Origin of the sequence: Pedobacter hiemivivus (assembly GCF_005144565.1) — a bacterium.
GTDB classification, from domain to species: domain Bacteria; phylum Bacteroidota; class Bacteroidia; order Sphingobacteriales; family Sphingobacteriaceae; genus Pedobacter; species Pedobacter hiemivivus.
This window is the reverse complement of the sequence record NZ_SWDX01000003.1, coordinates 576716-634386: the sequence shown is the minus strand read 5'-3', so window position 1 is coordinate 634386 and position 57671 is coordinate 576716. Positions and strand designations below refer to the sequence as shown.

Here is a 57671-nt window from a genome sequence, read left to right as displayed (position 1 = left end):
TATTTCAATTCCAAGAACCAAATTGGTTAGTTTTCCAGGTATCGAGAATACTAGTTACAGGAATTCAAGGGAAGTGGGAAAATCACTTAATATCGTTAGATCTTATAAGTTTACCGAATTAAATACCACAACTGGAATTTACAAGTTCGAAGATAGAAATGGTGATGGCATCCAAAATCCTCTTAGTGATTATCAATCTTTAGTTGAAAAATCTCAGAGTTTTTTTGGTGGATTTCAAAATATAATCACTTACAAAAATTGGGATTTCACTTTTTTGATACAGTTTGTGAAGCAAACAGGAGATAGTTACAGGAACTATTTTGTTGCCCCAGGTTTTCTAGGTAATCAACCTATACAGATTCTTAACAGATGGCAAAAGGAGGGTGATACTAAACCTGTTCAAAGATTTACCCAAACAACTTCGACAGCATATATTGCTTACCAAAATAGTTTAAATAGTACTTTAAAGGTCACTGACGCTTCTTTTGTAAGGCTAAAGAATTTGGCTATTTCTTATAATCTTCCAGGGAAACTAATGAATAAGATTAAATGTCAAAAAGCGAAGGTTTACGTTCAAGGACAAAATTTGGGAACCATTACAAACTACGTTGGATTGGACCCGGAGACACAAAGCCTCAGCCTTCCTCCGCTTCGTACAATCACACTTGGATTTCAATTGACCATTTAACTTTTTGAAAATGAAAACAATATATAAAAAAAACACAATTAGTAATCTGAAATTAGTTGTGTTGATATCAATAATTATCGCCAATTTTTCTTGTAAAAAATTTTTAATGGTTGATCCTCCAATAACCTTAATAAGTTCAAAATTGGTTTTTGATAATGATGGAACAGCTAATTCTGCTATGGCAGGGATTTATATCAGGATGGCCCAAACGAGTGCAGGATTTGTCAGTGGATCCAACAGTATAACAACAATGACCGGATTGTCATCCGATGAACTAACCAACTACTCCACTACCGATTTAGAACAGCTTGAGTTTTTCAATAATCAGGTTAATCCTGCAAATGGTAAATTGCTTATTATCTGGTCGGAATGTTATAGATATATATATTCATCAAATTCAATAATAGAAGGTTTGGCAGCATCAAATGGTGTTAGCGAAGTCTTAAAAAGACAAATAACCGGCGAGGCTCTTTTCATTAGAGCATTCTGCCATTTTCAATTAGTTAATCTTTTTGGAGAGGTACCATTAGTCCTCAACAGTGATTATACCGTTAATAGGTCTATATCTAAAAGTACAAATGAGCAAATTTATAATTCTATAATCAAGGATTTACAGGAAGCTAAAGAGCTTCTTAACAATAGCACTATCGACAATCAAAGAACAAGAGTAAATAAAGCAGCGGTTACAGCCTTCCTAGCTCGCGTATATCTATATCACCGAGAATGGGAAAAATCAGAATTAGAAGCAACAGCATTAATTACAAATAATGCTTACAAAATTGAAACACTAACAAGTAATGTTTTTCTTGTTCAAAGTAAAGAGGCTATCTGGCAAATTCCACCCGTTGTTCCTCAATACAACACTTTTGATGGTTTTCGCTACATTTTAACAAATACCCCCACAAATTTAAGTTTGAATAAGAAATTAGGAGAGTCGATACCTGCAAATGATGCTCGATCGAGTTGGGTGGGACAATTAAAAGTTGGAACCTCAATTTATTATTATCCTTTTAAGTATAAAGTTACCTTTCTTGCAGTAGGTTTGCCACCTATCGAATATTTAGTGGCTTTAAGATTAGCAGAACAATATTTAATAAGATCTGAGGCGAGAACACAATTAAATAAGATTAGTGAAGCACAAAGTGATTTGAATGTAATTAGAAAACGTGCAGGACTGAGTAATACAATGGCTGCTAATAAAGCTGAGTTATTGCTTGCCATTGAGAATGAAAGGCAAATTGAATTTTTTGCCGAGTGGGGGCATCGGTGGTATGACCTAAAGCGAAATAACAGAGCCAATGAGGTTCTCAGTGTTTCAAAGAGCAATTGGAAAGCCACGGCATTATTTTTTCCAATTCCTCAGTTGGAACAACAACAAAATCCTAATCTTTAATTGAAAAGAATATGAAATACCTTGCCATTACATTACTAGCATTTTTTAGCACATTCAAAACTTATGCGGATGTTATAAAGCCAGATCAAAGACCAATTACTCTTCAAGGTAAAATTAACGGAGGAAAATTTGGACATGATAGTCTTATAGTTTTTTTTACACCCAGTGTGATGTCTACATATAGCGAAGCCCTATCTGATGGGCGAATTAAGATTGTGGTTCAGCCGGATACAAATGGTAATTTCTATGTAAAATTGCCCACGACAAATGAAATTGGGAGTCTGCATTTATCCATTCATGGAGATGAAAATATTTTGGGTAGCAAAATATTAAATATGTTAAATACCAGATACGCACAATACTATATCGAGCCTGGAGATAGTATAAACATGGCAATCACGATTCAGGGTGAGGGGAAAGTGTACAATAGAATCTCTGGAAGAGGTGCAGCTAAATTCCTAGCAATAAATAGTCTTTCAAAAATTATGGAAATTAGACCAGAAAACAATGTTAAATCCGATCACCAAACCGCATTTCGAGAGATGGAGAGATTTTTTGAAGGCACTTCGATTCGGTTAGAAGCGGCTCATTCTCTGTTAAAATATTACAAATCCGAATTAACTGATTCCATTTATGACTTAATTTTTGCTGATATACATGGAAAAGAATTTTTGCAGGTAGTCTACAAAATTTCCGATCAATATACCTCTCTTAATAAAGATGTTCTAAAATCTTTGTTCACAACTTTTTTGCCAGCTAATGACTCTAATTTGTCCCCTCGATCGCCTTTTTATACAAATTATAAGATCTATAGAGAGATTTTAGCTTTTAAGATTAGGATAGGTAGCCCAAAATATTCAATAACAGATATATATAATTCATTACAATATGAGAAAAATGTTCAACTAAAAGAAAAGCTAATGGTGACATACCTCATGAATGTGCTTTTTAGGCTTGGTGAAGAAAAAAAAGATATAAATCAATATACCGAATGTCTCAATAACGCATATAATAGTATCCAGAATAGGAGATTTAAGAAAGCGATATTAGCTAAATCATCCAAGTTTCAAACTGGGAGTCCAGCGAAAAATTTCGATTTAACTGATGCAAAAGGTAAAAGAGTACAGCTGACAGATTTTAAAGGTAAAGTTGTATTGATAGATATTTATGGTACAGTTTGTTCAGGATGCAGATTCTTTGCAACTACGTTAAAATCGTCAGTTTTTGATGAGTTCAAAGGGAATAAGGATATTGTTTTTATCGCTATTTCTGTTGAACCTAATAAAGACGTTTGGCTCAAGAATATAGAAGATGGACATAATACAAGTAAAGAACATGAGATAATTTTATATACCAATGGTCTCGGAATGAAACATCCTTATATTACCTACCATGAGATACAGGCCGTACCAACATTACTTTTGATTGATAAAAACGGAAAAATTGCTAATTCCTCCTCAGATTCATTACTGGCATTGTCTTCTGGACCGGATGTTGTGAGAATGATACGTGAACAACTTAATAGAAGGTAAAGTATTAGCGAACTTCCTATCAGACGTTTATCTTTCCAACCGAAAAATGAGCTCCTGTTGGTTAGTCATAAATTACAAGATAGTTTCCAAACAAGGCTGCAAGCCTGTTGTCCACAATTTTAAATCCGCTTAGTTTCTTCTTGTGGAATTTCTCTAGACAAATGCTCTGCAGGTATCACTTAAATTCTCATATTCCTTGTGATATATAAGTGAATGTGTGTCGAATGATACACATTCACTTAGTAAACTATTATTAGTATCCTGCGTCTCTTGCATAAGAGCCTTCAGGAGTATCACAATCTGGCCCAACATAATCTGCTGGGTTTGCGAGCACTGTACATGCTGGCATACCGGGTTGAGATGTACAATATAATATCTCCTCACATGTATTTCTGTCATACACAGGACGAGGCGATGCATTTTTTGTTGGTTTTGATGCAAAAGCTCCGCCAACTGCAACTATTGCAACTACTGCGGCAAAAAATATTTTTTTCATAATAATTTTGTTTTTTTGCGCTTACTCTATTGTTTACAGGTTTTCAGCGTACCCTGATTCAATCGCGAATAAAATATTTTGAAACGCTATTATTTAGCTTTTAACGAGGCAATAATTACAGCATAATCTGAAAGAATAGGTGATTGTCTCATCTGAACTTTGAAAATCCAGTATTTTATGCTAGCAGCATAAAGCCAGAAGAGCACAAACAAGTAACAAATTATTTCAACTAGTATTTTCTTGGTTCTATAAGAGAAGAAAATTCTCGATGGTTGTTTATTCACTGTTTCCATTTGTTCAATTTTATTCATGTTATGTTGAACCTGGAGATAATATTTACATGGCAATCAGAATTCTAGGTGAGGAGAAAGTGTGTAATAGAATTCTGGAAGAGGTGCCGCTAAAAAGGGAAAAAGGACGTTCTTTGTCGTCATTTCTATCGAACCTAATAAGGGCCTTTAGCTTAAGGATATAGAAGATGGACATAATACAAGTAAAGAGCACGAGATAATTCTATATATTGATGGTATTGGAATAAAACACCATTTATTACCTATTATGAGATACAGACTGTACCAACATTACTTTTGGTTGATAAAAACGGTAAAAGTACTGATTCCTCGTCTGATTTATTACTGGCTTTGTCCGCCGGGCCAGATATTGTAAGGATAATACCTGAACAATTCAATAAAAAAACAGTTATTAACGATGTCAAATCAAATATTGATAATTTTAACCTAAGAAACGATGGTTAAGTCATAAATCACAAGATAGTTTTCAAACAATGCAGCAAGCCTGTTACCCACAATTTTAAATTCGCTTAGTTTCTTATTCTGAAATTTTTCAATAGAAATGCTGTGTATATATTTCTGATTGCTTAGATTATAGATGTCGATAGTTATTTTGTTATTATAATCTAAATAGTCCTCGTTGTCCGCCTTCAAGCCTGATTGTATGTATAATTTGTTAGAAAATGTGCTGGCTCTCTTATTCACTATTACTGGTGTTCCAAGCAATTTTGTTATCTTTTGTGTACCATATACACCCGTTTGCAAAACCTGATTTGATAATGTATCAATTGTATTCCCTGAAGATATCTTTTTTAAATTATAATCTAATTGAATGTAGCAATTCTTATAATAATAAACGTAGACTATTTGGTTAATCTGTTTGTTATAAAGCAGGACTCCGTCCGTTGAAAATATTACATCTTTAACACTACCCAAGTCGTGGAATTGTATATTTTTACCATTGGGTGAAACTTTCCTGAGTGCATATCTTTTACTTTTAGGATCTATGTTTCTTATGACAAATGAGTCATTAGGAATTGAATAACAATTGTCAAACCTACTTTCGGGAGAATTTTTCTTGCCCATGTTTTTACTCAAAGTTAATCCTTCAAAAATATTTCGGGTCAATCCATCATAAGCGAAAACTTTACCGGAATCTATCTCTATTTTCAATACACCCCATGCGATTTTTTCCTTTTCGGGGATTGTTAACTTGATTTTGGTGATGCTTTGTGATGAAAAATCGTTGACCAATAAAGTATTTGGATCTATGTAATCTGTCAGATATAATAGGTTAGCATTACTACCTGATATATAAAATTTAGTATTATCTCCTAAATATTTAGTAGATATGATTCTTGGTTTTTTAAGGAATGTCCTATTAAATCCATTTTTATGACGGTTGGGTTTTGTCGATATAAAGTTTAAAATCCCCAGAACTACTATACAGCTTACTGTGATTACAATTATCTTATAATAAATCTTCATATTCCTTGTGATGTGTTAATGAATGTGTACCAGATGGTACACATTCATTAGGTAAGCTGTTAAAGTCTTTGGAAAGCACTTTCTGGAGTACTGCAATCTATCTGAACATAATCTGCTGGGTTAGATAGGATTGTACATGCTGGTGTGCCAGATTGAGATGTACAGTCTGTTATCTCTAGACAAGTATTTTTGTCATAAACAGGATTCGGTAATAGAGTTGTAGATGGTTTTGATGCAAATGCTCCGCCGATAGCAACTATTGCTACAAGACCGGTAAAAAATAATTTTTTCATAATAATTTAATTTTGTTTTGTTTTGCTTACTCTATGGTTACAGGTTTTCAGCGTCCCCTGATTCAATCGCGAATAGAATATTTTGAAAGGCTTTTATTTAGCCTTATTGTTGTTAAATTGTGTCTGAAAGATGATCGCAATAAGAGAAAGGATTACAAATCCTATATTAAAGATCAAATACTCTATTCATCCCATTTTTTTCAAGATTCGCCCACTAGAATTCGGTACCTTTCAGCGAAGTTTAGGATGGTTAGAATGTAGATGGCAATCAGAATCTTTCGAAAAAGCTTTCTGGAGTCATACAATCTACCTCAACATAATCTGCTGGGTCAGGCAGGATTGTACATACAGGTGTACCAATGTACAGAGATGTACAACCTTCCACCTCTTGACAAGTATTTTTGTCATAAACAGGATTCGGTAATAGAGTTGTAGATGGTTTTGATGCAAATGCTCCGCCGATAGCAACTATTGCTACAAGACCGGTGAAAAATATTTTTTTCATAATAATTTAATTTTGTTTTTTATGCTTACTCTTTAGTTACAGGTTTTCAGCATCTCCTGATTCAATCGAGAATAGAATTTTGAAAGGCTTTATTTGGCCTTTTTTTCATTAAATTGTGTTTGAAAGATGATCGCGATAAGAGAAAGGACTACAAATCCAATATTAAAGATCAAATGCTCTGTCCATCCCATTTTTTCTAAAATTCCCCCACAAGAACACGGAATCTTTTCAGCGAAGTTTAGGATGATAAAAATGTAGATAGTAAACATTAACATTAAGCCAAACGAAGCATAAAGGCCAATCAAAAGGGTCCGTTTAATTAATACTAATACAGCAATGATAATTTCAATAGATGGAATTAAATAGGGAACAATTAATGCGTAATCTGTAAGGATAGGTGATTGCCCTATCTGAACTTTAAATTTTTCAAAATCCAGTATTTTATTGGTAGCAGCATAAATCCACAGTAGTACAAACAAATAACAAATTACCTCAACTATTATTTGCTTGGTTTTATCAGAGAATAAAACTCTCGACCTTTGGTTGTTCATTGTTGTTTCCATTTTTATAATTTTGGTCATGTGTTATTTAATTCCGTTTAGCTTTTTGTTGCTACAAGTAGTAAAGAGTTAATTATTTAGATGTTAAAACCATCTGTGCCGTAATGCCCGCAAATTGGCCGATCGGGATTTGGTAAGTGGTATTCGAAATAATCATACTCTGTACTTTCTTGCAGCATACTTAAATAAAACTTGAAAAAATTGTCTTGCAACATTCGTATCTACATATGTATATTCATCTCAGCTAACAGCTCCAATTACTGGATTTGGTAAAAAAAGACCGGGACTAATAGTCCATCAGATTAGCCCACGGCCTTTCTTAGAGTAAAAACTGTATATAATTTGGTTTCATTTGTATTATCTATTTTTTTTATTGAACCGCGATTGCTGTAATTTATGTCTTTCCCAAGCCAGGTTCCACTCACCTTTTGCAATCGCCTCATTCCTTATTTTAATCGCTCTTTTCAAGGCTTGTGCTTCCGTATCTGCAAATACTTTTGAAACAAATAATCCATGATAACTTTCGGCTCCCCCATAAAAGCAAATGTTATGTTCATCATTTCTTATCACTTCTTCATCATACTGGTACTCACACATAAAAATATCTTTCGGCGTAGTACTAGTTTGTTCAAGTGTTATATAATATGGACTCTGCTGCTCATCCATCACATCACAGCTTTCTGGCTTCAAGAAATGGATTGTTTTATCAGCGTTCATTGTTTTGAGTATTAGCGTTTTGTTATACCAAATGTATGTAGTGTTTAAGTGATGTTTTGTTACATGTGTAACAAACGCGTGTTACAATTGCAACAAACTTTTGTTACAATTGTAACAAAAGCTAACCGATTAGACATCGTCATCCTTATTATGTTTATATAGCGCATAAGCTCGGTTAAAACTTGTTATTGGCACACCTAGATATAGTGCAATAATATCTCTACTTATTTTATTAATTAAAGTGGGATCATGGTCTAGGAATAGGCTAATTCTTTCTTTAATTGTTCTTTTTAGCAAATGCTGATAGAACCTACTGTGTTTTTCAAATTTTATTGTTAAAAAGGGCAGTAGTGCAAATACCTCTGGAAATTTATCAAGTAAAACTTTTAAAGAATCATAATTTATAGAGATTAATTCACCATCTTCTAACATTTGGATATTTTCAATTCTATCTTCACAATTTAAAAAGCTGTTTGTATCAAATATGATCTCATCAGCTTGCCAGAGACGTGTAGCGAATGTTTTATCCATCCGTTGATTATGATAAAAACCAAATGCTGTTCCGTTGTATAGAAAATACAAATGACCATGTACATAAGATCCATTTTTTTGTATAAACTGGTCCTTAGCTACATGCTCTAATTTGCTATTTAAGATTATGTATTCAATACATTCTTCTCTTAAGTAGATGTCTAGAATTTCCAGTTTAGGGACAAGCTCCTCTCTGATAAGCCACTCTAATCTTACTATGGGTTCGTTTTCTATTGCCTTCATGGTTAAATGTTTTTATGTAGGGCTGTACTAAATCTGCATCTTGACATACCCAAGTATAGTGCAATAGCATCTTTGTTTATTCTACTAATTAATGTAGGATTATGTTGTATGAATAGGCTAACTCTTTCTTCTGCGGTTAGTTTTAGAAGGTGTTGATAATATTTGCTGTGTTTTTCACGATCTATTTGTAAGTAGGGGAAAAGGGCAAATAGTTCAGGAAACTTATTGAGCAAAGACTTTAGGTGGTAATAGTTTATAGCGATTAGCTCACCATCTTCTAACATTTGGATGCTTTCTAGTCTATCTTCGCTTTTGACAAAACTGTTTGTATCAAATATGATTTCATCCTTTTTCCAAAGGCGTGTAACAAAAGTTTTGTTGGTTTCCTGGTGATAGTAAAAGCTATGTGCAATTCCTCTATACAGATAACTCAGATGGCCATCTTCATAAGATCCAGATGATTGAATAAACTGATTCTTTGTAACCTGTTTTAATCTGCTGTGTGATGTAATGTGTTCAATACATTCTTCAGTTAAGGAACCAGTTAGTGCCTCTAGTCCAGGTACAATTTCCTGTCTGATGATCTCTCTTAATCTTTCCTTGTTCGATACATTGGAGGTAGTCATCATAGCGATTGATTAAAAGGGTGACAATAAAACATTGAGATTTTTGCTGCGTTATTCATTTTATTTTATTTGTTGGCGTTTGATTTATTAACTATATCGAAGTTACCGTAGGTTTTTGTAATTGAATGTCCCTTTTTGGACAAAAGTATGTTGCAAAAGGAACAAAAAAGCTAGTGTAGGATGCAGTTTTTTGGTAACCAAAACGTAGTATTAACTCAAAATTCGTAACTTTTTTTTTAATATCAACTGGACTTTTCTGGCAAAATGCAGCAATTTTAAGCGCCCCCTTATGCAAGAAAAATGCTACTCCCTCTTTAATTAATCTATCTTTGATACCGGAGGGGAGGTCAGCATAGCGATTGATTAAAAGGATGACAATAAAACATTGAGATTTTTGCTGCGTTATTCATTTTATTTTATTCGTTGGCGTTTGATTTATTAACTATTTCGAAGTTACTGTAGGTTTTTGTAATCGAATGTCCCTTTTTGGACAAAAGTATGTTGCAAATGGAACAAAAAAAGTTATTGGAGATTGCAATGCTTTTTAGGTAAATTGGATTCTTCTATAAAAAAATGGTAATTTTTTTAATATGTTTGCCAGTAACGCTCATCTCGTGTAAGGTTGAGAATCAGTAAGTTTAACTAGAATTAGCCGATGACCAGTTATAGCAACTTCTCAGACGAACAGCTTGCCATTTTACTTAAAGAAGGGGATCATCTCGCCTTTACCGAAATCTATAAACGGTTTTTTAGTATTTTATATATCCATGCCTGCCGAAGAATGGAGGATGATGAAGAAGCAAATGACCTAATTCAAGAAATGTTTACTGCTTTTTGGGATAAACGAAGGTTGCTAGATCTTAGGGGAAGTCTGTCTTCCTATCTATACGCTAGCATCCGTAATCGGATGTTAAATAAAATTGCGAATAAAAAGGTCTCGGAAAAGTATATCGATTCTTTAGCTGGTTCTTCTGAATTGGATTATACCTATGCTGATCACAAGGTTAGAGAGCAAGATTTGAAACAGCTAATTGAAAAAGAAATAGATGCACTGCCAGAACCTATGCGCACTATTTTTATCCTAAGTAGAAAAGAGCATTTATCTCATAAAGAAATTTCAGCGGAATTGAATATGACTGAGTTAGCCGTACAATCTCAGGTTAAAAGAGCGCTTAAAGTTTTGAGAAGAAAACTGGGTTTTTATAGCTATTTGCTATGCTTCTTTAAATTGTTGTAAATTATTTTATTTTTTTTGCCTCAAGTGCCTCCTTAAACTGTCTTATCTATATAGCCCCTGTTATAAGGGCATTAAAATAATATGGATAGAGATCAGGCAAAGTTATTGATTGATAAGTACATCAAAGGTGATTGCTCCGAAGAGGAAATGGCCATAGTAGAAAACTGGTACGCAAAATTGCCGTATCTGAGAGATGCACCGGGATTCGAACAAATTATTTCAGCCCAAGAGAATATTTGGGATAAACTAATGAGCCGTAGGCAAAATAGGCTAAGGCTTTATTACAGGGTGGCAATGACCGCTGCAGCTGCATTGGTAATTGGCCTCGGAGCCTTCTGGCTTTTCAATAAACCTCATGTTCCTGAATCAAATTTCGTCTCCACATCTGATATCTCTCCCGGTACTAACAAAGCAACGCTAACACTTGCTGATGGAAAAACTATAAGCCTAAGTGGGGATAAAACAGGCATTAAGATAAGGGAAACAAAACTGACATATGATGATGGGAGTAAGGTGGCTTCCAGTAGCTTGGATCATGCTAAAGTTCAAATGTTAGTTGCCGCAACTCCTATAGGTGGTACATATCGGTTAATGTTACCAGATGGGACAGCGGTATGGTTAAATGCTGCCACTAGTCTTAAATTTCCATCATCTTTTAAGGATCTACCTGAAGGACAAAATCGTAATGTTGAATTGACTGGCGAGGCTTATTTCGAAGTAGCCAAAGATAAATCACATCCTTTTATTGTCAAAACCAGACTGCAAGAAGTTAAAGTATTGGGTACTCATTTTAATGTAAACAGTTATCCTGATGATATTGATATTAAAACTACATTATTAGAAGGATCTGTACGTGTTTCATCATTCGGTAAAAAAGATAATGTGTTACTCAAACCTAACCAGCAATCAATCGTAACAGCAAACAGTATTCAGATCAAAACTGTAGATCCCGATGATGTGATCAGCTGGAAAATGGGAGAGTTCGGTTTCGGCGGAGAGCCTCTGAGGAAAATTATGAAAAAAATAGCCCGTTGGTACAATGTAGATATAGTTTATACTGATCAATCACTAGGTGATAAAATATTTAGTGGTACAATATCGAAATATGGAAGTATCACTGAGGTATTGCGTTTGTTGGAGGCAACTGGCGAAGTAAAGTTTAAGATTAACGGAAGAACTGTTACTGTAACCAATAAGTAATATGAGTACAATCGAATATAATTTATTGTCTGATACTGAGCTTGTAGTACGCTTAAAAGAAGGGGAACACGATGCCTATTCCGAAATTTATCAAAGGTTTTTTGGACTACTATATGCGTTTACATACAGGCGCCTAAATGATGAGGAGGAATCAATGGATATACTGCAGGAACTTTTTACTGATATATGGCTAAAGAGGGAAACTTTGGAGGTTCCAGTCTTGTCATCTTATTTGCATCGAGCGGTGCGTATTAAGATGATTACTTTGATGGTCCACCGAGATGTCAAAGAAAACTGCATACAATCATTCAAGAGTTTTATGGAGGATGACACCATTATTACTGATCATTTAATAAGAGAAAAGCAATTAACCACAATGATAGAAAAGGAAGTTCGCCTACTTCCTGATAGCGTTCGTGAAATATTTTTAAGCAGTAAACAAACCAATAAACAAATATAATATGAATAATTATAGCAATTTACCTGGTGAGCAGTTGGTTGATTTATTGAGAAACTCTGATGAGGCCGCATTCAGCGAGATTTTTAATCGGTACTATGTCTTATTGTTTTCATTTACTGTTAGGCGTTTAAGTGACAAGGAAATATCAAAAGATATAATCCACGATGCATTTACTGACGTATGGGAAAAGCGTGAAACGATTAATATTCCGGGTGAGTTAATCGCTTTTCTGTTTACTGTAGTGAAGAATCGTATTATTAATCACTATAGACACCAAAAAATCACTCAAAAATACGCTGAAAACTTTCAGCCCTATCTTGATCAAGTACAAAATTCTACGGACCATCTGGTTCGCCATAACGACTTACGTGGCTTAATTGAAAAGGAAATTGCTGCCTTGCCCGAAAAAATGCGAACTGTATTTGAATTGAGTAGGAAGAATTCTATGAATCGTCAAGAAATTTCGGAACATCTGGTTATGCCAGAAAATACAGTAAAAACAAATCTCCAGCGTGCATTGAGAATTTTGAGAGGAAAGCTTACGTAACTAGATAAATCTTATGAATAATTACAAAAAACTATCTGATGTTGAACTTGTTGCCCATTTGAAAAATGGTGATCGTAATGCTTTTACCGCTATTTATGATCGGTACTGGGGAGTATTGTTCTTGCATGCCCGGAAGATGCTTGGAAATGACGAAGATTCAAGAGAAATTGTTGAGGAAGTTTTGATTTATTTATGGAACAATATCGACGAGATACACATAACGTCAGATTTATCTACATATCTATACTCATCAGCTAGACACGAGATTTTAAATATCATCAAACGAAGCGACTTGAAGGAAAAATGCCTCCAGTCCCTTATGCGTTTTGAAGTTCAAGATTCTGATTTGAACGATGAAATAAATACACGCGAATTGACTGTTCATATTGAAGCTAGCGTAGAGCGGCTTCCTGAAGAAATGCAGGAAGAATTTGAATCAGGTTGCAAAGTTAATCTTTCTCATAAGTTGACTTCAGAGAAACGCAATAGCAGTGAAAACACCATAAAAAAAAATAAAGAATAGCGCGCTTAAATTTTTAAGACCGGATTAGAATAGGACGTTAAAAAACAAACATGATAAAACCTGTTCCAGCTAGCGCCTTCCAGAAGAGGTTAAATTTTGATAAATCAGAGGTGGTCTCTTTTTTTATTTAAAATTACTCAACTAGCTTTTTTTGGAAAATGAGATTTTGGGCTAACATAAGTTGCATTTTTGGCGAGTTTTGGCCCAAAATCTCATTGTTGTTTTGATATATTTTATAATATACTCCGTAAATGGTGGGGACTTTTTTGGTAATATTTTTTAAAAGCATAGCTAAAATAGTACGGATCACTATAACCTGCCAGGCACGTAATTTCACGAATAGTTTTATTGGTAGTGGTTAGTTCATGTAAGCTGTACTCCATTCTTAATGTAATTAAATGCTCACGATACGGCTTGCCAAAGGCCAACTTCGCCAATTGTTTGAAAGTTGTTTCAGATACAGCGAAATGCCTGGCCAATTCAGGAATGCTATTGGCAAGCTTGCTCTTAAAATTCTCTTGTATAAAATTTTTGATGTCCATAGCTTTAATTTTATGCAAAGCTGCGGTTGTATAGTTATGCTCTCCTAGCATATTGTGATATTGCACCATAAGTTCAGTTAAAACACGCTTTATCGTTGCATAAAGACTATCTGGGCTTACCTTTTTTTGTAAAAGCATTTTCTTAAGAGTTTGATTGACCCGTTTGGTAAGCCGACAATAGGGAAGGGCAAATGCACACTCTTTCTTAGCCATATAGTTTGTAATAAGGGCTTTAAATTGATGCAAGTTTTTAGTTTCATATAAAAACCATTCGGGCCGCAAGGTTAAAAGCAAATATTTATGCACGCCTGGGGGTAATTTGACATGATAATTTCCTTCGTCATGATAACCAAAATGACAACTGGCATTCTTTACTTCAGAAATAAAATTATCTTGTTGATCATACAGCGCAGAATGGCCCTCAAACATGGCGAACATAAAAATGCTCATGTTGGTTTGGGCAAAGTTGATGGTGATTTCTTTGGTTAGTACGTACTCAAACAGATCGATATGTACCAGGGAATGGCTGTGTGATTGCCTTAAAATTTGTCCTTCTGGTACAGTAATTAGATTTGCTTGTGCATATTGAATGGGCCAGCTACAAAAATGGGGTAAGTGACCTGTGCTGATGTTTTCAGTCACAGCAGTCACCATATTGAACATAAGGTGTGATTGCATTGAGGCGCGTTAATTAAAAGGTTTCTTGTGTGTGTGCTGGCTAATTTACTTAATCTAGGTTCATCGAATCGGGATCAATACCCGTATAGTCACAGAACTCTTTTTTTGTAATAAAATGGTGGCTCTTTTTGTTGAGTGCAATTCTTATTGTACTTAATAGACGTCTGGCGTGCTGAAGGCCTTTTCCAGTCACTTTACAAACATCTTTTGGATATATACATACTCTTTCCATATCATGGCTGATTATACCGTAACAGATCAAGTGGCGCTAGCAAAAAGGCGGGAGCCTTTATGGAACCTTCCTGGCGGGTGGTTAACATTTGGTTGATTGGTCTCAATATATGTATATTTTTCTACTGTAAAGATAAGTTTGTGTGCTAAAGTTTCATTTTAGACTAAATGTATACAAATGTTACAAAATGGGTTAAAAGTGTTGTTTTCGATCAGCCACCATTTTTGCCTGCTCTATATTTATTCCATGAGCACAAAACGATTAAACGAAATGAAATTAATAGCGCTTGCCCGAGGCTTGCATAGGCCTTCGGTAAGGCTTCGGGCACGCGTTTACCTTAAAAGGTCCCATAAAGGGCTGTCAAAGGGCTTTTATTGGACTGTTAGTCCTACGAGGTGCCTACGATGTGCCTATGGTACTCCTTATTCGGTCCTAGCCCTAAACAAGGCTTCCCGAAGGAATTTGCAATTGATCAATTTCATTAAACACATTAAAAATTAAATGTTATGGCAAAATTAAAATACGGGATTTTCGGCCCGATTTCCGGAAAAATAGGTCCAATAGTAGGGGCCACCTGGATGGGAGTCCCTTATATAAGAAAGGCTCCTGAAATTAAAGCTATACCAGACCCTAGGTCTACGAAACAGATTGCCAACGAGCAGAAAATGAAATTTACAAACATCCTGTTGGCGCCTTTTCATCACTACATGAGCATTGGCTTTCAAAACCTGGCCATACGAAAAACTGCGATTAGCGCTGCTTATTCTGTTAATTTTCATCAAGCCATTACAGGTGTCCATCCAGATCTTGGGGTTGATTACAGCAAAATGGTTATGAGTGTAGGGGTTTTACCTGGAATTATGGATCCTGTAATCACATTAATTGCGCCAGATACAATTGAGTTGACTTGGCAAAAAAATACGAATCCTAAAGCTTCACATGATGATCAGTTGATGTTGGTTTTGTATTGCCCTGAACTTAAAATTGCCGATGGATTCTCTGGCGGTAAGCAGCGGGCACTTATGCATTGTCGCTTTCAGTTTAACCCTCATTTAAAAGGTAAAATATTAGAGGTTTACTTAGGTGTAACTTCTTTTAATAGGAAAAAAATAGCAAACAGTATTTATTTAGGACGAATTGAACCATGAGAACACACACCACTCACACCTTACGTACGCTTATTGTTAATGATATGGACATAAAAAAGTGTACGCTTAATAAACAACAAATAAATACCTGGGTTGAAACGCTGCCTGAGATTACCGCTGAAATGTACGAAACGATTTGTTTTTTTACTGGGAGCATTTTTTTGGGAAAGATGGTTGGTCGACAGATCCGCCAGATTCATGGGGAATGCATTACGTTATTGGATAAAATTGATAAGTATCAAAACCTGCCGTCAGAAATGGATGCATTAAAATCGGCCACTATAAAGTGCCTGGATAATGTAATGGACAAATTAGAATCTGATTGTAGTCGCTATCTTGAAAAAAAGGTTCAAATGCCCATTATCCATTTAAGGAGGCAACAGGTTCGGATTGAATCCCAAACCTGCTTGATTACGGCCTATTTCAAAAACTTAGGCCTGGGCCTGAAATTGAATAAGCTCGTCTTGGAAAGTATGGCAGATTTGTTAAAGGCTACGCGGTGCTACTACTATCGGGTAGATTATATGAACGCATTTCAGGATGCGTTGATAGAATTGTGTAAAAAATCTAATAAATCTGATTTTGAAGGGCGGTTGATAGACTTACTGATAGGGATGAATTTCAATAGTGGGACATTTATCAAGTATTATCAACAAGTGATGATGGATGAGTTGGCTGTACGTATTACCGAAGAGGAACAAATGAGCTTCTTAAATCATTTGGAAAGGAGCTTTGCACGCGACTCTTATCGCAAATCGGCTTTAAGTTATGACATTGATCGAAAACGAATTAAGTGCTTGCTATCGGAATTTGTAAACGTGGAGTTGAGAATCAGGGCAAAGAAAGTAGCTATGAGCCGACCTGTGAACGTACAACAACCCACTGGGCCACAAGTTAATTCAGCACCTGTAACCAACACTGGTAATTATAAAATTCGCACGCCATTGTCAGTTGATGCTTTGGCCTACTTTATTAAGCTCATGATTGCAGCAAAAGCTATCGAGCCAGGTGTAAAAACAGAATTGTTAAATTTTATTGCAAGTATTTTTCAAACACCGGGAGTCGGTAGTGCCGGTATTTCGGCAACAAGTTTTGGAGCTAAGTATAAGCAAGTGGTACAAAGTACAGCGAAAACGGTTCGGGTAATTTTGGTTCGTATGTTAAAAGTTTTGGATGACGAATTTGAATTTGGATAATTTTTTTATAAAAATTTTTGTGGCTTACGGGTGGTGTTGAATAGGTTTTTGCCTGTTTTTAGGGGAGGGTTCTGGAACCCCCGGAACTGGTAGAGCTTACCATGATTCTTTCTCTTTGTGATGTTGTTTGTGGAAAGAGGCACTGCAGGGCTTTTGGAAACGGATAACGTAATTAACAAAATTTTTAACTTTTAAAATTTAAAAAAAATGGGAATTATCACATGGGGAGTCCTTGGCGGCTTCAGAAACAAAACAGGTGCGGTTATTGGATCACGTTTCCGCAACAGAGACGTAATCAAAGGTTTAACCAGGCCTAGTAATAAGCCGGCTACGCTGAAACAGTTATTCCAACGATCTAAGTTTGCTTTGGTTACGGCCTTTTTAAGTTCATTTAGCAATTTTATCGAATTGTTCTATGGTAACAGATCAGCATCAAATTCGCCCATGAACGAGGCTGTTAGTTATCACTTAACGGGAGCCGTTACAACAGTAGGAACAGCGGTTGAAATGGATTACACAAAGGTGAGATTTGCTCGTGGAAAACTGCTACTACCTAGTCAGATGAATCTTGCTGCTACCGCGCCGGGTAAAGTAGATTTTGAATGGACTGATCAATTAGCTATCGCAGATCATAAGTATAAAGATGCTTCTGATATGGCTAATTTACTGGTCTACAATCCAACAAAAAAGCAGTTTGTTAGCCTAATGGGTGCTGCTCCCCGCTCTGCTGGGGTCTTTAAATTGCAGTTACCTCCGGAATTTGGTGAGGATTACGTGCATGGTTGGATGAACTTTAGTTCAGTACTGAAAGATGGACTGGTATCCGACAGTCACTATGTCGGGAAGATCATGATCGTCGCCATGAACTAAATTAATGGAGGGCCGGAAACGGCCTTCCAATTTTCTTAACAATACTTAAAAAACAAATGATGAATTTCTTAAAAATAACAAAGGATGATGTTTCTGGGAGAAACTATACGCCTTATCTATTATTTGGTTTACTCTTATTAATCTGGCCTTTTCTGCAACGCTTGGTCATAAATTCTGATGCTACTATCGGGTTTATTGATCCAAACATCTGGTTACTGATCTTAATGAGTCTGATTTGCTTTTTGATGGTGACAGGCTTAAGCTGGTGGCTACTGCAAAGTTTTTGGATGAGGCTGGGCTTGCCTTTATTAAGTGAGATGGTTTTATCTTTTAAAAAAATGGAATTATGGCAACAATTAGGATTTTATTGGGCTTCATTTGGCTTGCTTTTATTGGCAGCAGTTGGGGTGCTGACCGCAATCGTATAGCTGATGGAGATGCAAGAACTATCATCGAAACAGCTAAAAAGGAAATTGGCGTTCGGGAATATATGGAAAACGGTGGTCCGCGAGTGGATCAATACAATGCGTATGTTGGGCTCAAAAAAGTGGCTTGGTGTGCTTCGTTTGTCTCCTGGTGCTTTGGGCAATCTGGGTATGCTCAACCGCGTACGGCCTGGAGTCCTGCAATTTTTCCAGCTGATCGGCTTGCCAAGAATCCGATGGCTGGAATGGTGTTGGGAATATACTTTGAGCATTTAAAACGGATAGGGCATTGCGGGATAGTTTTGGAGGTAAGGAATGATTGGGTTTTCAGCGTCGAAGGAAACACTAATTTAAACGGTAGTAGGGAAGGGGACGGTGTTTATCGCCGAACAAGGCACGTCCGTAGCATACATCGTTTTGCGAATTGGATCACAAAAACTCGCACTTTACCTTAGAAAACTTAGGAAATGAAAGCAATATTAATTGTTATGGTAATATGTTTATTTGGTTGCGCTTTATTTAATAAAACAAGTAAAACGACTACTACAGATAAGCAATCATCTGAAAAGCAGCTGGAATCAAGCCAGTTGCTTTTTAAAACTGCAAATAAAGAAACGCAGATCTTTACTTACTGGAATGATAGTGGGTTTTACCAGGTTCAAAATATCAGGGAGCGAATTGATCTGGCAAAAACTGACAGATTAAAAACCGAAGAGAAGCAGGTAGCGAAACAGGAAACAATAGTGAAAAAGACCGAGCCAATACAAACATGGATTTATGGTCTGGTATGTATAAGTGTAGTTGTTTGTTATCTGGTTTTTAGAAGATTTTTTTAAAATACAAAAGAGGTGATACAACCTCCTCAGTATTTAATTTTGTCGGGAGGCTATTATACTGCGTTTTCAATCAAATTTCAGCTCAGTGAGATTTATCATTAATTATTTCGAGATGTTTGCTTAAATAACCAGATAAAAATATCAAAATTAATCACCTAAAACTGATAGCCAATGAAATAAAGAAACGACAATAACAGATCATACTTCTTAAATGAAGTATTAATTCAGAGTCTCCACTTATAAATTACCACAACTACGGGGAAGAGACAGTAGATTAATGCCTATAACAAATATTGTTGTACTTTCGTAGGTGCACTGTAGCGTTATAGCTTCTATTGTAAACCCGTTCCCAAGGCTGTGGTAAGCCCATAAGTGCGGTATTTAGAGCTTACGCTATGGTGCACTTTCATTTTATACGATAAAATCCACTATAACTTTCTATAAATCCCAAGAGACTCATTTTTGAAACTGAAAAAAATGAGCATATGTATACACCCGACCAATTTCTACACAAAAGACCATCAGGAACCAAAGCTGAGCTTAACGCGTTCGCAAAAACTAAATTAAAAGATTTTTTTGAGACTTATTCGCTTGATGATAGTCTCGAATATCTCTGGAGAATGATCCAACAAAGTTTTTATACCAAGAGCCGCCGCATATTACCTAATGCAGAACGTGCTAATCTGATTGCTTATTACGAATATCTTCATAGCCTGGTTTTGGCAGCTAGTATCGTTAATGATGAATTAAAAGGATCATCTTAATTAATAGAATAATTCCGTTTATTGGTATAGAAAGTAAACCAGTAATAGCTAGGTGCGAGATGCATGAAACATAGTTTACTCCTTCACGCCATTGGCTTCATTTGCAATATCCAATAGCTTTTGAAGTCTCCATCGAACTGGCTCTGCTACTCTTTCGTTGCCACCATGAAGGATTGCAAAGGATTTTTCAAGAAAGCCCGGTACATTTGAAATGAATACCCCTGTATCTATCTGTGCTGTTTCTGGTAATTCAATGCCGTGGAATGCTGCTTCCCAATCTTCTGCTGTCATATCGCTCATGCGGCGAAGGTAGTAATAAAGAGGAGAGTACTTTACTGTATATTCTAAATATTCTGTAATTAGCCTAATATCATTTCATTATACTTATTAGCTAATATTTAGGGGGTGTTTTATTAAAAAGAATCCTTACATTGTATGCGAAAGCGTTAGTTGAACAGCCTGAGAAACTGTTCTACAGTCCCCACATAATTAATTTATGTGGGGTTCTTTTTGACATCTAATTCCAAATGCTATTATAGGAATAGAATTTCGAGTAGCATCATAGAATGGATTATAGTTTATACATTAAATGTGCTTTTTTATTTCTGCACGTTTCGGCCGTGTTACTATAATAATATTTTTCTCCACATCGTGTGCAGCGATATTTATAAGCGTCAGGTGAACCTAGATAGTTTGGGAAGATACTTCTCCAAAATCTACTATTTTTTAAGAAAATGCAAATGATAATTATGCCTAAGATAATTCCTCCAATAAGACTGTCTGATGATTTAGAATCAGATTTTCTAGTTCCTTCTTCTCCTGATAAAAATGACATTGAGATAAAACCGGCATTTCCCTCAAAAGTAGTTTTCCCCCATTTTCCCTCAATCCTTTCAATTTCTACGACTTTGCCCTTTTTTATTATTCCCATTTTTTCATACCCCTTGCCAGCTCCTCTTCGCACATTAATATCTTGCTTAGTCACATAAGGAGATGCGTAGATATTTAAAGTAGAAAATAATACGATAAAAAAAAGAAATGTTTTGAGCGCTTTCATTTTAAATTTTATTGAGTTAATTATTTTAGCTAATCGTGGAATATATCCCTTAAAATTGTATTTATCAAAAAATGATTGCAATCTTACTTGACTTAATTAGCCTTTATCAAAGGGTTTTTACTGAAAACTTTAGAGTTAGGTCTATATCATCGTTAAGTATCAATTTTAAATCGAATCTTGCCTTGAATGTAACTCATGTTTTATTAACTTGTTTTTTTCGACCTAAAATGGTACATAACCTAGCCCATAATTCATTTGAAAGATTCCGGTATCCTTCATGATTTGGAAGATAAATTAATGCTCGATGATGAGTAAGATCGGACGGTATATCGTTTATTGATTGTGCAATAGGTATAACAGTTTTCCCCAAAGTATGGGCGATGCCTGTTTCATACATCACATTCGGGTTTCTGGTAGAAAAATCTACTACAATTATATTCGAAGTATATATCAATTCAAATATATCTTGGATGAAGGTTGAGTTCTGCCAAATATCATCTGCTCTTAAGCATTCTAAATCCATATAATCACAGGTTTTTTTTATTGCATCGTATGTGCCATGAAAAGCTGCATTAAAGGGCATCATGACTGATACCAAGTTTTGATTTACTGGTTTTTCTGGAACTTGAAATACGGTTGGGGCGAATGTAATATGTTTTATTGCATCAGCTTGTTTAACAGCAGTTGATATAAATTCCCCATTCAATAAAGCAACTAAGTACTGACCATCTGAGAGTTCTTTTAAAGTAAGCTTGGAAGTTTTAATTGCTGTTTTAACAGCTTGCACAGCCTTATTATGATCTACTTTTTCATCAAATAAAAAGTAGTCTGGATTAACTAAAGATTCAATAAGCCTTGTTAAATCACGGTTAGGGAAAGCCCCATCTTCAGGCTCTTTATCATTAAGCTCATTTAATACACTTTGAACCCAAATGTGCCTTGTTGCCCCCTCATGAACATAGTCTAAATCCAGGTCAATGAAAAACTTTGTTAGATGAGAGGATGATCGATAAGGGAAATAGTCAAATGGAAGATTTCCGCAGATCATTTCTGCCAATTTGAGAATAGCTGGCCTATTTAATTTCATACCTTTAATTTAGAGTAAGAGCATTAAATATATATAACTTCTTTATAGAATAATGGTTTATTTGCTATAATGAGTCAAATAGTCGAAAAAACAAATGATAATAATGGATCAAAAACCAAAATTGGAAACACTAATAATAGAACTATCACCCTCAATAGGTGCTTTATGGAAAGCAAATGATAAAGATATGTCTTCCAGCCTTGAGCATGATCTAGTTAAAAATCAGGAATTAATCAGTTTTATTAATCGTTACCAAAAAGATAAATGGCAGGTTTATAGTATTGATAAAATATCAATGACTGATCACATGAATAATGAGGGAGGATTCAAAATTCAATACACAAGTCATGAGTATAATGGATGTAAAGATCTAAGTGGAGAAGACGAGGATTATTTAATTATATCTTTTTTAATAGACTTGAATCGAATGCAGATTATTATTACTGGCGACTCTATTTAAGATGATCGGTCTGGGTATTTCACTGAAAATGGTCACTCATGCCGCATTTAATCTGACGTCTTTTTCCGGTGCAAGTTGGTTCTGCGTCACTTCTGGTGAAAACCTACCGTAAAAGATAAATGGTCTAGAATATCAAGAAGCACAAGTAATCAACTTGGGCTGCAATGTAAGTGCCACGTTCCACGAAAGGGGTGACATAGGAATAATCCCCACACAATTAACCTGTGACAGAATTTTATTCTAAATCAATCAAATAGTGTATATATTAGAGCTTTAGATAAGTAGTTTTTGTATTGCGAAGAACGTTTTCAACATAAATATATTTCAATGGAACCCCTTATTATCAGGAAAGCCACGTTAAACTTATACCTTTTATTAGTACTGTCAGTTTTATCGGTGCTGTTTTTTATCTATATTTTTAATGAGGATTTTACAATCGTAGCTGTGGGCATCATTGCTGTTGTTAGTCTTTTTCCTGCATGGCTTTTTATTTATGCACTTCGCGAGCTCATAAAAAAAAGCCCTCATCTTACTTTTACTGAAAACGAGCTGATCATTAAAAACCGTGATTTTTATAACTGGGAAAACATAGAGGGTTTTGCATTCAGCATAGAAGAAGTGGGACGTGATAATGCCGGGAGCATATATAAAAATTACATTACCCTATCATTAAAGAACGGAACTTCTGCAAAAATTCCAGTATCCCATCTGGACAGGAAGGCAGATGAAATCCTGTATTTACTTAATGAATATAAGCGGAAATCAGATTATGCAAAAAGACCTTCTAAACAATAATGTTTTAAACCCTAGTTAGAGGAAATTGGAAAATTTCTTAATAAATATTATGGCCAACCAAATGATGCACCTTTTAAACGTTATGAACTCTTTTTAGAAGATATCCAACATTACTTGATGTTACTTTCTACGAGGCTAGAAGCTAAAGGAAACCAAATAATACTTGCGGAGTATCATAAACCGTTCAATGATCTCCTGTGGAGGAATATTAGGGAATCTAGCGATGATAATTTCAAAAGGCTATTTGACGAGATTTATAAGAAAACCCCAGCTGACTTTGAAGGATTAGATTTATCCTCATTCTATGGAGCAAAGAGCTTAATATAAATAACCTTCTAATTTACTATTATAGCGACATTTCGATTATGAATCAAGATAATTCGTCCCACTAACTTTTTGTTCACCGAGCAAATAGGAGTCAATTTATTCCAAAAAATTGGATTGAACAGTGAGAATATGTAATTTGATTTTTGAAATTAATACTTATGGATACTCAAATGCGCCTATATTGGGAGGCTTATTCCGAAAACTTCACAACTGATGATTTAATCAGGGGATTGCATAATCCTCTAAGGGATTATGAAAATGAATTTGTTGATGGTGCGATAGTCGATATTGGCTGTGGTCAGACAGCCTTTCTCTTTGATTATATCAGTACAAACAGGAAGTTAATAGGAATTGACAACGAGCAATTTCAACTTGACCAACTAAAAAAAAGATTAGATGCCTTGCCAAATATTGACACAAATATCGAATTGCTCAATCTTACTTTGCTAAGTGACACGTTGCCATCAGAAACCTATTCCGTAGTTTTTCTGGCGAACATCTTACACTTTTTTAATTTGGCCCAATGCCGAGATATAATAAACCAATTGAAGCTAAATCTGGTTTCAGGATCATTCATATATGTTTGGGCTCATTCGGATAAATATTACATGAATGATTCAAGCAATCCAGAAAACAATGATTATTTCAAGCATTATTTTACATTAGCAGATTTAGATGGCTTATTCATCCCATCGGGTTTTGAAAGACTATTGTATTCGGAAACAGAACGCCTTTTTTCAAAAAAAGAGATGCAAACGCAGGAAAAATGGCTAGAAAAACATCTCGACCACTTAGAAATATTCGATGAAAGCGAACGAGAATCAATCAAGGAAGAACATTTGATAAATAATCCAGAAGCTGATATCATAGGTATTTATAGACTACTATAGCAAAATAAAATAGAAGTAATTGTAAAAAAATACCTACTCCTTTTACCTGACTACCTTTAATGGTTCATGTTTGATATTATCCACGAATTTACATTTCGTCATTGAATCGTATTGCTGGCAGAAACGCGATTATAGAAAGGAATAACTAGATACTGAGTTGCGAATAACTAAGAGCGCTTTCTTGAAGCAATGATCTATTTGTCACATATTAACTGAATTTTATGTAAATTTCCAAGAAGTACGACATATGTAAAGTAACAGTATCCTTCTAATCTTATATATCTTTCCGTTAAGCAGAACGGACCAATACTAACCCACAAATTTGAGTAAACACATGGACTTTAAAGATTATTTTGTATTAACTATTAGCTTTTCAACGCTTGTAATTACCATTATTTCCAATATTATTGAGAAACGCAAAGAAAATAGGAGGAGCATAAGAAAGACATTAAGTGATAGCCTTGAATCGCTAGCCAAAATTGATGTGGAAATGGCAAAACTTCGCAATGAGGAGGTCGATCATAACTCAAAAGCCATCGTCGAAATTAGAAGAGTATATAATGGTCAAAGAAGAGTTCAAATTGTTAATGCAGACTACTTGTGCACAAAACATCCCAAACTGGTGGTAGAAGCTGATTGCTTAATGCTTGCTGTCTCGTTTAGGTCGATAGGAGATTATAACAAAGCAGAAGAGTATTGGAAAAAAACGATCAGTCTAACAATATCAGATTCAATGAAGCAAATGAATTTAAGAGGTTATGCGAATTTCTTGTTTTCACTTGGCCGTCTTGAACAGGGCCGGACTAAATTCAATGAGGCATTGGAAGTGAATCTTGACGATACAGATGACAACCGAAGGATCAAGGTGGATACTTACATCATATGGTCAGATATTGAAAGGGACTATAGTAATGTTTCTGAAGCAACTCGTCTTTTAGATTTAGCAAAAGGTGCTTGTGCGCGAATTGGCCATACGAAAATGAGAGAAGAAATGGAAGAACGTATTTTACAGCGGGTAATCCGTTAATTAGAAAAGGAGTTCCGATTTCTCAGCTAGCCGGGTGTTTTGAAATACTTAATCGGGGCAATATGTAGGGCAGTCTTAACTTCTTTGTTAGTCCCGCAATTATCTCAAGCTATCAAACATATTACATTTCTGGAAATTAGCGTTTAAGCTTCTAAAAAACATACCTTAATGAAATCAGATTCCTTTGCGGTAAAGCTGGTCCATTCTAAGTCATTGACGGAGTATTGCCCGTTATCTACATAGGTTTGAAACCGGTCTGTGAGTTCGATTATCAAGGCATCCAATTCAATGGGAAGATCATTGACAACCTTTGTCCTGAACAGTTGTGTATTGCGGCCCTTCAGCTGGAAAAATTCCCCGGCAATCTTTTGCTTATCGATATTCCGCAGTCCGAAAATGATCTGTTTGATGTCTGGACAATAAGTGATATAGGTTTCGGTATCGCTATGGAGTGCCATTTCGGTAATTAAACCGCTAATTCCTTGTGGATGTAAATTTCCGTCCGGCAGGTGGTATTTTTGACTTCCGATTAAAAATGGTAATGTAAATCCATTATGACCTTTTTCCATCCAGTAAAGCAGCAGTTTGTGCCAGTAGGGTTTATTAGCCATCATGTTAAGTTAGGGATGTATTTTTTTTAGCTTTAGCCTGTTGTTCTTCTTCCAGGAATTTGTTGTATCCGAGTTGCCAGAAGTACATATCAATGATCTTCATTGCGGGGTAGTGTTTAGCTCGTTTTTTTTGGATTAGGTTACGACAGCTTTCAATTTCATGCAAATTTTCGTTGTAGAAGTTCAATATTTCTTTAAGACCTTCGATGTTGAACTTTCTTTTCTGAATTCCTACCACCTGTAATCCCTTGATAAGATATTCATCATAAGCGGGAACGCACCCAAAGAGTCCAAGGATAATTTTACTCATTAAAGTGTCCGTTGCACTAATTGGTTTGAGCGTATCAGCGCCTTTTTTAAAATATATACGCTGGTAATGGTCTGCAATTTCCTGTTTTAAACCCAAAATATTTAAAAGGCTGGCTTCTGTTATTTCTAGACAATCGCTGCATTTTAAGGTGTCGTACTTACCAGAGTGGTAGATCTCTACCGGGCCGCGATGGATCTCAAAGTTCTTTTGCAATAAGCCGCTGGAACCTCTGTACATTCCCCAACTTGCCAGATAAAATGCCAGATGAAGGGTTTTATAGCTTATAGATTCGTTGGACACTATTGCGTCCTGGCAATGATCCCAGGAAAGGTACCTGTGATGAATATCTGTATCGGAATCCTGCAGATATTGTTCAATTACTGAAGTTATCGTGGTTGTCATTTAATGTGTTTTGAGTCGTCTTACGAAAATATCATTTTACATATAGTTTAGGGCATAACATTATTAAAAATTAATCATTCTGGATCGGAGGTAGAACAAATAAATCCAACCAGGTGATACCATTGGTAATTAGCCTCTGATATTCTTCAGTAATGCATTCTAATTTGAGGCAGAGGAAGTGAAGACCATGTGACAACTTCCAAAGTATCAACTGCTCTGCAAGTCGTTCATCTTCTCCAGGTACGGGAAAGAGCTTATTAAATTCTTCTTCTGCCTTAAGCCCTTTAAGTTCGGACTTGTCAAAACTTTGCTGAATGATCCTTAATTTCCACTGAATCAGTTTTGCCAACGACAAATCATGAATTAGCTTGGGGAAATTATCCTCGAAACTATAGATCTTATCAATCAAGGCAGCCGATTTCTTCAGTGAAAAGGGAAGTGAACTGTGAGCAGCATTATTCCTAATTTTACGTAGTTCATTTAAAGATTCATACAATTGGTCATCAATTAAACGGAACGCATAAGACATCTCTATCTTTCCGGAAAATGAACTCAACGTACCTGGGTAATTGAAGAGCCTACTTGTGTAACTTTTACTACCCAATGGAAGTACTACCATTAACAGTTTTTCTAAATACTCTTCCACTTTACTTGAACCAATGAGTATCGCACCGCGCTCTGACTCGTTAATCAAACTGAAGGCAAATTCAAAACTAACTGAAGCATACACTTCCTCATTCATTTTTAATAGTATCAGATCCTGATGCGCCCTCATGATTTTCTTGTTTTATTTAGAGTGGCGAATTTAAGAACTTCAACTGTTATACTGCCGTACTTATTTGTTGTAATCACTAATTCAAAAATTTCACGATTTATTACGACCTAATGAAATGATTCCGAAACAAAAGACGTGAACTTTGTGTAAATGTCCTAGAGTTTGGGGTTGTTTAATTTTAGTTATTTTATATTTTTGAGACTTCTTAATCTGTTGAATTAGAATTAATTATATTAGTTACAGAAAATGAGTAGATAGTATTGCAGGTGGTTGACAATTAAGGTGTTATGGATTTTAATTTTTTGCAACTAACTATCCCCACTACGGGAGAGTTTGGGATGGGTAACTGGTAAAGTGGGAAGCGGATGATCTTCAGGTGCTGTATCGCCTTTAAATAACCTTTAAAATTATTTTGTTGAAACCATAATAGTATTTCCACCGATACAGATATAGGTAATAACTAAGGATAATGTACAAGTGTTAATATTAGTGATTCGTTGTACTTCCCGCTCACCCATTTTGATTTTTGAAATTTTTATGGCATTCATAAAAGTCTCTGTCGCATGACCACTTTTTATCCCATAAACTAGTTATTTGGCCGATTTTCAGCGCTTTTAAATACTGTAAATTATAAAGTAGGGATTAAATTAACCACAAATATCGTTAAACTAAACGCCGACTAAACCACATAAGTCGAGTGCAAAAATGGAAAATAACCATTACCATCTTGCGATTTTGACTTAAATGATATAGGTTTGTGTCATTAAAAACAAAAAACGCATCGCAGTTATTGCGACTTATCTTAAAACGAACTAATATATGAAACGCTCTTTTCTCTCCTCTGTGGTCATTTTGTTGGCTTTGATTTTGTTTAATGGTTGTAAGTCTGAAGAACTTGCGAAAACCCAAACCTTTGAATTAAAAGGTACAACTAACTCAAATAATGGTGCTAAATCATCTTCTCAAAGAAAATCCTCTTTAAAAACGCTTAACACTGCTTCAACTGTGCAATGCGGAGGAGATATCTACTTCTCTGGTAGCTTTTATACAAATCAAGAAGGAGCTATGTATGGTGATATATTCAATGGCTTGTTTACACAGGCTATTTATAGTCAGCTCAATGCAATGGATCCCAATGGAATGTATAATGTAAGTCAAAATGGCGTCAGCTGGGGTAACATCCAGTATGACATTACAGGACAAGCTGTTACAATTATAAATGTAGCTATTGGTACAGCAATTGATCAAATGCAGCAATTGCATGGTGTATATGTATATATGGTAGGACTCCCAATAGTGACGCCTACAGGTGGTTGTTCAAATGTACCGGATCCAGAACCAGATCCTTGCGTTCAGGCCCAGACTGACTTTACCGCTTTTGTGAGCTCTACTAATGATAGCGCCCCTTCTTCTGAGTTTTTGAGGGCGACTGACGCATCGGTTGGCACTATAAAGAAAAAAAATCTTTATTGGAACTTTCACAAACAAAATCAAGGCCTGTGGGTATTTGAGTCTCAAGATTTGGCCGTATATGAAAATAATTCAGGCGTGTTGAGCTTTACTGGTTTAACACATGTCAATGAATTCTTTCGCGGACTGGCGGTAGGTGGTTCAGTCAGTGTTGTTGTCAAGGAAGCTAATGCAAATGTTTATACTTCTAATGCTGGCATGCAACTATTGTATTTTTTTAAATTGGAACCACTAAATTGCCCATTGCTTCCATTATTGACTACTCTTGATATGAATGCGTCACATATTTTTACTACAAATGAGTTATCAGGCAATTAGATCGTACAAATTACTTTCAGCATTATTTTTTCTTTGCTATTTTATATCATCCTGCAAAATAATCAATGACGAATCTTCTTTAAAGAATATTCAACTCTATTATGATATGGATTTGCTTAATGTGGACACGGTTGCTGTCAAAACAATGGTAAAAATTAACATTTCTTATTATAAGGAATATGTGATGTTAGCGATTCCAGAAGTATTTACTCAGACGCTAACAACCCTTGATAAAAAAGCCAATGTGCTTAACGAGGCGACAAAAATAGATACGATATATAGATATCATATTTATAAAAAAGATGAAATGTTTGGCACGAGGTATGATTCGATAAATGCCACTAAAGGCAACGTTTTTTCAGTTGATTCGTTATTAAAACTAAAAGCATTTAAGGGCGGGAAATATTACGATATCGAGCAAGATAGCCTAATTAATCGAGAAACAATAAAAGATAACCTAAATAGTAAAGTCTTAAGATATGCCCACAAGAATGTGACTTTACCTAAAGCCTACGATAGCTTGATTTTGTTTTCTTCAAATAAATTTAAAGATATTAAATATTCATTTTCTGACCCCTTGGATCAGATGGTTGATAGTAAGGTTTATAAAATAGTTTTCAAATTCAATCAAAGCTTTAAGCAAGGTTCAACTGATATATTATTTCCAGAGCGCAAAATTGTTTTGGGTTTTAAATCGGTTCAGTTGGAAAATTACGAACAATTAACAGCATTGTTTAAAAGGCATATTCAAATTCATGCGTCTAAGGAGAAAGAGTGATGTTCTGAATGTAGATTTCGAGGAATGGGAATGTAGTCACTCCACTCCGGGCCAAACTGGCCACTGCTGTAACCGGCCTGAGTGGTGAAAGGCTGTCAGTATCGGACCGCCAAATATAGACATTCAGCTGGTTAGCTGTATATTTCACCAATAGTGGTTCTTCGTCACTTTTGGTGAAAGTATATTAAAAAAATATACTTTTCTAACTTATCTAAGTTTCTTTTTCAAAGGCAATACCAACTTTCCAGGCTTACCGCTCATTTTCAATAATTGCTTTGAGTTTTTCAATTTCTTCTTTTGAATCGATGCCTCGATCCATTACCGTTATACCATTGTCGAGTTGAGCGAAGACTTTAGCAACATATAAAAGCTGATTATTAACAATGAATGCAAGCTGTTTTCCAATTGACTTCTTTGTTGCAATGCTCCAATAGTCTGCTCCCGTGTCGTCAAGTTCGATAACCAACCGATAAGAATATTTTTTTGGCCCCGATACTGTTGATCCGTCAATTAAAAACGCACTGAAGTTTCTTGCTGTAACAATTGGATGCCTGTCTAAAAAGTAAGTTTCTTTTGACTTATCCAACTGTCGTTTAAGGCCCTTATCCTTAGGGACAACGTAATACCAACCAGTATTAAGAATGTTGCTCTCGTGTTGTGCGATATTAGATTTACCCTTTTGGTGCTGTTCAGGATTTTTAGTCAATGTAGCTTTGGGGTTTATTTGCCTGCGTATTGATTTACTGTCAACTGGGGCATTCAGAAGTGTAAAAGCTAGAATTAAAGTAATCGGGTTTATCATAGTTTCTTTCCTTTTTTTTCTTCAGGGTTTGTCATCAGTCAGGGATCATTTCAATACCAATAGCTAGAGTTTAAAACTTATTGTTTAAAAGGTCTTTTTGCTTCTTCTGATTCCCGTTTGTATTCCCCTAGTAAATACAGGATTTCATCTGCTTTCCTGTCCAAATGGGATACTGGGATTTTTGCAGAAGTACCGTCCTTTAATGATAAGGTAACGTAATTTTTATAGATGCTCCCGGCATTGTCACGTCCAACTTCTTCTACACTGAATCCGAAACCCTCTATGTTTTCCCAATTGTAAAAATCACGGTTCTTAACAATCAGTTCGTTTTCGGTAAAAGTAAGATGAGGCTTTTTTTGAATGAGCTCCCGAAGCGCATAAATAAAAAGCCATGACGGGAATAGACCGACAACAGCTATGATGACCACAGCTACGATTGTAAAATCATCATAAAAAATATAGACAAAAAACAGGAACGATAAAATTGACAGCGCCAATAAAAGGTATAAGTTTAACGCTGCTTTCCTGATAATAAGGGGTTCCATTGAAATGTTTTTTAAGGTTGAAAATGTTCTTAGCAATACAAAAGCTTCTTATCTAAAAGTCTAATATATATACTATTTGATTGATCTGGAATAAAATTCTGCCACAGATTGATTGTAGGGATTATTTTCTATCTGCTATATCTTCCGTGGAACGTGGCCTTGTATCATTTCCCAAGTTGATTTATTGTGCTTTTTGATATTGTAGACCATTTATCTATTACGATAGGTTTTCACCAAAAGTGACGATGAACCACTTTCACTGAAATACGCAATAATAATCTATTAACAATTATTACAGCAGCTTTTAAAAGGGCGAAAAATGGAGGCCTGAAGAAAGATGCACCAAACTTAATTACTTAGAAATGAAGGATCACAAAAAAAGAGGTTGATCATCTTTTTATCAATGATACAACCTCTTTCCTATTATACGGCTTTAGTTATTACATAATCTATGTAGTTTTGATTGATTATACAAAGTGTTAATCTTCTTGTTCATATTCCCATTTCATAGCGTTTGCTAATTCTAGCCAGTAATCTACACCAGTTTTACCTGCTCCTTCAGGATCTATGGCAAAAAAATCGTGGATGGCTTCGTATCCTCCAGGTCCGTTACTTGTAAGGAAATGAGTTAAGCATTCTAAAAGTTTAGGGAAGGAGGAAAAGAGAATTTCACTTACCTCATTGAGGCCTGTATCGAAGAATCTAATTGGAAATTCATTATTTTCAACTTCAAGACGGGCATCAAAAACAAACGGCCCGCCATCATTACCATCCTGACCAAATGGATATAGCCCCATTTCAATTAGCTCTTTTGCCATATCATTATTCAATTCGTCTATTACTTCTCCAATTGGTTTCCCCGGATCGGAAAATGGTAGCCTTATTATGGAACAATCGCAACTTAAAAAGAAATAAGTCTTGTGCCATTCAATGAAACTTTTTGGAAAAACAACATTAAATTTTTGCTCCACTTTTTTGTAGTCATCATAATCTAAGGTTCCTTTAATTGGTGTCCAGCTAAACCAACCAGATTCGCTCACAGCTGATGCCATCATTTCCTTTGGTACGTTCCTATATACGGCTGTTACATTTGTATCGTCACTGCAGTAAGCTTTAAAAAAATCTTCTATAATGTTTTTCATGTATTGCATTGTTTAATTGATTGTCAAATAATCCCAAATGACCTTCTAATGGTCTTCGCATTAATTACATCGATTGTTTCTGTATAAGTGCCCAATTTTTGCACCCCCATATACATATTTTCATCGTCATCCCAGACATAATCGGCAAAAACGTGATATGTCACCACAGCTGAAATGACAGTACCGCTGCTATTTCTAGTTTCTTCTTTGGATGTGATCTGAAAATAAACATCTTTTTCATTATCCTTATATATTCTGCCAATAATATTTTGTGGACCAAACCAGTTTATCCAACCATCGGGATTGCCAGTTCGCAAATCGGTTAGTATACTAAAAATCTGTAAGGCTCCGGCAACTGAATTTAATTTGCCTCCTATTTTCGATATCCCACCTTTAGAACGGATTTCGTGAAATATCTTACTCCATTTTTGATGTACTTTTGCTGGAAGGGCATATGCATATCTTCCCTGCCGATCATGATGGTGAATTAATGGCGTTTTATCATAAGGCTTATGAGATGGGTTGTATCTTATCCATTGTTCATCAACTTCTGGTGAAATTCCATTGGGCTTTCTAAAGATCTTGTCTTTGTTCTCAGGACTAAACATTTCGGGTCGCTTTTTATATAATTCTCTCCAAAAGTAACCTGAGTTTCTCGGGACCCCCAAAACAGTTCTTCCTTTTGCTGGCGCACTTAGCATGTCAATTGGTGTCCCGTCATTTCTATAATACATATCTGGTATAGGATCACCATTATCAATACCCTGATTTGCCAATTCTGCAATTAAAATACCAAAATTATCCTCTATTTCGTGCCATTCCGCCGGATATATCATATTCGGAATAACTACATCATCTACTTTCCCTCCGGTATAAGACCTGATGCCGCCTGGGATAATTGCTGGAGGCCCAAAATCAAAAGAATATGATGAAAGATTTAGGCTTGGCCTACCGTTGCCTATAGAGTAATAATATCCAAGTGGGAATATTGTACTAGTTGTGTTTGGAGTAAAATAATAGGCAACCACATTATTGTCACTGTCATAAATCACGATGGATTCACCCTCATACTCCACTCCATCCACTCTAATAACGTCTTTAAATGGGTCACTTACGATTAATCTAGTTAAGGGGTAGGTTATTTCCCTTGGTTGGCGTGCAGATGAAATTCCAAATGTACATTGATAGATTAACCCAATACTTTCACATTTAATACTAACTCATAGCTTCTTTCTCCTTTCTTTTACTTTTAACCCAATACGTTTCACAAGAACAAAGCAACTACGCTGTTAATAAAATATTGGACAAAAAAAAGGTTGACCATTTCTGATCAACCTTTTTTAAATGGTCCAAAAAAGTACTAGAAATGATAGTTTACTCCGATAGTCGGTTTAAAAGTGGTTATTCCAAATTGAAAACTCTCACCGTTGTTTTTAAATTCGGTAGGATTTTCCATGTACTTTGTTTCGTAAAAACTTTTTTGGTAGCTCAGCATCGGAAATGAAAATTCAATTGCAATTTTTTTAGTAGGAAAAAAAGCCAGTCCGGGTTTAATATTTGCTCCAAATTGTTTGAATTTATTTTCACTTGAGAAAAGTGGACTCGTCTCATTTTTATATTCCGACGTTCCAATACTGCCGTTTATAGCCAGTTCATTAAAAATTTTAAATTTCTCATTGATGTTGAAGTAATACCGGACAAATGGCGATACACCGTAACTTTTGCTTGTTTGTCTGCTCAATAGGTTTAGGTTGGCCAGATCGCTTTCCTTACTCCTTGAGTTATTGAACAATAAGCCAAGGCCAATTGCTAGATTGTCTTTAATAAAATAAGCCGATCTTAAAGAAGTGCTAAAATTATTTGCTTTTTGAATGTATTGTCCCTCAAATTTATAGGTGTAAAAGGACACATATCCACCTAACATCGTCTTTCCTTTTTCTGTTTGGGCATTGGCTTTAAAACTAAAAATGCATAGCAATGCTGCGAAAACTAATTTGTTTTTCATGTTAATTTCTTGAGTGTTTAATTAATCGCAGTATTAAAAATGATAATTCACACCAATAGCCGGGTTAAAGGAACTCAAGCCAAAAGTGAAAGCGTCATTCTTAAACGATGGTCTTTCTGCTATTTGCGAGGTTTCTTTCTGCTTGGAGTAACTTAACAAGGGGAATTGAAATTCAATAGCCCATTTTTTGGCTGGAAAAAACGCCAGTCCAGGACTAATTGCGGTGCTATACCTTGTGGACTTGTATGTGGTAATTCCGACTTCTCCATGCTCATCTACTTCTTTTTGGCTTCCTCGAATAGCATTTACATTAAAATCTCCAAAAAACTTGAAATTATCGGCAATTCTCGTGTAATACCTAACAAATGGAGATATTCCGTAATTGATTGACTGATAGCCAATATAAGTCATTTCACCTTGAATGGAGCCTTTTGTTTTTGACATGGAATAGTTTAAAGTGGTACCTACAGCCCAATTGTCGCTTACAAAGTAGCCAACTCTTGGTGCAATGCCAAAAGTGGTTCTTTTTGCTGGATTTTCATTTTCGTTGTTAGAAGTACTAAAGTTTACGCTTCCTCCCAATAAGAACTTTCCTTTTTCTGTTTGTGCGTTGCTCTTGAACGCGATGGCGCATAGCGCGGCCATGATGAATAGTTTGCTTTTCATTTTCATTTGTGTTTTGTGTTAATCAATATTAGTTAATAAAAACAATATTGTAGTTCTGCAACGAGAATGTTTCAAAAAAAGAAAAGCCCCTAATCCGCTAACCTTAAGGGTTTTGCATATTAGGGGCTTTTAAAAGGGTAGGAGGCCTTATTTATTGTTCAAAAACACAAATTTGTGATCGAACATATCTAATTTGATTTTACTGTCTTTATCTACTTTGCCAGCCAAAATCTCCTTAGACAACTCATTTAAAATGCGTTTCTGTATCACACGTTTCAATGGTCGCGCTCCAAACTGAGGGTCATAACCTAGTTCAGCTAACCAGTCCAATGCTTCGGGAGTTGCCTCCATTTCAATACCCATTTCAGCAAGTGTGTCCTGAACATGTTTAAACTGCAAGCTAACGATGTCTCGAAGCTCATTGCGATCAAGCGGAGTAAACATGATCAACTCATCAATCCTGTTTAAAAATTCAGGTCGGATGGTTTGTTTCAACAGCTCAAACAACTCGTTTTTAGTTTTCGCAATTACCTCATCGCGGTTCTCATCGCTCAGGTTTTTGAAATTATCCTGTATAAGGTGCGAACCGATGTTCGACGTCATAATAATGATCGTGTTTTTAAAATTCACTACACGGCCTTTATTATCCGTTAAACGGCCATCATCTAACACCTGTAACAAGATATTGAATACATCTGGATGTGCTTTTTCAATCTCATCTAATAACACAACCGAATAAGGTTTACGACGTACCGCTTCAGTGAGTTGTCCGCCTTCTTCATAGCCTACATATCCCGGAGGCGCACCAATTAAGCGTGAAACCGAATGTCGTTCCTGGTATTCACTCATGTCGATGCGAGTCATTGCATTTTCATCGTTAAACAGGAATTCTGCCAAGGCCTTCGCTAGCTCAGTTTTACCTACACCAGTTGTACCCAGGAATATAAACGAACCAATTGGTTTGCGTTTGTCCTGTAAGCCGGCACGTGAGCGGCGTATGGCATCAGATATCGCTTCAATAGCCTCATGCTGTCCGGCAACACGTCTATGCAGCTCAGCTTCAAGGTGCAATAGTTTTTCGCGTTCACTGGAAATCAATTTGGTTACCGGTATGCCCGTCGAACGCGCTACCACACCTGCAATGTCATCAGCGGTAACCTCTTCTTTTAGCATTCGGCCTTCAATCTGCTGACTCTCCAATTGAGCTTTTAACTTTTCAACTTTATCCTGAGCCTCTTTGATTTTACCATAACGCAGTTCGGCTACTTTTCCGTAGTCTCCGGCACGTTCGGCCTGATTGGCTTCCTGTTTGTAGTTTTCAACCAGTTCCAGCTCATTGTTAATATTGTCTACCAGGTCCTTTTCGCCCTGCCATTTTGCTTTTATTTCATCTCTTTCGGCAGAGAGATTGGCGATCTCTTCGCCCAGCGCTTTTACCTTTTTACTATCGTTTTCGCGTTTAATGGCTTCCCGTTCGATCTCCAGTTGCATGATCTTACGGTTCATTTCATCCACCTTCTCAGGCACACTGTCCATTTCCATACGAAGCTTGGCAGCGGCTTCATCCATTAAGTCGATCGCTTTATCCGGTAAAAACCTATCGGCAATATAGCGTTGAGACATCTCTACAGCCGCAATAATAGCCTCATCTTTAATCCGCACCTTGTGGTGGGTTTCATATCGTTCTTTTAATCCACGAAGGATAGAGATCGCATCTTGTGTATCGGGCTCATCGACGTAGACCTTTTGAAAACGACGCTCTAAAGCCTTATCCTTTTCAATATATTTCTGGTATTCATCCAGGGTAGTGGCACCAATCGCCCGCAATTCGCCACGGGCCAATGCAGGTTTCAAGATGTTTGCGGCATCCATTGCACCTTCACCACCGCCGGCACCTACCAAAGTATGGATCTCATCAATGAATAAAATAATATCGCCATCACTCTGAGTTACCTCTTTGATCACTGCTTTCAAGCGTTCCTCAAATTCTCCTTTGTATTTGGCTCCTGCAATTAGTGAACCCATATCCAGAGAGTAAACGGTTTTTGTTTTCAGGTTGGCAGGCACGTCGCCCTTGATAATTCTGAAAGCAATACCTTCGGCAATTGCAGTTTTACCAACGCCAGGCTCACCAATCAAGATCGGGTTGTTTTTAGTTCTTCTTGAAAGAATCTGAATCACCCGTCTGATTTCCTCATCACGACCAATTATAGGATCTAGCTTGCCTGATTCGGCATATTCATTTAAGTTACGTGCATATTTATTTAATGCATTGTAAGTAGCTTCTGCATTTTGACCGGTAACGTGGTTATCACCTCGTAAAGCAATAATGGCTTTTTTAAGGTCTTTCTCAGTTACGCCCTGATCTTTCAGGTGTTTAGCTGTATTGTCATTTACGGAAAGTAGGCCAAGCAACACATGCTCAACAGATACAAACTCGTCTTTAAACTCTTTTAAATAAGATTGAGCTTTTTGTAAAGCGGAGTTACTTCCCGAGGTTAAATACGGACTACTGCCCGAAACTTTAGGGAATTTCTCAATCTCTGCATCTAATTGTTGATTTAAAACATTTAGATTCACATTGAGCTTCTTCAAAACGTAAGAAACTACATTTTCATCAACAGTAAGCAAACCTTTTAAGATGTGTGCTGTCTCAATAGCCTGTTGCTGATTGCCTTGGGCTATTTCGGAAGCCTGTTGAATCGCTTCCTGTGCTTTTATAGTGAAGTTGTTGAAGTTCATATCAATCTATAAACAAAGTATATGCCGCCTTGTTTTTCTTAATAAAATCGGAAATTTTGTCTGTATTTAAAGAATTGTAGTGACTATTTTACCGATAAATATCAAACCACCATGAAATAATGTCTCTTTTCGGTAAATAAAAGCGCTGATTTATAGAGTTTAGATAAATTTCACGTCCTTTGTAGCATTAAATGAGAGAATTTATACGATTATATTTTGACGCTTACAAAGGGCTGTCTACTCCGGCATGGATGTTAGCACTCGTGATGTTGATCAACAGGAGTGGGGCAATGGTGATTCCCTTTTTAGGTGTTTATATGGTCAACCATTTGCATTTTGACCTCGAAGACACTGGAGTGGTGTTGAGCTGCTTTGGTGTTGGTGCTGTTGGTGGCTCTTTTTTAGGGGGATGGTTAACGGATAAAGTGGGACACTTTAAGGTGCAGCTGATCAGTTTGGTTTTGACGGTACCTGTATTTTTTTTACTACCTGAGTTAGATACGGTACTAAAACTTGGTCTCGGGGTGTTTATGTTAAGTATTATATCAGAAACTTTCAGACCCGCGAATTCGGTTTCTATTGCTTATTATTCAAAACCGGATAACATCATCAGATCCTTTTCCTTAAATAGGATGGCTATGAACCTGGGCTTTTCTATTGGTCCTGCTTTGGGCGGTTTTCTAGCTGCAGTTTCTTATACCTTTCTATTTTACGGCAATGCAATTGGCGCTTTTTTATCAGCAATATTGTTTTTCCTTTATTTCCGTAACCGTAAGGGGAATGACAGAAAAGGTGTTGCTCAGGAGGTTGTTGACGATCCAAAAGGAGATAGATCTCCCTATAAGGACACACTTTTTGTGCTTTTTAGTGTCCTGAGCTGTGTGTTTGCCATTTGTTTTTTACAATTGTTAAATACATTGCCTTTGTATTATAGGACTGTTTATCAACTTACGGAAGCAAATATTGGGGTGATCCTGGCCTTTAGTGGTCTGGTGGTATTTTCACTGGAAATGTTGTTGGTACATATTGCCGAGAAAAGGATGACCGCCAGGGCGGTAATTGTATGGGGCGTGCTACTTTGTGGACTGTCCTTTTTAATTTTAAACCTTGCGCATGGTATGTGGATATTATACGTATCCATGTTTGTGCTTTGTATCGCTGAGATTCTCGCCATGCCATTTATGGCTACGGTTACTTTACAACGCTCCTCGCTAAAAACAAGAGGTGCTTATATGGGGGTCAATGCTTTGTCTTTTTCGGTAGCACATATATTCTCTCCTTTTCTTGGAACTAGGGTTGCTGCCATTTATGGTTTCGAAACCCTATGGTACGGAACAGCTGTGGTATTGTTAATTACAGGTGTTGGATTTCTTATCGTGATGAAAAAAATGCGATTGTCAGATTTTTAAGGTAACAATTTAGGGTTTGGGTTGATATAGCTGTAGACCTAACCCTATATGTTATGAAAAAGCTCATCTCTAGTCTTGCTAATATTCCATTTTCTGTAATTGCACAGCAGTTTCCTGAAGCGCCGATGTGCTTTTATGCACTAAAAACGGTGCTGTCTGTTTTTGTGTTTCAAAATGGTTATAAAACACTTTTGGCGATGGATATGAAAAACCATGGCTGCGTATTTAACAGTGAAAAACCTATCGCCATTACGAGGGTAGGGTATAGAGCCTGGAAAGCGGGCATCGTTTACCGTATTTCTTTATGGGAGGTTGGGCTTGAAAAGGCATTGAGCACTTGCTTTGTAAGCCCTCAAAACACAAATGTAATTGAGTATTTTCCTTTAAAATGTCCGGTCGCTATACAGCCAGGAAAAACGTATTACATTACGCGTACCTATATCAGTGGTGGACCAAATAATGACCTTAGGGATTGCGTTGGCTGGTTGAGCAATAAAGAAGGTGGATCTCTTTACCCCGTTAAACAGGGGCCTATTATTTTAAGCCATGGATTTTTTAGTGATGATAGCAATCCGCTGCAAAGCGAGAGTATGTCGAACATACGCACGGGTACCTTGTTGCCTTTTATAGATTTTGAATATACCCTACAATACCGTTGAACAAAAAAAGGTGCCTTTTGGCACCTCTTTTTTATAAATTTTTAATCTGCTACTTCAATAGCTCGGCTAATCTTGAAGTTTGATGATCTGCCAGTTTTTGCAATGGACCTGCGGCCAACATTTTCATCATCATATTCAGATCTGCCGATATAATGTGTGAAGCTGTAGTACCACCTTTACCGTTATCTGCTACTGTCCATTTTAATTCAAGATCAAAAGGGGCTTTTTCTGTTGGAATAGCAGTAAGCTCTTTGTTCTCTACACGATTGGATATTTTGATAGCCAATTTTGCCATGTTTTGTATGGTAAAGCTTGCTTCATCTTCCGTAGATGACCAGTTGTAAATATTCTCAGGCATTAATTGCTGATGATTATTCATGTCTGCTAAAAAAGCATATACTTTTTCTACAGGTAAATTTACTTCAGTAGTACTTTCAATAACAGTCATTATAATTAGGTTAGTTTTTCTAATTCGTTAGCCCATTCAGCTGGGTTTCTACGCCATTTAGTTAAAAGATCTACATCTTTTTGTGCAATAAAACTATGCTCTGCAGCATAATCAATTAATGTATTGTAGTTAGATAGTGTTGCGTACCTGCATTTTGCTGCGGCAAAGTTTTCATCAGCCTGATCAAAACCATAGGTGAATATGGCAACCAATCCAGCAACAGAAAGTCCTGCTTTTCTCAATGCATCAACAGCTTGTAAGCTGCTTTTACCTGTTGAAATCAGATCTTCTATAACTACTACTCTTTGTCCTTCAATAATTTCACCTTCAATTAAGCTTCCTGTTCCGTGTTCTTTTGCTTTAGCTCTTACATAGACAAATGGTAATCCCAGTTCCTGGGCTACCAAAGCACCTTGAGGGATGCCGGCAGTGGCTACTCCCGCAATCACATCCACAGAACCAAATTCTTCCTGGATTAATTGTGTAAGTTTTTGTCTGATGTAAGTTCTAACAGATGGATGGGAAAGGGTGATCCTATTGTCACAATAAATAGGAGATTTCCAACCTGAAGCCCATGTGAATGGGTTATTTGGTTGTAACTTTATTGCTTTTATTTGTAATAAAAATTCAGCTACCTTTAATTCAATATCACTTTTATTATACATGGCGCAAAAATACGGATTTCTTTACAATTTGTGTCAACTCTACCCTAAACTATTATGATTAAGGAGTGTAGACAATTGAAGAAAATGCTCGGTTAAATAATTAATTCCTATGGAGCCAAATATCGTTAATTAAAACTGCTGGTAAAAGTTATTTTTTGGCTTTGGTTGATAATCAGTGTGATAAAGAATTTATTGAGAAGTTATGCGAATTGCCTGATGGCGATGAGGGGGCTTTATTAAATTTGGTTGGTGGGTGTTATTTCTGCCTTGTATAAAATTTCATTCTGTATATCGGTCTTTTTTTGGTGGAAACCTCGGTTGTTTAACCTGGGCTAGTCTTTTCGAATATGTCTATGGAACTTTGTCTTCTGGTCACACAAAAGATAGCGTTTTATATGAAGGAAATTAAGATAGAAAGATCGATTACCAGGCGCGGCGAGGATTCGTTAGCGCGTTACTTACAGGAAATATCAAGGTTTCCATTGCTTAATGTAGAAGAGGAAGTAATATTGGCCAAAAAGATCAGTTCCGGAGATAAAGCTGCATTGGAAAGACTGGTGAATTGTAATTTACGTTTTGTGGTGTCAGTTGCTAAAAAATATGAAATAGAGGGAATGCCCTTGGTTGATCTGATTTCGGAAGGGAACATAGGCTTGGTAAAAGCGGCAAAACGTTTTGATGAAAGCAGAGGTTTTAAATTTATTTCTTACGCTGTTTGGTGGATTAGACAAGCGATTTTGTATAGTATTGGGACCCATAAGCGGATGATTCGCTTACCTATGAATCAGTTGAGCGGCATCATGGATTTATGGAAGTCGGAAGGTTTGTTGGAGCAGCAGCTACAGCGTTTACCTACTTTAGCCGAGTTGACTGAATTTATGGAACTTCCGGACGAGCGGGTGCTTGATTATCTATCTAATTCTGGTGATGTTTTTTCATTAGACCTGCCATTAGAGGATGCGGAGGACAGCCCGATCGTGAATGTAATGACCGATCCGATGGCAATGCCGCCTGATGCTGGCTTGGAAAAGGAAGCTTTTTATATCAATATTCAGCGAATCATGAATTTGCTGAGTCCGCGCGATCAGAATGTTCTTCGGCTAGCTTATGGGATGGGAGGCGGCAGACCATTGCAAAATGAGGATATCAGTAATTTAATGGGATTGAGTTCAGAAACTATTCGCAGAGCTAAACAGAAAGCCTTGTTTAAATTGCGCGAAATGAAAGAGGTAAAAATGATGTTGCAATATCTGTAATAGTACCTTATTTATTTCGTGGTAATTCTGTACTTTTAAAAATTGATTTTCATCGGTAAAATGTGCATTAGAACAGGTATGGACAATCATTTTTAAAATATTGGTAACAAATTATGAAAACTTACAGGATTTATATCAACGATAATACACTATATATAACGGATGCTGTTCCAGATTTATCTGTAGAATTTGAACGTTTAAGTGTTGTGGGCTTTGATTTTTCGACATTTTATAAACAAGTAAATGGTATATCTGGTAAATCATACTTGTTACTTGATCCAGATCCAAAGAGCTTGTTCAAAAAAATAAAAAGTAGCTGTTTAATTATTAAAGCAGCCGGTGGATTGGTGGCCAATGCCAAAGGGAATTACCTTTTTATTTTCAGGAATAAAAAATGGGATTTGCCAAAGGGAAAGGTCGAAACTGGAGAGAAAATGAAAGAGGCTGCATTGCGTGAAGTAGAGGAAGAGTGTGGTGTAAAGATCTTTAGCAATGATGAAAAATTATGTAAAACCTATCATGTGTATACATTAGGAGCCAAAATAGTTTTAAAGAAAACCAATTGGTATAGCATGACGGTTAAAGGGGTTCCAAAGCTGATTCCACAAAAAGAAGAAGGAATCACTAAAGCTTGTTGGTTAAGTAGAACCGAATTGGCCCCTGTCCTGAAAAATACCTATCCTTCTATCGTACAGGTATTGGAAGTTGGAGATATTGTACTCTTAGGATTATAAAATATGCGCAAGAGGAAGCCTTTATAAAAAAGGAAGCGCCTCTTGTGGTAAAAATTGACTTACATTTCCATTGTTGCGCAAGATGTCGCGGACAATGGTTGAGCTGATCGCAGAATATTCAGGTTTGCTCAATATAAAGATAGTTTCCATTTCAGGCATCATAGTTTGGTTGATTTGTGCAATGGCTCTTTCATATTCAAAATCTCCCACAGAGCGAATCCCTCTAACCATGTATTTTGCATTTATTTTTTTGCAAAAATCTACTGTTAAGCCTTCATAAAGTTGCACCTCGACCTGTGCTGTATCGGCAAATACTGTTTTTACAATTTCCTCACGTTGCGCTGCGGATAAAAAGCTTTGCTTTGAACTGTTCAGTCCAATGCCCACTACAATTTTATCGAATAGGGGTAAGGCGCGCTTTAATATATCTACGTGAGCGATGGTTATAGGATCGAATGAACCGGGAAAAAGTGCAATCTTCATAGGGTTAGATTTTTTCAAAAAAACTGAAAGAGGAATTGCCATACCTTCTGGTTTCTTTATAACCCGGTTGGTCTCTCATCTTTAGTAAAGATGGGTGTTCTACTATTAATAAGCCGTTATCAGTAAGTAAATTGTTCTTCATCACCAGTTCCGGTATCAATGGAATGGTTGGTAAGTCGTAGGGCGGATCTGCAAAAATGATTTGGTAGGTATCCTGGTGATTTTCCAAAAATTTAAAAACATCCGCTTTTTGGACGTCTATTTCTGGTAGGTCGTACTTTTTAATCACTGATTTTACCCAGTATACACAGCCTGAATGCTTGTCTACCGCAGTGACTTGTTTTATTCCTCTTGATGCAAATTCAATGCTAACGTTGCCAGTTCCGCAAAACAGATCAAGTACCCTGCATTCTTCAAAATCGTAAGTATTGTACAGGATATTAAAAAGTGCTTCTTTGGCCATATCCGTGGTGGGCCTTACCGGTAAACTTTCTGGAGCATTAAGGCGAATGCCTTTTAATTTTCCTCCTATTATTCGCATAAATCAAGGGCTAGTAAGCTGCTGTAATAATGAGCAGGCATATCATCTAATATTTTGTGGTCTATTTCTTTAGCAGGAGGCAAATTGAAATTGATGTCGCTAAAGTACTTTGCTATACATTGATAGTAACCATCTCCTGAATGTATAATGCCACTTAATTGGATCTCCGTGTCGGCTGTATTGATGTTAAGCTGGTTAACGATCAATAAAAGATAGTAATTAAACTCTTCGGCGTTATCGGTCTGGTAATAATTTTGAAAGATCAACTTTTCACCGGTACGATACAAAGCATTGAAGGACGATGCAGTGAAATCTAGCAATAGGCTCGTTTTGTTGTTTTGAGCTGCAAGTGCCAGTACAGGTGCATTTTGAGTATACAATTTGCAATTGTTTAGCGATGCGGCCAATGTTTCCTCTGTAAATTGTTGAAGGGTAAAGATGGAAGTAAAACCAAATGTTTTAAATGGCCTGGTATATAGGTTGTTTGACGGTGCTTCGGTAAAGAATTTAGCATATTGGTTGAGCTGTTCTGGATCAAACAGTTCATTGGGAATATTGATGGAATTCTCTGTGTATACAGCAGCTTTAATTTCTTTAAAAGCTAAGGTTAAGTAAACATCATTTTTAAGTTTAGCGGCCAGCATTGCCGGTACATTGTCACATTCCTGCTCATCATAAACTGCTTTAAGTTGTCTGCTGCCCTTATCTATGATTGCATAAGAGAAACTATCTGGTGTTATTTTTAACAACAGGTCGCAATCTGCAGCCGTATTCAGGTCAAAATCAGGATCAACCAATAGTATGCTGTTTTTATTATCCATATTAGCAAAATTAATCCTTTTTTCTATAAGATCACCATCGCATATTTGTTAAATGGATAAAGCAGCAATTATTGCCCAATCTTACGAATTTACGCCGACTGCTGAACAGCTTTCTTTTTGTAAAGAAATGGCTTCCTTTTTGTCGCAGGACTTGGATAATCAGTGTTTTATATTACGCGGTTATGCGGGGACGGGTAAAACGACTTCGGTAGGCGCTTTGGTAAAGGCTTTGGCAAAATTTAAAATCCGTTCGATATTAATGGCACCTACAGGAAGGGCTGCGAAGGTAATGAGCAATTACACGGGTAAAAAAGCACTAACTATTCATAAAAAAATATATAGAAAGAAGTCGGCCGTTTCGACGGATCTTACCTTTCAGCTGGCACCGAACCTGGCCGAACATACGCTTTTTATCATTGATGAGGCTTCGATGATTGCCGATGAGTGGATTACGCACACTGGTTCTTCCTTTTTAAAGGATCTTATGGAATTTGTGTACAATGGAAAAAACTGTGCGGCTTTATTTGTGGGTGATACCGCTCAGTTGCCACCAGTCGGCAGTATTGATAGTCCGGCTTTAAATCCAGCATATATCGCATCAAAGTTTGGTGTCCAGGTTAAAACTGTTGAGCTGAAAGAAGTGGTGCGTCAGGAAAAGAAATCGGGGATATTGGCCAATGCGACCATGCTGCGTAAGCTGATTAATGATTTGGAAGCGGATAGTGATGGAGAGGTAATTCTGCCTAAATTTATCACTAAAAACTATAAAGATATTTTCAGGATGACAGGCCTAAAACTGGTTGAGGGTCTGGAGTATGCTTATAGTAAGTTTGGCATTGAAAACTCCCTGGTTGTTTGCAGGTCTAATAAATCTGCCAATGTGTACAATCAACAGATTAGGGCCAGGTTGCTTTACCGGGAGGAGGAGCTTACTGGTGGCGACCAGATTATGGTGGTCAGGAATAATTACTTTTGGCTGCCTGAAAATGAATCTGCCGCTTTTATTGCTAATGGCGATATGGCCAAAGTGGTAAGGGTAAGAAATACCGAGGAACGTTATGGCTTTCGTTTTTCTGAGGTGCAATTGGAGTTTATGGATTTTCCAGATGTGGGGCTGGTTACCTGTAAAGTGATGCTGGATACGCTGACTATAGAAGCACCTAATTTATCCTACGAACAGGGAAATAAGCTATTTGAACAACTGAATATCGATTATGAGCATATCAAAAATAAGCGGGATAGATTTAATGCAATTAAAGAGGATCCTTATTTTAATGCGCTGCAAATTAAGTTCGCCTATGCGGTAACTTGTCACAAAGCTCAGGGTGGACAATGGGATGCTGTATTTGTTGATCAGGGTTATTTAACGGATGAAATGGTAGACATGGATTTCTTAAGATGGCTATATACTGGGGTGACAAGAGCGAAAAGAGAATTATTTTTAGTAAATTTTGCTGCTAACTTATTTTTGGCTCCTGCCGAGGATCAATTTTAAATTTTAAAAAACTGTAATTATGAGATTTGCATATTCTATTAAACAAAAAATGAAGATCGCAATGTTGTTGTTCTGCATCATGGCCTGCACCTTGTTGATTCGTTTTTTGGAGGATAAAAGTGTAAAGAGTATGAATGAGTCATTCGTATCGATGTACAATGATAGGCTGATCCCTGCAACTGATTTGTTTTATGTGGCCGAGAATGCTTACTTAAAAAAATCTTTGTTTGAAGATGCTTTGTATGGATCAGATCAACTTTTTGATGCTGCAAGCCTGAAGTTACAATTGAGTAAGCTAAACCTTTCTACTGATTCATTGATTAATAAGTATGGTAAAACTTTTCTGGTGAAGCAGGAAAAGGAACAATTGGAGGCACTTAAAAAAGGTCTTGAAAGTACAGTAGGTGTAGAAAATAGAATATTGGCTATTGCAACAGCTCAAGGTGTAGAAGAGGCCAGAAAGCTCTACAATAATGAGGGAAGGGAATCGTCAAACCAAACAATAAAGAAATTATCGGCGCTGATGAGTATTCAGAAACAGATAGCGGAAGAGTTAATCAAGGATTCGGCCTTCATGGTGTCCGGCAATAAACTGTATTCTAGCTTCCAGGTAGTTCTGGCCATTGTTATTGGTATTTTAATCGTAGGGCTTGTATTTACTTCTAATGTGGTAAAGATTAACAATGAGAAGTTTAATTTGAATTAAGCAGCTATTAAAGGGATGGTAATTTGAAAGGTTGTTCCTTCATGTTCTTTACTATTTACAGTTATCGAACCGCCGTGGCGTTCAATAATTTGTCTGGAGATGTGCAATCCTAAGCCGATTGATTTTTCCCCTTTAAGTCCCGGTCGGCGTGCTTTAGAAAACTGATCAAATAGCATTTCTTTTAAGTTATCAGGGATGCCAATTCCAAAATCTGTAATTCGGATGATGCAAGTGTCTGCCGATCTGGAAAGTTCAATATTGATAGGTGTTCCTACTTTGGAGAACTTTAATCCATTTCCTATAAGGTTATCTATAACTCTGGTTAGTTTAGATGGATTAACAGCAGCTATAAGTCCGTGCTCATCTGGTTTAAAATTTATAATTCTTTCCTTGTTCAGGTTTTTTTGCCAGTTGTCGCAAATTCCGTTCATGAAGGCGATCATATTGGTTGTTTGAAGCTGGAATGGGGCCTTGTCATTCTGTGCTACTTCAATCAAATCGTTGATGATGCTCTTTGCCTGACGTGTAGAGGTAAGAATAAGCTGCATTTCCATGCTATTTTTATTCGAATCTTCTTCCAAAGCGATCCGGGTTAATGCCTCTATATTATTAAGTGGGTTTCTAAGGTCATGTGCTACAAATCCAAGGATTTCTCCTTTTTGATGGTTAAGGATTTGAACTTCCATATTCTTTTCTTCCAGTTGTTTAACTTTTACAAATTGCTCGGCCTTAAAGTAATAGCCGTATCTGGAGCAGGCGTAGAGGAAGAATGCGAGTACCCCAGACATGATGATGTTGAGTAGTTTCTGTAGATGACTGATGTCGGGTATAAGCATCGCAGCAATAAACAGGCATACTACGTAAATGGAAATGATGATGATCTGTTTAAATTCAAGTGCAAAGAAAACACTCACAGCCACTACCCCGGTGAGAAATATGGTTAGTGTGTTTTTCGGATTAAATAGGGAAAAAAGGTAGCTTACCGTAAAAGATGTAGTCAACAGGAACATGCAAAATAAAACGACCAATATGTTCCTGCCGGCGGTTTTCCAATGTGAAGACTTTAAAGCGTAACCACTAACAAGTATAAACAAGGATGAACCTGAAATCTGCACCCAGTTTAGGGTATTGTAGAGGTTAAGATTAGGCATAGCTCCTAATGCTTCCTGGTAAAATATGGAGATAGTTCTTACTGCAAGAGCAATGACAAGTAAAACCATTCCTAAAATGGTGACCTGCCTGATATTAATGTAACTATAAGTATCTTGAAACTCAATGGAATACTTTTTTGGAATTCTGTATCTAAATAAACGAAGCACTTTGTTTTTTTGCTAGTAAAAATAACGAAAGGAAATGAAGTTGTATGATTATTATATTATTTTTACTGTAAGTAATTAATATTTATGATGGCTATGATACATAAAATTTATTTGTTTATGCTGCTGCTTTCAATAAACATTGCAGTTAATGCTCAGGAAAAAGACTCTTTAAGCTATAAATTTAGCCTGAAATCTGCGATTGATTTTGCCTTTACACATCAAACAGCTATCCTGAACGCAACCGTTGATGAGGAGATTGCTCGCAATACGGTAAAGCAAACTGTTGGTATTGGTTTGCCACAGGTGTCCACTTCTTTTAATTTTCAGGATTTCCTGAAATTGCCAACAACATTGTTGCCAGGTGAATTTGCTTCTCCACCCTCTAGTACGCCTATTCCTGTTACGTTTGGTACAAAGTACAGCTCTACACTAGGTATTCAATTAAATCAGTTATTATTTGACGGAAGTTATATTGTAGGGCTACAGGCGTCGAAAACTTACAAAGAATTGTCGGTAAGAAATAGTAAACGCACAAGAATAGAAACGGCAGTTGCGGTAACTAAGGCATATTATTCGGCATTGGTGAGTAAGGAGCAACTGGGCTTAATTGATGCTAACCTTGCACAACTCACAAAATCATTAAATGACACAGAGGCGATGTTTAAGAATGGTTTTTCGGAAAAGATTGATGTAGACAGGCTTCAGGTTTTGAAAAATAATTTGGAAACTGATCGGGAGAATGTGCTCAGGATGTTCGCTGTAAATGTTGATTTACTTAAATTTCAAATGGGGATGCCTATACAAGCTAGTCTTGCGCTTACGGATAAGATTAGCGATGTAAGGTCCGAGCCTGTTGTTTTACAAGTGTCCGATACTACCGCTTATAAGGGGAGAATAGAGTATAATTTACTAGAAACGCAGAAAAAATTAAACGAGTTAGATTTAAAGCGGCAAAAAAGTATGTTTTTACCCACTTTATCAGGATTTGCGAGTGCATCTAAGAGTTTTCAATCAGATGAGCTTCAAAAACACTTCGAGCAGAGCTTTCCAACTTCAGTAATCGGGTTTACACTTTCCTGGAATATCATTAATGGCGGGCAGCGTATTTATCAGGTCCGCAATGCGAAACTGACAGTTCTGAAGTCGGCAAATGATATGCTGAATTTAAAGAATGGCATTGCCTTAGAGATTTCAACTAGTCAAAAAGCTTATTTGAGCAGCTTACGCTCAGTTGAAAACCAACAGCGAAACCTTGGTCTTTCGAATGAAATACTTAGAGTCAGTCGGATCAAATATGAGCAGGGGGTTGGTTCCAGTTTGGAAGTCACTATCGCCGAAACATCTTTAAAGGAAGCTCAAAACAATTATATCAAAGCATTATATGATCTGCTGATTAATAAGGTAGATTTAGATAAGGCTGCGGGAAGAATCAATTATTAACCTCAAAATACCCATAACGATGAAAACACCATTATATACAATCGCACTGGCCCTTTTCTTTGCTTCCTGTTCATCAGATAATCCTAAGGACAAAAAAGCAACATTGGAAAAGCTTAAAAAGGAGCGGACGGAACTGAATGGGAAAATAGAAAAGCTAGAATCGGAATTAGGTCAGACTAAAAAGAAGGATGATTTTAAAGATGTAGCGGTAACGGAATTAGCTGAAATGCACTTTCGGAATTATGTGGAAGTACAAGGACGGGTTGATGCGGAAGAGAATGTAGATATTATGCCTGAAGTACCGGGGACGGTGACTGCCATTTATGTAAAGGCGGGACAGCGTGTCAATAAGGGGCAGGTATTGGTTCAGTTAGATGATAAGGTGTTGAAGCAAAGTGTTGCTCAGCTGCAAACTCAATTGGATTTGGCCACTACTGTTTTTAACCGTCAGAAAAATCTGTGGGACCAAAAGATAGGTACTGAGGTTCAATATTTAACGGCGAAGAGTCAGAAAGAAGGATTGGAAAGACAACTTGCAGGCTTAAAATCGCAGGCCTCGATGAGTAAGGTGAAAAGTCCGGTTTCGGGGACTGTGGATGCGATGGACCTGAAATTGGGGCAATCTGTAGCGCCTGGATCACCGATGGGAATAAGGGTGGTAAATGCCGACAGACTTAAGGTGAAGGCGCTTGTTTCTGAAAATTATGGGGGAAAGGTAAATCAGGGTGATGAGGTTAGCATTTCTTTACCGGATGTGCCAGAGAACCTGAATGCAAGGGTTTCTTTTGCGGCTAAGATGATCGATCCGGTTTCGAGAGGGTTTAATGTGGAAGTGAAATTACCTTCAAATAAAAAATATCGTCCTAATATGGTGGCCATATTAAAAATCATAGACTATAGCAATGATAGGGCGCTCGTGGTTCCGGTAAATGCGATACAAAAATCGGAAAGTAGTGAATATGTTTTCATCGCGGAGAATGGTAAAGCAAAAAAGGTAAATATTAAGACAGGAAAGGTTTCGGATGGAAAATCAGAGGTTTTATCAGGTTTAAAAGTAGGAGATAAGGTGATTGTTACTGGTTTTCAGGACCTGAACGACGGGGATTCGGTTAAATTATAAATTGATTATTCATAATAGGATATGAAGGACGTTAATAAAGAGTTTGGACCGTCTAGTTGGGCGATAGATAACAGAACGGCTATATACGTATTTACGTGTTTGCTGATGATTGCTGGCTATTTTTCCTACCACAGTCTGCCAAAAGAGAATTTTCCGGAGGTTATTATTCCAAAGATATTTGTGCAAACAGTATATCCTGGTACTTCTCCTGCCAATATAGAGAACCTGGTGACTAAGCAGCTGGAAAAGGAAATTAGGGGGACACTGGGATTGAAAAAAATCACTTCCAATTCGTACCAGGATTTCTCCTTCATTACTGCCGAGTTTAATACAGGAGTAGATATAAAGGATGCCAAGCAGCGGGTAAAAGATGCGGTAGATAAGGCAAGGACAGATCTTCCATCTGATTTACCGGCTGATCCGGTGATCATGGATATCAACCTTTCTGATCTGCCAATTATGTATATCAATATTTCTGGTGATTATGACCTAAAGAAATTAAAGGAATATGCTGATGATATTCAGGATCGGGTTGAAGGCTTGAAAGAGATTGCCGGAGTGGATATTGTGGGGGCGCTGGAACCTGAGATACAGATCAATGTTGATTTACGGAAGATGGAAGCTGCACATATCTCATTCAATGATATTGCAATGGCGGTAAGTAAAGAGAATAAAACCATATCTGGGGGCTCCGTGAAGATGGACGGGATGCTGCGAACTTTAAATGTTAAAAAAGAGTTTAAGGATGCTGAAGAGATTGGTAATCTTATTGTTAAAACACCTTCTGGTGGTTCTGTTTATTTAAAGGATATTGCCGAGGTAAAGGACTCATTTAAGGAGCAAAATAGTTACGCCCGATTGTACGGGAAAAATGTAATTACCTTAAATGTGAGGAAGCGAAGTGGCGAAAACCTGATTGAGGCCTCGGATAAGATCAATGCACTATTGAAGGAGATGAAGGGGAAGGTGATTCCTGAGAAACTGAACATTACGATTACGGGAGATCAGAGTGATCAGACTCGGGTTACACTTCATGATCTGATCAATACCATCATTATTGGTTTTATTTTGGTAACACTGATTCTGATGTTTTTTATGGGGGTAACCAATGCGCTATTTGTAGCGATGTCTGTGCCGCTGTCTATGTTTATTGCCTTCCTTTTGATGCCAGTGTTGGGGGGCGTATTCGATTTTAATTTTACGATGAACATGATGGTCTTGTTCTCTTTCTTGCTGGGGCTGGGAATTGTGGTGGATGATGCAATTGTGGTGATAGAGAATACACACCGTATTTTTGACAATGGTAAAGTTCCTATTGTACACGCGGCTAAAGTAGCTACCGGGGAAGTGTTTTTACCGGTGTTGTCGGGTACTTTGACGACATTAGCACCTTTTTTTCCATTGTTGTTCTGGCCTGGGATTATTGGTGAGTTTATGTATTTCTTGCCGGTCACACTGATTGTTACTTTATCGGCTTCGTTGATTGTGGCTTATATCATTAACCCTGTCTTTGCGGTTGATTTTATGAAACCTCATCATGACGATGAAGGTCAGCGGCCTACTTTTAACAAGGCGGTTAAGCTCACGTTGTTGGTTTTTACAATTTTAGCGATACTTGGTTATTTGGCGAGTTTTTGGTTAGGTAATTTTGGGTTAGGCAATTTTGTGGTATTGCTGGCTTTGCTTTATTTACTGAATCATTTTGTACTGGTTCGAATGATCAAGAAATTCCAGACGGTAACCTGGCCTAAAGTTGTAAATGCTTACCATAGCTTATTGGTATGGGCTTTAAAACGTCCACGTACTATGATATGGAGTACTGTGGGCTTGTTTTTCTTTACCGTGATCCTGGTTGGCGTGGTGCCACCTAGAATTGTATTTTTCCCTGCTGCTGATCCTAATTTTGCATATGTCTACATTGAGTTACCGGTGGGTACTGATCAGGCTTATACCAGTAAGGTGGTGGAAAAGGTTGAAGCGCAGGTGACAAAGGTTGTAGGCCGCAATAACCCTGATGTTTCTTCTATCATTTCGAATGTTACGGTTGGGGTTACTGATCCGCAGGGTGAAGATCAGGGGGAGTATACGAATAAGGGTAAGGTAACGGTCGCTTTTGTGGCTTATGGTAAACGTAAGGGTGAGCGTACTATTAATTACCTGGATAAGATTCGCCAGGCCGTGAAAGGGATTCCCGGAGCAGAAATTACCGTTGCGCAAGAGCAGGGTGGTCCGCCAACAGCAAAACCGATCAGTATTGAAATTACTGGTGATGATTTGGATTCTATTGCGGTAACCGCCGATCAATTGAAGAAATTTTTGGATAACAAGCAGATTGCCGGTGTAGAGGAATTGAAAACCGATTTTCAGAACAATAAACCGGAGATCATTTTTAACATAAATAGGGAAAGAGCCAATCGAGAGGGGGTTTCAACGCAGGATATTGGTAATTCTTTAAGAGCTGCATTGTACGGATATGAGGTTTCAAAGTTTAGGGATGTAAATGATGATTATGAAATTAATGTACGTGCAAAGGAGGATCAAAGGAATAACCTGGAGGCCTTAAGGAATATGAAGATCACCTATCGCGATATGGGAATGAATGGGATCATCAGGCAGGTGCCAATATCTGCTTTTGCTGATGTAGATTATGTGAATACTTATGGTGGTATTAAGCGTAAACAACAAAAAAGGATCATTATTCTTTCTTCTAATGTATTGTCGGAGTATAATGCCAATGAGGTGGTCGCTAATATTCAAAGTGAGATCAACGAGTTTAAGGCACCTGATGGAGTTGTGATCAAGATGGCTGGTGAGCAGGAAGAGCAAATGGAGACGGCAGCATTTTTAGGTACGGCGATGATTAGTGCATTGTTTATCATTTTAATTATCCTGGTGTTGCAGTTCAATTCTATCAGTAAGCCTATTGTTATTTTAAGTGAGATCTTGTTTAGCGTAATTGGCGTTTTATTGGGGATCACTATCTTCCGTATGGAATTGTCTATCGTTATGACGGGTTTAGGAATTGTTGCGCTTGCTGGTATCGTGGTGCGTAACGGGATATTACTGGTTGAGTTTGCAGATTTGATGGTTAGTCAGGGTATGGAGGTGCGGGAGGCTGTTATTGAAGCTGGTCGGACCAGGATGACACCAGTATTGCTGACCGCAACGGCAACTATGCTTGGATTGGTGCCACTAGCTGTAGGGCTAAATATAGATTTTGTGACGATGTTTACTGAATTGCATCCGCACCTTTATTTTGGTGGCGATAACGTTGCATTCTGGGGCCCTTTATCGTGGACAATCATCTTTGGGTTAAGTTTTGCCACTTTCTTAACGTTGGTTTTGGTGCCGTGTATGTATTTGGTTGCTGATAAGAATTCGAAAAGGATAAAGTCGTTATTTGGAAAAAAATAACTTTTCTCCTCTAAGGCTGCATTACTTGTCGCTGAAGAAGCTCCAAGAACGCTGAGGCCTTTTCGGAGAAGATAATTTTTCCAACTAGGCGCTTTATTTAAGGCGCCTAATTTGTTTATGGTTGGTGGGCTGAAATATAAAATTTGGTTAAAGCGTTGGTATGGTTGCTTTTGAGGTGATGATTTCTTGTATCAGCTGATCAATTTGTGTTTTGGTGATATTGGGCATGCAGATGATGTGCGACCATCCGCCTTCGGCAGCGAGTTGCCATTTTTGTCTAATTTTTAAGTCGGGCTCCGGGAAGTTTACAGTAATGGCGTTTGTATTTCTCCAGGCTGGGATACCTATTTCTTTAAGTTTCTGTTCCGCGTAACTGGCTGTTTCGAGGCAATGTCTGGCACGGTCTTTTAAACCTGCTATGCCTAGTTTCTTTATGGTATACCACAGAAATAGGGGACTATGCCCATTTCTGGAGCCGGAAATGGTAGTGTCCATGCTGCCGATGTAAGCTACGGAACGTGCAATTCGATCTCTATTTGATTTTTTAGCTATGACTACGCCACATGGCATTGGAGATCCGATAAATTTGTGGCCACTTATGGCTATGCTATCGGCACCATCTGCGAAATCAAATGCCGGTCTAGGTTCTATTAAAGCACTATAACTGCCGGATAGGGCACCGTCGGCATGGATATAATAATGTTTGATGGCCAGTTTTTTTAGGATGAGTTTAATTTTACTAATGTCATCACGCGCTTCGGTCATAGTGGTGCCTATATTGGCCATAATGATCACAGGCATATGCCTGTTCATGCGGATGGTGTTTTCCAGATCTTCATAATCGATTTCTCCATTGTCCTGAGTGCTGATTACGATGTTGGACATGTTTAAGAGATGTAGATTCTTTTGTACGCTGTAGTGTGTAGCCTCAGAGTAGTATACCATCCCTTTAGGGTGAATTTCTCTGGCCAGGTATAGGCCGTAAAGGTTGCCTTCCGAACCACCGTTAGTTACATAGCCCCACCAGTCGTGTGATTCTGCTCTAAATAGCTCGGCAAAAAACTGAACCACCTCTTTTTCAATTTCACGTGAACCTACTGCATAAGTCGAAGGGACAAAAGGATCACCCAGATTATTCATTGGGTATTCCATAAAGGGCATTAGTTCGGTATAGTTAAAGTCTTTAGATACAGGATATCCCATGAAGTAATCGGTATTTGTCTTTACTTCTTCTAGTAATTTTTCAAGTATTTGGTTTTCGCTTGTTGATAAGGAATTTGTATGCATTGCTTGGTTGTTTTGTACTGCAAAAATACCTTTAATGAAATAAAGTTTTAATAATGTTTCTTGATTAAGAATATTATATTGTTTGTTTTGTTTAATTGAAATAATGATTTGAAGTGGTGGGATTAAAACTGTTTCGACTTTAAGAAAATTTTGCGTTTGCTTGGACGTTTAGCTGATTTTTAAAATTTGAGTTTGGGTGTACTTACTTTAGTTCATTTGTTTTTTGTCAAGAAAAACAATTTATTCCAGTTCGCGAAGAGTCAACCAAAATTTCCTTTTACATTTGCGGCCAATTATAAAACGGCAATGCAATGAACGGACCTCTGGAAAACATTCAAACATCAATAGCTTCATTAAGAGCAGAAATTATCAATCATAAGGTTTACGCCGTAATTGAAGATCTGGAAGATCTGAGGATCTTTATGGAATATCATGTTTATGCGGTTTGGGATTTTATGTCCTTGTTAAAGTCTTTGCAGATTAACCTTACCTGTACTCAGGTTCCCTGGTATCCTGTTGGCTCGGGTAATACGCGCGCTTTGATCAATGAAATCGTTGCTGGAGAAGAATCAGATGTAGATGCAAATGGGGATAAGAAAAGCCATTTTGAAATGTATCTTGATGCGATGCAGCAGTGTGGAGCTGATATTACTCAGATTAACAGGTTTACAGAAACTTTAAAAGCTACCGGTGATTTTGAAAAGGCTTATACGCATTCGGATACACCAGCTGAAGCCAGAAGTTTTGTGGATTACACTTTCAAAATCATTAATAGTGGCGAGGCCCATTTGCAGGCCAGTGCATTTACCTTCGGAAGGGAGGATTTAATTCCAAATATGTTCCTGACTATTGTAAATGACTTGAACACGAAATTCCCAGATCAGATTTCTCTATTTAAATATTATCTGGACAGACATATTGAAGTTGATGGCGATCATCATAGTCATCTTGCTTTGGCTATGACTTCAGAGCTTTGTGGCGATAACGAGTCGCATTGGAAAGCAGCTGAGGCAGCAACCATCGAATCCTTAAAAAAGCGCATTGAACTTTGGGACGGTGCCTACGAGGAAATCATGGCAGTGAAAGGTTAATGCAGTAGAGAGGTAACAAAATATCATTATAAAATTTTCAGGAATAAAGCAAGTACACAGGATCCTTGGTTTACTCCACAATTCCTGAGTTAAACTCAAGCCTGTGTTTGTGACCAGGAATTTTGGTTGCTCAGAGCGGACCTAGGATTCATTTTTTTCTTCCTAAAGAAGAAAAAACTTATTCCAGACCGTGGAGTTCAACCTAAATTCCCTTTTTTAACATATTTTAACATTATACCCCCATTAAACACTGTGAAAAAATTAACGTTTGTCGTAATTTTCGCAACGAATAAAAAAATGGGTATAAATGGAAGAAGTAACTAATATTACTGAGCATTCATCGTATGGAACTGATATCCGTGCACTGAATGAAATGATTCAAAAAGAAAGTGCATTTATCGATCTCCTTTTTATGGAAATGGATAAAGTAATTGTTGGGCAAAGGTATATGGTAGAGCGCCTGATGATCGGTTTGCTTGCCGATGGACACATCCTGTTGGAAGGTGTACCGGGACTGGCAAAAACATTGGCTATTAACACCCTGTCTAAAGCCA

61 protein-coding genes (2 of these 61 running past the window's edge) are annotated in these 57671 nt (G+C 37.0%); 32 read left to right on the top strand and 29 right to left on the bottom strand.

The features are described from left to right. The 3 genes in view from FBD94_RS09910 to FBD94_RS09900 are tightly spaced (at most 11 nt apart) and all read left to right on the top strand, a layout consistent with a single transcriptional unit that may run on beyond the window. Nucleotides 1–688: the end of a SusC/RagA family TonB-linked outer membrane protein gene (locus FBD94_RS09910; protein ID WP_169472271.1), read on the top strand. Its footprint begins 2597 nt before the window's first position; 688 of the gene's 3285 nt are visible here — the last part of the coding sequence; its start codon lies off the left edge, out of view; the stop codon is at nt 686–688. A 10-nt stretch (nt 689–698) separates the two neighbouring features. Then, nucleotides 699–2081 (top strand): RagB/SusD family nutrient uptake outer membrane protein, encoded by a 1383-nt coding sequence (locus FBD94_RS09905; protein WP_136880097.1) that lies wholly within the window; start codon nt 699–701, stop codon nt 2079–2081. A gap of 11 nt (nt 2082–2092) precedes the next feature. Continuing rightward, nucleotides 2093–3613, top strand: a complete 1521-nt coding sequence (locus FBD94_RS09900) for a TlpA family protein disulfide reductase (protein ID WP_136880096.1) — start codon at nt 2093–2095, stop codon at nt 3611–3613. Nucleotides 3614–3866: 253 nt separating this feature from the next. On the opposite strand, the gene FBD94_RS09895 is transcribed toward FBD94_RS09900, so the two are convergent. From FBD94_RS09895 to FBD94_RS09860, 8 genes are all read right to left on the bottom strand, one after another. Then, nucleotides 3867–4109 carry a DUF6520 family protein gene (locus FBD94_RS09895; protein WP_136880095.1) on the bottom strand — a complete coding sequence of 81 codons (243 nt, stop codon included), beginning with the start codon at nt 4107–4109 and terminating at the stop codon, nt 3867–3869. 737 nt (nt 4110–4846) lie between these two features. After that, the gene (locus tag FBD94_RS09890; RefSeq protein ID WP_136880094.1) at nt 4847–5887 is read right to left on the bottom strand and encodes a hypothetical protein; all 1041 of its coding nucleotides are present in this window, start codon (nt 5885–5887) and stop codon (nt 4847–4849) included. Nucleotides 5888–5946: 59 nt separating this feature from the next. Continuing rightward, nucleotides 5947–6180 carry a hypothetical protein gene (locus tag FBD94_RS09885; RefSeq protein ID WP_136880093.1) on the bottom strand — a complete coding sequence of 78 codons (234 nt, stop codon included), beginning with the start codon at nt 6178–6180 and terminating at the stop codon, nt 5947–5949. 268 nt (nt 6181–6448) lie between these two features. Further along, complete coding sequence (locus tag FBD94_RS09880; protein ID WP_136880092.1) at nt 6449–6685, bottom strand: hypothetical protein; 237 nt, start codon at nt 6683–6685, stop codon at nt 6449–6451. 89 nt (nt 6686–6774) lie between these two features. After that, nucleotides 6775–7248 (bottom strand): MauE/DoxX family redox-associated membrane protein, encoded by a 474-nt coding sequence (locus FBD94_RS09875; protein WP_235884432.1) that lies wholly within the window; start codon nt 7246–7248, stop codon nt 6775–6777. Nucleotides 7249–7602: 354 nt separating this feature from the next. Next, the gene (locus FBD94_RS09870; RefSeq protein WP_136880090.1) at nt 7603–7962 is read right to left on the bottom strand and encodes a hypothetical protein; all 360 of its coding nucleotides are present in this window, start codon (nt 7960–7962) and stop codon (nt 7603–7605) included. Between the two features lie 129 nt (nt 7963–8091). Beyond that, complete coding sequence (locus tag FBD94_RS09865) at nt 8092–8736, bottom strand: Crp/Fnr family transcriptional regulator (protein WP_136880089.1); 645 nt, start codon at nt 8734–8736, stop codon at nt 8092–8094. A gap of 2 nt (nt 8737–8738) precedes the next feature. Then, nucleotides 8739–9365, bottom strand: coding sequence for a Crp/Fnr family transcriptional regulator (locus tag FBD94_RS09860; protein ID WP_131606883.1), 627 nt, complete (start codon nt 9363–9365; stop codon nt 8739–8741). A 652-nt stretch (nt 9366–10017) separates the two neighbouring features. Between FBD94_RS09860 and FBD94_RS09855 the strand changes: the two genes are divergently transcribed. The 5 genes from FBD94_RS09855 (at nt 10018) to FBD94_RS09835 (ending at nt 13329) form a co-directional block, all read left to right on the top strand. Continuing rightward, entirely contained in the window at nt 10018–10599 is a 582-nt protein-coding gene (locus FBD94_RS09855; RefSeq protein ID WP_136880088.1) for an RNA polymerase sigma factor, read from the top strand. Nucleotides 10600–10680: 81 nt separating this feature from the next. Next, entirely contained in the window at nt 10681–11799 is a 1119-nt protein-coding gene (locus tag FBD94_RS09850; protein ID WP_136880087.1) for a FecR family protein, read from the top strand. A 1-nt stretch (nt 11800) separates the two neighbouring features. Beyond that, nucleotides 11801–12259, top strand: coding sequence for an RNA polymerase sigma factor (locus tag FBD94_RS09845; protein ID WP_136880086.1), 459 nt, complete (start codon nt 11801–11803; stop codon nt 12257–12259). A gap of 1 nt (nt 12260) precedes the next feature. Beyond that, nucleotides 12261–12806 (top strand): RNA polymerase sigma factor, encoded by a 546-nt coding sequence (locus FBD94_RS09840; RefSeq protein WP_136880085.1) that lies wholly within the window; start codon nt 12261–12263, stop codon nt 12804–12806. Between the two features lie 13 nt (nt 12807–12819). Beyond that, nucleotides 12820–13329, top strand: a complete 510-nt coding sequence (locus FBD94_RS09835) for an RNA polymerase sigma factor (protein WP_136880084.1) — start codon at nt 12820–12822, stop codon at nt 13327–13329. A 233-nt stretch (nt 13330–13562) separates the two neighbouring features. Here the strand turns inward: FBD94_RS09835 and FBD94_RS09830 are convergent, their stop codons facing one another. Continuing rightward, nucleotides 13563–14513 (bottom strand): helix-turn-helix transcriptional regulator, encoded by a 951-nt coding sequence (locus FBD94_RS09830; protein WP_169472270.1) that lies wholly within the window; start codon nt 14511–14513, stop codon nt 13563–13565. Nucleotides 14514–15287: 774 nt separating this feature from the next. Between FBD94_RS09830 and FBD94_RS09820 the strand changes: the two genes are divergently transcribed. The 7 genes from FBD94_RS09820 (at nt 15288) to FBD94_RS09790 (ending at nt 20020) form a co-directional block, all read left to right on the top strand. Beyond that, nucleotides 15288–15929 (top strand): DUF6266 family protein, encoded by a 642-nt coding sequence (locus FBD94_RS09820; protein ID WP_136880081.1) that lies wholly within the window; start codon nt 15288–15290, stop codon nt 15927–15929. Next, on the top strand, nt 15926–17125 hold the full coding sequence (locus FBD94_RS09815; protein ID WP_136880080.1) for a hypothetical protein: 1200 nt from the start codon (nt 15926–15928) through the stop codon (nt 17123–17125). Before FBD94_RS09820 ends, FBD94_RS09815 begins: the two co-directional genes overlap by 4 nt. Nucleotides 17126–17332: 207 nt before the next feature. Then, nucleotides 17333–17995, top strand: a complete 663-nt coding sequence (locus FBD94_RS09810; RefSeq protein WP_131606863.1) for a DUF6266 family protein — start codon at nt 17333–17335, stop codon at nt 17993–17995. Nucleotides 17996–18051: 56 nt separating this feature from the next. After that, nucleotides 18052–18423: a hypothetical protein gene (locus FBD94_RS09805; protein ID WP_235884431.1), complete on the top strand. Its 372-nt coding sequence runs from the start codon at nt 18052–18054 to the stop codon at nt 18421–18423. Beyond that, the gene (locus FBD94_RS09800; protein WP_235884430.1) at nt 18342–18875 is read left to right on the top strand and encodes a C40 family peptidase; all 534 of its coding nucleotides are present in this window, start codon (nt 18342–18344) and stop codon (nt 18873–18875) included. The genes FBD94_RS09805 and FBD94_RS09800 overlap by 82 nt, the downstream gene beginning before the upstream one ends. A 12-nt stretch (nt 18876–18887) precedes the next feature. Beyond that, a complete protein-coding gene (locus FBD94_RS09795) occupies nt 18888–19256 on the top strand; it encodes a hypothetical protein (protein ID WP_136880079.1) in 369 nt (122 codons plus the stop codon). Between the two features lie 485 nt (nt 19257–19741). Continuing rightward, entirely contained in the window at nt 19742–20020 is a 279-nt protein-coding gene (locus FBD94_RS09790) for a hypothetical protein (RefSeq protein WP_136880078.1), read from the top strand. A 75-nt stretch (nt 20021–20095) separates the two neighbouring features. Here the strand turns inward: FBD94_RS09790 and FBD94_RS09785 are convergent, their stop codons facing one another. From FBD94_RS09785 to FBD94_RS09775, 3 genes are all read right to left on the bottom strand, one after another. Further along, nucleotides 20096–20320 carry a DUF6965 family protein gene (locus FBD94_RS09785; protein WP_136880077.1) on the bottom strand — a complete coding sequence of 75 codons (225 nt, stop codon included), beginning with the start codon at nt 20318–20320 and terminating at the stop codon, nt 20096–20098. Nucleotides 20321–20591: 271 nt separating this feature from the next. Then, nucleotides 20592–21077 carry an SH3 domain-containing protein gene (locus FBD94_RS09780; RefSeq protein WP_136880076.1) on the bottom strand — a complete coding sequence of 162 codons (486 nt, stop codon included), beginning with the start codon at nt 21075–21077 and terminating at the stop codon, nt 20592–20594. 193 nt (nt 21078–21270) lie between these two features. Then, entirely contained in the window at nt 21271–22164 is an 894-nt protein-coding gene (locus FBD94_RS09775) for a hypothetical protein (protein WP_136880075.1), read from the bottom strand. Between the two features lie 103 nt (nt 22165–22267). Between FBD94_RS09775 and FBD94_RS09770 the strand changes: the two genes are divergently transcribed. The 4 genes from FBD94_RS09770 to FBD94_RS09755 all read left to right on the top strand — a co-directional run bounded on the left by FBD94_RS09770 (nt 22268) and on the right by FBD94_RS09755 (nt 25663). After that, entirely contained in the window at nt 22268–22624 is a 357-nt protein-coding gene (locus FBD94_RS09770) for a hypothetical protein (protein WP_136880074.1), read from the top strand. Between the two features lie 327 nt (nt 22625–22951). Beyond that, nucleotides 22952–23419 (top strand): hypothetical protein, encoded by a 468-nt coding sequence (locus FBD94_RS09765; protein WP_136880073.1) that lies wholly within the window; start codon nt 22952–22954, stop codon nt 23417–23419. Between the two features lie 485 nt (nt 23420–23904). Next, on the top strand, nt 23905–24636 hold the full coding sequence (locus FBD94_RS09760) for a class I SAM-dependent methyltransferase (RefSeq protein ID WP_136880072.1): 732 nt from the start codon (nt 23905–23907) through the stop codon (nt 24634–24636). A 334-nt stretch (nt 24637–24970) separates the two neighbouring features. Next, on the top strand, nt 24971–25663 hold the full coding sequence (locus FBD94_RS09755) for a hypothetical protein (protein ID WP_136880071.1): 693 nt from the start codon (nt 24971–24973) through the stop codon (nt 25661–25663). A gap of 143 nt (nt 25664–25806) precedes the next feature. On the opposite strand, the gene FBD94_RS09750 is transcribed toward FBD94_RS09755, so the two are convergent. From FBD94_RS09750 to FBD94_RS09740, 3 genes are all read right to left on the bottom strand, one after another. Next, on the bottom strand, nt 25807–26277 hold the full coding sequence (locus tag FBD94_RS09750) for a hypothetical protein (protein ID WP_136880070.1): 471 nt from the start codon (nt 26275–26277) through the stop codon (nt 25807–25809). Between the two features lies 1 nt (nt 26278). Continuing rightward, nucleotides 26279–26986, bottom strand: a complete 708-nt coding sequence (locus FBD94_RS09745) for a hypothetical protein (RefSeq protein WP_136880069.1) — start codon at nt 26984–26986, stop codon at nt 26279–26281. Between the two features lie 70 nt (nt 26987–27056). Then, nucleotides 27057–27761, bottom strand: a complete 705-nt coding sequence (locus tag FBD94_RS09740; RefSeq protein ID WP_136880068.1) for a hypothetical protein — start codon at nt 27759–27761, stop codon at nt 27057–27059. 819 nt (nt 27762–28580) lie between these two features. On the opposite strand from FBD94_RS09740, the gene FBD94_RS09735 reads away from it, so the two are divergent. Beyond that, nucleotides 28581–29549 (top strand): hypothetical protein, encoded by a 969-nt coding sequence (locus FBD94_RS09735; RefSeq protein WP_136880067.1) that lies wholly within the window; start codon nt 28581–28583, stop codon nt 29547–29549. Between the two features lie 106 nt (nt 29550–29655). Continuing rightward, nucleotides 29656–30327 carry a hypothetical protein gene (locus FBD94_RS09730; RefSeq protein ID WP_136880066.1) on the top strand — a complete coding sequence of 224 codons (672 nt, stop codon included), beginning with the start codon at nt 29656–29658 and terminating at the stop codon, nt 30325–30327. A gap of 250 nt (nt 30328–30577) precedes the next feature. Here FBD94_RS09730 and FBD94_RS09725 read toward each other — a convergent pair whose 3' ends face one another. The 7 genes from FBD94_RS09725 to clpB all read right to left on the bottom strand — a co-directional run bounded on the left by FBD94_RS09725 (nt 30578) and on the right by clpB (nt 38229). Further along, nucleotides 30578–31129, bottom strand: coding sequence for a SecDF P1 head subdomain-containing protein (locus tag FBD94_RS09725; RefSeq protein WP_136880065.1), 552 nt, complete (start codon nt 31127–31129; stop codon nt 30578–30580). Nucleotides 31130–31206: 77 nt separating this feature from the next. Next, nucleotides 31207–31674: a hypothetical protein gene (locus FBD94_RS09720; protein ID WP_136880064.1), complete on the bottom strand. Its 468-nt coding sequence runs from the start codon at nt 31672–31674 to the stop codon at nt 31207–31209. 479 nt (nt 31675–32153) lie between these two features. Beyond that, nucleotides 32154–32816, bottom strand: coding sequence for an SMI1/KNR4 family protein (locus tag FBD94_RS09715; protein ID WP_136880063.1), 663 nt, complete (start codon nt 32814–32816; stop codon nt 32154–32156). A gap of 23 nt (nt 32817–32839) precedes the next feature. After that, nucleotides 32840–33901 (bottom strand): hypothetical protein, encoded by a 1062-nt coding sequence (locus FBD94_RS09710; RefSeq protein WP_136880062.1) that lies wholly within the window; start codon nt 33899–33901, stop codon nt 32840–32842. Nucleotides 33902–34176: 275 nt separating this feature from the next. After that, on the bottom strand, nt 34177–34821 hold the full coding sequence (locus tag FBD94_RS09705) for an outer membrane beta-barrel protein (RefSeq protein ID WP_136880061.1): 645 nt from the start codon (nt 34819–34821) through the stop codon (nt 34177–34179). A 33-nt stretch (nt 34822–34854) separates the two neighbouring features. Then, nucleotides 34855–35487 carry an outer membrane beta-barrel protein gene (locus tag FBD94_RS09700; RefSeq protein ID WP_169472269.1) on the bottom strand — a complete coding sequence of 211 codons (633 nt, stop codon included), beginning with the start codon at nt 35485–35487 and terminating at the stop codon, nt 34855–34857. A 147-nt stretch (nt 35488–35634) separates the two neighbouring features. Next, nucleotides 35635–38229 carry an ATP-dependent chaperone ClpB gene (gene clpB, locus FBD94_RS09695; protein ID WP_136880059.1) on the bottom strand — a complete coding sequence of 865 codons (2595 nt, stop codon included), beginning with the start codon at nt 38227–38229 and terminating at the stop codon, nt 35635–35637. Nucleotides 38230–38420: 191 nt separating this feature from the next. Between clpB and FBD94_RS09690 the strand changes: the two genes are divergently transcribed. After that, the gene (locus FBD94_RS09690) at nt 38421–39638 is read left to right on the top strand and encodes an MFS transporter (protein WP_136880058.1); all 1218 of its coding nucleotides are present in this window, start codon (nt 38421–38423) and stop codon (nt 39636–39638) included. Between the two features lie 53 nt (nt 39639–39691). Beyond that, nucleotides 39692–40297 carry a hypothetical protein gene (locus tag FBD94_RS09685; protein ID WP_136880057.1) on the top strand — a complete coding sequence of 202 codons (606 nt, stop codon included), beginning with the start codon at nt 39692–39694 and terminating at the stop codon, nt 40295–40297. A gap of 49 nt (nt 40298–40346) precedes the next feature. On the opposite strand, the gene FBD94_RS09680 is transcribed toward FBD94_RS09685, so the two are convergent. After that, complete coding sequence (locus FBD94_RS09680) at nt 40347–40745, bottom strand: SRPBCC family protein (RefSeq protein WP_131610275.1); 399 nt, start codon at nt 40743–40745, stop codon at nt 40347–40349. Nucleotides 40746–40750: 5 nt separating this feature from the next. Continuing rightward, nucleotides 40751–41410: an orotate phosphoribosyltransferase gene (pyrE, locus tag FBD94_RS09675; RefSeq protein WP_131610276.1), complete on the bottom strand. Its 660-nt coding sequence runs from the start codon at nt 41408–41410 to the stop codon at nt 40751–40753. Nucleotides 41411–41805: 395 nt separating this feature from the next. Between pyrE and FBD94_RS09670 the strand changes: the two genes are divergently transcribed. Both FBD94_RS09670 and FBD94_RS09665 read left to right on the top strand, forming a co-directional pair. Further along, a complete protein-coding gene (locus tag FBD94_RS09670) occupies nt 41806–42666 on the top strand; it encodes a sigma-70 family RNA polymerase sigma factor (protein WP_169472268.1) in 861 nt (286 codons plus the stop codon). Between the two features lie 113 nt (nt 42667–42779). Continuing rightward, nucleotides 42780–43400 (top strand): NUDIX hydrolase, encoded by a 621-nt coding sequence (locus tag FBD94_RS09665; RefSeq protein WP_136880055.1) that lies wholly within the window; start codon nt 42780–42782, stop codon nt 43398–43400. A 21-nt stretch (nt 43401–43421) separates the two neighbouring features. Here FBD94_RS09665 and coaD read toward each other — a convergent pair whose 3' ends face one another. From coaD to FBD94_RS09650, 3 genes are read right to left on the bottom strand one after another with little or no spacing between them, the layout of a single operon-like run. Continuing rightward, nucleotides 43422–43883, bottom strand: a complete 462-nt coding sequence (coaD, locus tag FBD94_RS09660) for a pantetheine-phosphate adenylyltransferase (protein ID WP_131610279.1) — start codon at nt 43881–43883, stop codon at nt 43422–43424. 4 nt (nt 43884–43887) lie between these two features. Next, a complete protein-coding gene (locus FBD94_RS09655; protein ID WP_136880054.1) occupies nt 43888–44424 on the bottom strand; it encodes an RsmD family RNA methyltransferase in 537 nt (178 codons plus the stop codon). Beyond that, nucleotides 44415–45245 (bottom strand): DUF3822 family protein, encoded by an 831-nt coding sequence (locus FBD94_RS09650; RefSeq protein WP_136880053.1) that lies wholly within the window; start codon nt 45243–45245, stop codon nt 44415–44417. The genes FBD94_RS09655 and FBD94_RS09650 overlap by 10 nt, the downstream gene beginning before the upstream one ends. 52 nt (nt 45246–45297) lie before the next feature. Between FBD94_RS09650 and FBD94_RS09645 the strand changes: the two genes are divergently transcribed. Together FBD94_RS09645 and FBD94_RS09640 are read left to right on the top strand one after the other, a co-directional pair. Beyond that, the gene (locus FBD94_RS09645) at nt 45298–46740 is read left to right on the top strand and encodes an ATP-dependent DNA helicase (RefSeq protein ID WP_136880052.1); all 1443 of its coding nucleotides are present in this window, start codon (nt 45298–45300) and stop codon (nt 46738–46740) included. A 19-nt stretch (nt 46741–46759) separates the two neighbouring features. Beyond that, entirely contained in the window at nt 46760–47446 is a 687-nt protein-coding gene (locus FBD94_RS09640) for an MCP four helix bundle domain-containing protein (RefSeq protein WP_136880051.1), read from the top strand. Here the strand turns inward: FBD94_RS09640 and FBD94_RS09635 are convergent. After that, on the bottom strand, nt 47443–48765 hold the full coding sequence (locus FBD94_RS09635; protein WP_136880050.1) for a sensor histidine kinase: 1323 nt from the start codon (nt 48763–48765) through the stop codon (nt 47443–47445). The genes FBD94_RS09640 and FBD94_RS09635 overlap by 4 nt on opposite strands. Before the next feature lie 93 nt (nt 48766–48858). Here FBD94_RS09635 and FBD94_RS09630 point away from each other — a divergent pair, with 93 nt between their 5' ends. Genes FBD94_RS09630 through FBD94_RS09620 form a run of 3 tightly spaced genes read left to right on the top strand, consistent with a single transcriptional unit; the run spans nt 48859 to nt 54739 of the window. Further along, complete coding sequence (locus tag FBD94_RS09630; RefSeq protein WP_136880049.1) at nt 48859–50205, top strand: TolC family protein; 1347 nt, start codon at nt 48859–48861, stop codon at nt 50203–50205. Nucleotides 50206–50224: 19 nt separating this feature from the next. Next, nucleotides 50225–51325 carry an efflux RND transporter periplasmic adaptor subunit gene (locus FBD94_RS09625; protein WP_131610286.1) on the top strand — a complete coding sequence of 367 codons (1101 nt, stop codon included), beginning with the start codon at nt 50225–50227 and terminating at the stop codon, nt 51323–51325. A gap of 21 nt (nt 51326–51346) precedes the next feature. Next, nucleotides 51347–54739 (top strand): efflux RND transporter permease subunit, encoded by a 3393-nt coding sequence (locus tag FBD94_RS09620; protein ID WP_131610287.1) that lies wholly within the window; start codon nt 51347–51349, stop codon nt 54737–54739. Between the two features lie 147 nt (nt 54740–54886). Here FBD94_RS09620 and FBD94_RS09615 read toward each other — a convergent pair whose 3' ends face one another. Then, entirely contained in the window at nt 54887–56026 is a 1140-nt protein-coding gene (locus FBD94_RS09615) for a histidine decarboxylase (protein ID WP_136880048.1), read from the bottom strand. Between the two features lie 311 nt (nt 56027–56337). Here FBD94_RS09615 and FBD94_RS09610 point away from each other — a divergent pair, with 311 nt between their 5' ends. Further along, nucleotides 56338–57117 carry a DUF3050 domain-containing protein gene (locus FBD94_RS09610; RefSeq protein ID WP_136880047.1) on the top strand — a complete coding sequence of 260 codons (780 nt, stop codon included), beginning with the start codon at nt 56338–56340 and terminating at the stop codon, nt 57115–57117. Nucleotides 57118–57424: 307 nt separating this feature from the next. After that, nucleotides 57425–57671 carry the 5' end (the start) of an AAA family ATPase gene (locus FBD94_RS09605; protein ID WP_136880046.1) on the top strand. The gene runs 782 nt beyond the window's last position, so 247 of the gene's 1029 nt are visible here — the first part of the coding sequence; it begins with the start codon at nt 57425–57427; its stop codon lies beyond the right edge, outside the window.

Excerpts from the sequence above, each read along its gene's own strand:
- FBD94_RS09905 (WP_136880097.1), top strand. The coding sequence starts at position 699 with ATGAAAACAATATATAAAAAAAACACAATTAGTAATCTGAAATTAGTT.
- FBD94_RS09900 (WP_136880096.1), top strand. The coding sequence starts at position 2,093 with ATGAAATACCTTGCCATTACATTACTAGCATTTTTTAGCACATTCAAA.
- FBD94_RS09895 (WP_136880095.1), bottom strand. The coding sequence starts at position 4,109 with ATGAAAAAAATATTTTTTGCCGCAGTAGTTGCAATAGTTGCAGTTGGC.
- FBD94_RS09890 (WP_136880094.1), bottom strand. The coding sequence starts at position 5,887 with ATGAAGATTTATTATAAGATAATTGTAATCACAGTAAGCTGTATAGTA.
- FBD94_RS09885 (WP_136880093.1), bottom strand. The coding sequence starts at position 6,180 with ATGAAAAAATTATTTTTTACCGGTCTTGTAGCAATAGTTGCTATCGGC.
- FBD94_RS09880 (WP_136880092.1), bottom strand. The coding sequence starts at position 6,685 with ATGAAAAAAATATTTTTCACCGGTCTTGTAGCAATAGTTGCTATCGGC.
- FBD94_RS09875 (WP_235884432.1), bottom strand. The coding sequence starts at position 7,248 with ATGGAAACAACAATGAACAACCAAAGGTCGAGAGTTTTATTCTCTGAT.
- FBD94_RS09870 (WP_136880090.1), bottom strand. The coding sequence starts at position 7,962 with ATGAACGCTGATAAAACAATCCATTTCTTGAAGCCAGAAAGCTGTGAT.
- FBD94_RS09865 (WP_136880089.1), bottom strand. The coding sequence starts at position 8,736 with ATGAAGGCAATAGAAAACGAACCCATAGTAAGATTAGAGTGGCTTATC.
- FBD94_RS09860 (WP_131606883.1), bottom strand. The coding sequence starts at position 9,365 with ATGATGACTACCTCCAATGTATCGAACAAGGAAAGATTAAGAGAGATC.
- FBD94_RS09855 (WP_136880088.1), top strand. The coding sequence starts at position 10,018 with ATGACCAGTTATAGCAACTTCTCAGACGAACAGCTTGCCATTTTACTT.
- FBD94_RS09850 (WP_136880087.1), top strand. The coding sequence starts at position 10,681 with ATGGATAGAGATCAGGCAAAGTTATTGATTGATAAGTACATCAAAGGT.
- FBD94_RS09845 (WP_136880086.1), top strand. The coding sequence starts at position 11,801 with ATGAGTACAATCGAATATAATTTATTGTCTGATACTGAGCTTGTAGTA.
- FBD94_RS09840 (WP_136880085.1), top strand. The coding sequence starts at position 12,261 with ATGAATAATTATAGCAATTTACCTGGTGAGCAGTTGGTTGATTTATTG.
- FBD94_RS09835 (WP_136880084.1), top strand. The coding sequence starts at position 12,820 with ATGAATAATTACAAAAAACTATCTGATGTTGAACTTGTTGCCCATTTG.
- FBD94_RS09820 (WP_136880081.1), top strand. The coding sequence starts at position 15,288 with ATGGCAAAATTAAAATACGGGATTTTCGGCCCGATTTCCGGAAAAATA.
- FBD94_RS09815 (WP_136880080.1), top strand. The coding sequence starts at position 15,926 with ATGAGAACACACACCACTCACACCTTACGTACGCTTATTGTTAATGAT.
- FBD94_RS09810 (WP_131606863.1), top strand. The coding sequence starts at position 17,333 with ATGGGAATTATCACATGGGGAGTCCTTGGCGGCTTCAGAAACAAAACA.
- FBD94_RS09805 (WP_235884431.1), top strand. The coding sequence starts at position 18,052 with ATGATGAATTTCTTAAAAATAACAAAGGATGATGTTTCTGGGAGAAAC.
- FBD94_RS09800 (WP_235884430.1), top strand. The coding sequence starts at position 18,342 with ATGGCAACAATTAGGATTTTATTGGGCTTCATTTGGCTTGCTTTTATT.
- FBD94_RS09795 (WP_136880079.1), top strand. The coding sequence starts at position 18,888 with ATGAAAGCAATATTAATTGTTATGGTAATATGTTTATTTGGTTGCGCT.
- FBD94_RS09790 (WP_136880078.1), top strand. The coding sequence starts at position 19,742 with ATGTATACACCCGACCAATTTCTACACAAAAGACCATCAGGAACCAAA.
- FBD94_RS09785 (WP_136880077.1), bottom strand. The coding sequence starts at position 20,320 with ATGAGCGATATGACAGCAGAAGATTGGGAAGCAGCATTCCACGGCATT.
- FBD94_RS09780 (WP_136880076.1), bottom strand. The coding sequence starts at position 21,077 with ATGAAAGCGCTCAAAACATTTCTTTTTTTTATCGTATTATTTTCTACT.
- FBD94_RS09775 (WP_136880075.1), bottom strand. The coding sequence starts at position 22,164 with ATGAAATTAAATAGGCCAGCTATTCTCAAATTGGCAGAAATGATCTGC.
- FBD94_RS09770 (WP_136880074.1), top strand. The coding sequence starts at position 22,268 with ATGGATCAAAAACCAAAATTGGAAACACTAATAATAGAACTATCACCC.
- FBD94_RS09765 (WP_136880073.1), top strand. The coding sequence starts at position 22,952 with ATGGAACCCCTTATTATCAGGAAAGCCACGTTAAACTTATACCTTTTA.
- FBD94_RS09760 (WP_136880072.1), top strand. The coding sequence starts at position 23,905 with ATGGATACTCAAATGCGCCTATATTGGGAGGCTTATTCCGAAAACTTC.
- FBD94_RS09755 (WP_136880071.1), top strand. The coding sequence starts at position 24,971 with ATGGACTTTAAAGATTATTTTGTATTAACTATTAGCTTTTCAACGCTT.
- FBD94_RS09750 (WP_136880070.1), bottom strand. The coding sequence starts at position 26,277 with ATGATGGCTAATAAACCCTACTGGCACAAACTGCTGCTTTACTGGATG.
- FBD94_RS09745 (WP_136880069.1), bottom strand. The coding sequence starts at position 26,986 with ATGACAACCACGATAACTTCAGTAATTGAACAATATCTGCAGGATTCC.
- FBD94_RS09740 (WP_136880068.1), bottom strand. The coding sequence starts at position 27,761 with ATGAGGGCGCATCAGGATCTGATACTATTAAAAATGAATGAGGAAGTG.
- FBD94_RS09735 (WP_136880067.1), top strand. The coding sequence starts at position 28,581 with ATGAAACGCTCTTTTCTCTCCTCTGTGGTCATTTTGTTGGCTTTGATT.
- FBD94_RS09730 (WP_136880066.1), top strand. The coding sequence starts at position 29,656 with ATGGATTTGCTTAATGTGGACACGGTTGCTGTCAAAACAATGGTAAAA.
- FBD94_RS09725 (WP_136880065.1), bottom strand. The coding sequence starts at position 31,129 with ATGATAAACCCGATTACTTTAATTCTAGCTTTTACACTTCTGAATGCC.
- FBD94_RS09720 (WP_136880064.1), bottom strand. The coding sequence starts at position 31,674 with ATGGAACCCCTTATTATCAGGAAAGCAGCGTTAAACTTATACCTTTTA.
- FBD94_RS09715 (WP_136880063.1), bottom strand. The coding sequence starts at position 32,816 with ATGAAAAACATTATAGAAGATTTTTTTAAAGCTTACTGCAGTGACGAT.
- FBD94_RS09705 (WP_136880061.1), bottom strand. The coding sequence starts at position 34,821 with ATGAAAAACAAATTAGTTTTCGCAGCATTGCTATGCATTTTTAGTTTT.
- FBD94_RS09700 (WP_169472269.1), bottom strand. The coding sequence starts at position 35,487 with ATGAAAAGCAAACTATTCATCATGGCCGCGCTATGCGCCATCGCGTTC.
- clpB (WP_136880059.1), bottom strand. The coding sequence starts at position 38,229 with ATGAACTTCAACAACTTCACTATAAAAGCACAGGAAGCGATTCAACAG.
- FBD94_RS09690 (WP_136880058.1), top strand. The coding sequence starts at position 38,421 with ATGAGAGAATTTATACGATTATATTTTGACGCTTACAAAGGGCTGTCT.
- FBD94_RS09685 (WP_136880057.1), top strand. The coding sequence starts at position 39,692 with ATGAAAAAGCTCATCTCTAGTCTTGCTAATATTCCATTTTCTGTAATT.
- FBD94_RS09680 (WP_131610275.1), bottom strand. The coding sequence starts at position 40,745 with ATGACTGTTATTGAAAGTACTACTGAAGTAAATTTACCTGTAGAAAAA.
- pyrE (WP_131610276.1), bottom strand. The coding sequence starts at position 41,410 with ATGTATAATAAAAGTGATATTGAATTAAAGGTAGCTGAATTTTTATTA.
- FBD94_RS09670 (WP_169472268.1), top strand. The coding sequence starts at position 41,806 with ATGAAGGAAATTAAGATAGAAAGATCGATTACCAGGCGCGGCGAGGAT.
- FBD94_RS09665 (WP_136880055.1), top strand. The coding sequence starts at position 42,780 with ATGAAAACTTACAGGATTTATATCAACGATAATACACTATATATAACG.
- coaD (WP_131610279.1), bottom strand. The coding sequence starts at position 43,883 with ATGAAGATTGCACTTTTTCCCGGTTCATTCGATCCTATAACCATCGCT.
- FBD94_RS09655 (WP_136880054.1), bottom strand. The coding sequence starts at position 44,424 with ATGCGAATAATAGGAGGAAAATTAAAAGGCATTCGCCTTAATGCTCCA.
- FBD94_RS09650 (WP_136880053.1), bottom strand. The coding sequence starts at position 45,245 with ATGGATAATAAAAACAGCATACTATTGGTTGATCCTGATTTTGACCTG.
- FBD94_RS09645 (WP_136880052.1), top strand. The coding sequence starts at position 45,298 with ATGGATAAAGCAGCAATTATTGCCCAATCTTACGAATTTACGCCGACT.
- FBD94_RS09640 (WP_136880051.1), top strand. The coding sequence starts at position 46,760 with ATGAGATTTGCATATTCTATTAAACAAAAAATGAAGATCGCAATGTTG.
- FBD94_RS09630 (WP_136880049.1), top strand. The coding sequence starts at position 48,859 with ATGATACATAAAATTTATTTGTTTATGCTGCTGCTTTCAATAAACATT.
- FBD94_RS09625 (WP_131610286.1), top strand. The coding sequence starts at position 50,225 with ATGAAAACACCATTATATACAATCGCACTGGCCCTTTTCTTTGCTTCC.
- FBD94_RS09620 (WP_131610287.1), top strand. The coding sequence starts at position 51,347 with ATGAAGGACGTTAATAAAGAGTTTGGACCGTCTAGTTGGGCGATAGAT.
- FBD94_RS09615 (WP_136880048.1), bottom strand. The coding sequence starts at position 56,026 with ATGCATACAAATTCCTTATCAACAAGCGAAAACCAAATACTTGAAAAA.
- FBD94_RS09610 (WP_136880047.1), top strand. The coding sequence starts at position 56,338 with ATGAACGGACCTCTGGAAAACATTCAAACATCAATAGCTTCATTAAGA.